Source organism: Pseudomonadota bacterium (genome assembly GCA_027624955.1).
In the GTDB taxonomy this organism is placed as follows: domain Bacteria; phylum Pseudomonadota; class Alphaproteobacteria; order UBA828; family UBA828; genus PTKB01.
Genome location: JAQBTG010000015.1, coordinates 1 through 56,449 on the forward strand (window position 1 = coordinate 1; position 56,449 = coordinate 56,449).

A 56,449-nucleotide genomic window follows, 5' to 3' on the forward strand; every position below is an offset into this window, starting at 1 on the left:
CGTCGGAAACCCGGCCGCTACCGCTCGCCCCGCTCAAATCCGGTGGCCGTCATGAATAATCCGGGCTAGCTTTCTACTGCTTGCGTCTCGACGACGAAGTCGAAGTTCTGCAAGCCGAGACCTATGACCAGGCAGCCGAAATAGCCGCCGGCACGGCGATGCTTGATCTGATTATCCTCGACCTCAACATGCCGGGAGGCTCGGGCTTCGATGGCCTCGACGCGATGCGCAAAAGCTATCCCGATACGCCGATCGTGATGCTTTCGGGATCGATCCGCCGCCAGGACATGACGAACGCGCTCGAGCATGGCGCAAACGGCTATTTACCCAAGACGCTCGGCGGTGATGCCATGCTGAACGCGCTGCGCCTCGTCATGTCGGGCGAGAAGTTCATCCCCTCAGCGCTCTATGACGAAGCCGGCAGCGCCGCAAGTGGCGACGATGTGCCGCGCGACAGCCCGCTGCGCGGCCTCACGCCGCGCGAGACCGAAGTACTCGAACAGCTCATCGAAGGTAAATCGAACAAAGAAATCGCCACTGTCCTCAACCTTCAGGTGGTCACGGTGAAACTCCATATGAAGGGGATTTTGCGCAAACTCGGCGCGGCCAACCGCACGCATGCGGTGAAGATTGTTCTCGACCTGAGGTCTGCTGCCTAGCGCCCGGCCGCCATCGCCGGGCGGCGCGGATCAGCAGCGCCAGCCAGAGTGCGACGCTCAAGATCCTGATATATTAAGCACACCGCGCCGGAAAGCGGGCTCCATTCCGGCCACATCCGAACGTCATGCCCCCGCGCCGCCAATTCAGTTTCCACTTGCGGAGCGATGCGCGCTTCCAAATTCAACCGCGCCGGATAGCAATCATGCGGGGCGAAGGAATTGGGAAAACTGTAGGTGGCAAAGCGCGGCGCCTCTACGGCTGCTTGCGGGTTCATGCCGAAGAGCAAGATATTCATCAGCACCTGGAGCATCGCTTGGCATTGCACATCGCCGCCCGGCGTGCCGAATGGCATGACGAATTCGCCGGCGCGGATCGCCATAGCCGGATTGGGCGTGAGGCGCGGGCGCTTGCCGGGCGCGACGGCGGACGGGTGCGCCGGATCGGCCCAGGATTGCGAGCCACGCGATGACGGGCAGAAACCGGTGCCGGGGATCACCGGCGTGTCGTAGGACACATCGCTCGGCGTGGCGGAGAATGCGTTGCCGTCTTTGTCGATGACGCAAATATATGAGGTATCGCGCGGTAGCGGCGGCTCATCGGCGCTGGCCGGACGGCTTTCCTCACGCGCCCGTCCGGCGTCGATGAGGGCGCGTCGCGCCGCTGCATAATCTGGCGACAGCAGACGCTCCAGTGGCACATCGACGAAGCGCGGATCGCCGTAATAACGCTCGCGGTCTTCGAAGGCGAGTTTCAGCGCCTCGCACAAATGGTGAATATAGGCCGGTGTATTGTGCCCCATGGTGTGCAACGCGTCTGTATTGAGCAGTGATAGTGTCTGCGCCAAGACCGGCCCCTGGCACCACGCGCCGCAGGTATAGATATCGCTATCGAGGAACCGCTGGCGCACCGGCGCTTCGACCGCGCTTCTGAATTCGCCCAGGTCGGTGGCCGATAGGAGGCCGCCATTTTCGCGATGGTAGCCGAGAATTTTTTGCGCGAGGTCGCCGCAGTAAAAGGCATCGCGCGCCGCCTCCAGGCCGGCTACACGTCCCTTCCCGGCCGCCGCCTGCTCTTCTTCCGCCATGTAGCTGAGGCTCGCCGCAAGATCGCGTTGAACGAACACGTCGCCGACCTTGGGCGGTGCGCCGCCGGGCAGATAAATTTCGGCGCTCGATGGCCAGCGCGCATAATCCGCCTCATGCTGGGCCAGAATATTGGCCATGAAAGGATACATCACAAAGCCCTGGGCGGCGAACTCAATGGCTTGAGCGGCGGCCTCGGCAAAGCTGATCGTGCCATGGCGCTGAAGCGCGCTGATCCAGGCGCAAGGTGCGGCGGGCACCACGGTGCGCAATACTCCTTCGGGAATTTCTCCGCCATATTCACGTTGGAACAGATCAGGCGACATGGCTGCGGGCCACGGCCCGAGGCCACTGATGGTCTCGACCCTGCGTGACTCGGCGCGGTAGATCATGATTGGTGCCACGCCGGCAAAGTTTACATATTCGCTATGCACCACATTGAGAACGAGACCGCCGGCGACGCCGGCATCGACGGCATTTCCGCCCGCTTCCAATATTTTTAAGGCGGCCTGGGCGGCAAGGTAATGGCCGGCCACGGCCATATGACGACGCCCGCGCAGAAGCGGACGATAGCCGTCCATACTGGCGGGATCGATGGCGCTCATCGCGTTTGCCGTCTGACGCTGCTACACCATCTCGGCGCCGAGTTCCTCGCCGAGCCATTGCGCAGCGCGGAGAGTCTCCAGATCGGCGCCGCGGCGGCCGATCACTTGTACGCCGACGGGCATGCCAGCTGGGCCTTTGAGCGCGGGTACGCTGATCGCCGGCACGCCGATCGTGGTCCATGGCAGGCAGAATTTGGGATTGCCGGTGTTGCTCAAATCCTTCGGCGCCTCGCCGGCCGTCACCGGCGCGATGGCGGCGTCGAAATCTCCGATCACGGCGGGAAACGCCATGCGCATTTTCTGTAGCGCGTCGATGCGGGAGAGGTATTTATCCGCGCTCAGTGAGTAGCCGCGCACGAACCATTCGCGCAGACCCGGTGAAATCAACTCGCTGGCGGTGCGCCAGCGCTCGCCAAGATTATACGCCGCATCGCGCGCCATAACATCCTGCGCGACATCGAAGATATCGTCATAAAGCGGCGGCATCTCGACAACCGGCGCGCCCAGGCGATCAGCCAAGTCTGTGAACAATTTCACACTCGAGGGCTCAAGGTCCGGCCACGCATAATCGCGCAACATGACAAAGCGCGGTTTGGCCACCGGCTGCCCACTCAGGCCGGCGGCAAGGCGGCTCGGCTTCACCCCTTGGCTGGCCGGGTCTTTTCCATCATCGCCCGAGAGCGCATCGATGATAAGCGCCAAATCGCGGGCTGAGCGGCCATAGACGCCGATATGATCGAGTATGTGTGAGAGCGCCATCATACCGCTGCGTGGCAAAAGGCCCCAGGTCGGCTTCATCGCCCAGGCGCCGCAGAACGACGCCGGACGCAACACCGAGCCCACGGTTTGACTGCCGAGCGCGAGCGGCACCATGCCACCGCCGACCGCCGCACCCGAGCCCATCGACGAGCCGCCCGGCGTGCGTTCTGGATCATGCGGGTTAACCGTCTCGCGCGGCGTGAGAAAGGCGCATTCGGTGGTCACGGTCTTGCCGATGATCACCGCGCCGGCCGCCATCAGACGCGTGACCGCCGTAGCGTCTTGCGTTGGCTGCCGTCCCTTATCGGTGTCGACGCCATTTTCGGTCGGCATATCGGCGGTGTCGATGATGTCCTTCAGGCCAACACCGGCGCCCGCGAGCGGACCCTTCAGCGCCGCCGCGTCGACAGCGCGGGCTTTGCTGCGGGCCAATTCCGGATCGATAAATCGCCATGCATGGACGCTGTCTTCACGCGCCGCGACACGGGACAAAGCCAACTCTGTCTCGGCAAGCGCAGTGCTCTCTCCTGCGGCAACGGCAGCGGCAATTTCAGCGGCACTTCGACAAGCAATCAAGGCAGTGTCCTTTGTTATGGGTTAATCCTTCGGGGGTATGGGCTAAACATTCGGGTGGCGATCGTTCCACACCGTCGCGCGCTCGAAGGCGTGTCCGGCCCGCAGGAGAACTCCCTCGCCGAGATGCCGGCCGATTAGTTGAAAGCCAAGCGGCGTTCCCGCTTCTGTAAAGCCACAAGGCAAAGACAAGGTTGGGCTACCGCTATGGTCGAAGGGTGAGGTGAAACGGATCAGCCGCTCCAACGCGCCGGGCGCGCCCAACAATTCATCCATGCCGTCCAGGCGAGGCGTCGGCACGAGCATGGATGGCGCAGCGATAAGATCAACGTCGTCGAATAATTTTGCCAACTGGCCACTGTAATTCCGACGATGGATGGTCGCGCGCGCGTAATCGGCACCGCTGAGAGCGACACCGGTTTCCAGCAAGCCGCCCATGACCGGGCCATATTCACTCGCCCGCGACGGATAGGTTTCGCTGTGCCCCAGCGCTGCCTCGGCGGAGCAGATCGGTATCCAGCTGTCGACGACGTCATCATGCGGCGGCATCGTCACCGCCTGAATCTGCGCACCTTCGCCGCGCAGAACATTGATCGCAGTGTTCAGCGCGTCGGTCACCGCAGCATCGACACCGCTGCTGTTAAATTGTTCGTCGACGCCAATTCTGAGCCCGCGCATGCCATCCGCCAGCGCAGCGAGATAGTCCGGCACCTCGGCGGTGAGAGACGTCGGGTCTTGCGCATCGACGCCAGCAAGTGCGCCCAGCATCGCCGCCGCATCGCCGACGCTGCGTGTCATGGGGCCGATATGATCGAGCGTTTCTGACAGCGGATAGACGCCATACCGGCTCACCCGCCCCCAGGTCGGCTTCAGCCCGACCACGCCGCAGGCGAGCGAAGGAAAGCGGATCGAGCCGCCGGTATCGGTGCCAAGCGAGCCGAAACAGAGTCCGGCGGCGGTGGCAACGCCGGAGCCGCTCGACGAGACGCCGGGCCAATAATCGGCGTTCCACGGGTTCACTGGATCGGTGATATCCGGATGGTGTGCCGCATAGGCACCTTCGGTCAGTTCGAGCTTGCCGAGAATGACCGCGCCGGCGGCGCGCAGACGCGTCACCACGGTGGCATCGTGATCCGGCTTGCGGTCCTTGAGAATCGGCATGCCGGCACTGGTGCGCACGCCCGCAATGGCCATCAAATCCTTTACCGCAATTGGCACGCCATGCATCGGCCCGCGCGTCTCGCCGCGCGCCAACTCGGCGTCGGCGTGTTTTGCCTCGGCCCGGGCCGTTTCTCCGAGAACCGTCACATAGGGGTGCAGGCTGGCGTTGAGCTTTTCAACGCGGGCCAGCATCGTTTCAGTCAGCTCGAGCGAAGAAATCTCGCCGCTGCTTATTTTCCGCCCGGCTTCGAGAAGAGTGAGATAATGCATTTCGTCCGACGCCATGAATGTCACCTAATTTTTTTTGCTGTTGCTGCCAAATGCGCGACTTACCAGCCGCGTGCTTGGCTGATCAATTGTACATTGGCCAAACCATCTTCGGGCGTCAGTGGAAACGGCGCGCCGCTTGAAATGTGGCGCCCGAACGCCTCAACCTGAAGCTTATAGGTCGGGGTCGCGGGCAACTTGACCGTCCGCTCCTTACCATTCTTGAGGCCTGTGGTGAGCGATCCTTCAAGCCCGAGCAAACCATTTTCGACAATGACATAGCCATTCTCGGCGTAAAATTCGAGGCGCGCCTTGCCCGGCGCAAGACCGGTCGAGGCCGTCAGCGAACCGACCGAGCCATTCTTGAAGGATATCATCGCCGCCGTGTGATCGGGGGTGCTGTAGCCCCAGCTTGGGCTCGAACTATGCGCCGCCATCACCTTTTTAGCGTCACCAAGAAACCAGCGTAATTGGTCAATCAAATGTGTGCCGATATCGCCATAAACCCAGGCGCCGACCTCTTTATCGCGCGAATGCCAGCCGCCGAGCTTGACCGGATAGGGATAGTAGAGATGGCAGCGACCATGTACCGGCTTGCCGTAGCGCCCGGCCATCCAATCTTTCTGGACCGCCTGGAGTTTGGGGTGATGGCGCGTGTTGTAGGCGATTTGCAATTTGCGGCCCGCCTTTTTGGCGGCAGCCATCATCGCCCGGCAGTCGGCCGGCGAGATCGCCATCGGCTTCTCGCACAGCACATGCTTGCCAGCGGCCAGCGCCGCCACGGCGTGCGCTTTGTGCATGTTGTTGGGCCCGCAAATCCACACCGCATCGATAGATTTGTCGGCGACGAAATCAGCCAGCTTGGAATAGCCGCCCTCAATGCCGTGGCGCGAACAAAAATCTTCTGCTTTTTTCCGGGTTGAGGCTAGAACCGCGCGCAGCTCCGACCCCCTCGCCGCTTCAATCGCCGGCGAGAAAGTATGTTCGGCCCAGCCGCTTGAACCGATAATTCCCCAGCCTATTCTCTTGCTTTTAGCCTTGCTCGTTTTGTTCGCCACTTCCGTATTCCTCTCTAAATCGCTGAATAGTTTCCTAAATTACTGCGCGCGCCGCATCGAGCCATCCCAGCGCCGTGAAAAATCTGCGGCAACCCCGAACTGGTCGAGGATGCGTGAAACGATGTGATCCACGATGTCCTCGATGCTTTCGGGATGATTATAGAATGCCGGGTTGGGCGGCAGGATGCGCACCCCCATGCGGCTCAGGCGCAGCATGTTCTCCAAATGAATGTCGTTGAGCGGCGTCTCGCGCGGCACCAGCACTAGTGGCAAGCGTTCCTTGAGCATGACATCCGCCGCCCGGTGCACCAAATTTTCACCCATGCCGAGAGAAATCGCCGCTAGGCTGTGCATCGAACAGGGTGCGATCACCATGCCCATGGTGCGGAACGAGCCCGAAGAAATCGCAGCCGCCATATCGCCGGAACCATAGAGCTGAGTCGCTCTGGCGCGAAGATCATCAAGCTTGAGCGCGGTCTCATGCTCGAGCGTCTGCTGGCCCCATTTGCTGACGACAAGGTGAGTCTCGACCCCGGCAGCAGCGAAGGCTTCGAGCGTGCGCACGCCCAAGACGGCCCCGCTGGCCCCGGTTATTCCGATCACGACCTTTTGCAAAATATCTCCCATGCGCGGTTGGATCAGGATAGAACTACAGCATACGCGGGCGGGCAAGCCCCGCCTCGGAAGTTGGGGAAGCAAGTCGTTATGAGCGAAAATTTCCGCTTTGAGCCGTCGCTGTTCAAATATTTACGCGATTTGAAAAAGCACAATGAGCGGCCCTGGTTCAAGGCCAACAAGCCCCGCTATGAATCAGAGTTGCGCGGCCCGATGCTGCGCTTCATCGAGGAATTCGCGCCGCATTTGGAGAAAATCAGCGAGCATTTCCTGGCCGATGCGCGGCCTATCGGCGGCTCGCTCTTTCGCATTCACCGTGACAAGCGCTTCGCCAAAGACAAAACGCCATATAAAACCCATGCTGGCGCGCATTTCCGCCATGTCCGCGCCAAGGATGCCCATACGCCGGGTTTTTACCTCCATATGGAGCCGGGCAATGTGTTCATGGGCGCCGGAATCTGGCACCCGGATAGCTCGACTCTTGGCAAAATTCGCGAAGCGATGGTGGCCGACCCGAAGCTTTGGAAGCGCCTGGCAAACGCCAAAGCGCTCAGCGCCGCCGGGTGCGAATTGGTCGGCGACAGCCTAAAACGCCCGCCGCGCGGCTACGATCCGGAGCATCCGTTGATCGAGGATTTGAAACGCAAAGATTTCATCCTTGCCGTAACGACCACTGAGGAAGACGCGCTCACCTCTGATTTCATCGTGCGCTTCGCCAAATTCTGCGAAACCACAGCGCCACTCAACGAATTCCTCACCCGCGCCCTCGATCTAGAATGGTAGACCCGGCCAACAACCCGAGCCTTTACGCGCCCCCGGCCACATTGATAGTTTCCTTCGAGCAGCGCAAAGCGGCAAAGCAATCAATTTAAGAAGAGGCAACAGCGTGACGAAATCAGCGAACGGTGGAGAGACGGGGCGTATCGAAGCGCTCAAAAGCTTGCGGACAACACTCGATTGGCTCGGCGACGAAGTGCATACGATCAAAAACGAGGTCGATCCGGTGATCGAGATGACGGCCATCACCAAAGCGTTCGACGGCTCAAAGGCGCTGCTGGCAGAGAACATCAAGAACTACCCCAACGCGCGCATGTATTCCAACCTCTACGCCACGCCTGAGCGCACCGCCAAGCTGTTCGGTGTCGACGAGTATAAAGACATCAAGCACAAGATTCTGGATGCCTACCGCAACCCGATCGAAGCCAACTATGTCGAGAGTGACGACGCGCCGGTACAGGAAACGGTTATTCTGGCGAGCGATATCGACCGCGTTACCGATATTCTGCCGATTGTCCTCCACACCCACGAGGATGGCGGGCGCATCTTCGGCTCAGGCTGCCACTTGATTGGAGCGCCGTGGGTGCCGGACGGCGGCAACACGATCTCGATGTACCGCATGGCGTTCCGCGACAATCAGCAATACGCCTCTATCAACATGGTGCCGGGCGGCCAAGGCGACGTTGTGTGCCAGCGCCATCCGGGCAAGAAAATCCCCGTCACCGTCAATTGCAGCCCGCCCATCGGCGCCGAGCTGATGGCGGTCGGCACGCTCAATCCGGTGATCTTTCCCGGCCAGACCGATAAGATCGGCATGGCCGGCGCGCTTCAGGGCTCGGCCATCGACCTGGTCAAGGCCAAGACGGTGGACGCCTATGCCATCGCCCAATCGGAATGGGTGTTGGAGGGTTATGTGATCGAGGGCGAACGGGTGTGGGAAACTGACCAGGCCGAACAGCTCGGCCGCCAGGGCGAAGCGCCGCTGCATCCGGAATGGGCGCGCTATATGGGCCGCGCCTACCGCACGCCGCGCGCGTTCGAACTCACTGCCATCACCCATCGCAGCAACAAGCCGCTCTACTACACCCCGCATTTCGGCGCCATCTGGTACACCATCCCGTTTGTCTGCGCCTCGATTTATGAGATGTGCGAGCGCATGGCGCCGGGCTTCGTGCAAGATGTCGCCGGGTTTACCGGCCTCACCACCTGGGGCGGCATCGTCGTTCAGGTCAAGAAGCAGAAGCGCAGCGACGAAGGCATGCAGCGCAATATCATGGGCGCCATCATGACCGTGCATCGCGGCCTGCGGCTTTGTGTGGTGGTCGATGAGGATATCGATATTTGGGAGCCCGAAGACGTGCTGTGGGCGATCGAATCGCGCGTCAGCCCGCGCCGCGATGTTGTGGTTTACAACGAATATGGCCGCGGTCAGGCGTTTCAGCCTTCGGAGCTGAAAACCGGGCAGATTTCGGTTGCCGATGGCGGCCTCGGCATCGATGCGACCGTGCCGATGGACCAAAAAAGCCAGTTCCAACGCGCGGTTTATCCGGTGGCGGGGATGGATTTCAGCCGCTGGTTCAGCGACCAGGAGATGACTGATTTACGCGCCCAGCAGGACCGTTACTTCAAATTTCTGGCGCGCACCGGCCACGCCTGACGCGCCAAACCCAGCAAAGGACGCGATCATGTTGACCCAGACCAAACGCTATCCGTACAGCCCCATCTCGCGGCGCGAGAAGCTGCGCTTTCCCGACGGCGCCCGCGTGGCGGTATTGCCGTACATCAATATCGAACATTTTCCCGAGAATTTACCGGGCACGGCGTTGTCGTCAGCGACCACCAGCTTCGAACCTGACGTGCTCAACTATGGTTGGCGCGATTACGGCAACCGGGTCGGCATTTGGCGCATGATGGAGGGCTTGGACAAATGCGGCATGCGCGCAACCGTTTGCCTAAACAGCGAAGTCTGTCGGGAATATCCCGAAATTGTCGAAGAGGGCAACAAGCGCGGCTGGGAATGGATGGGCCATGGCCACAACAATTCGCAATTGCTTCCCGGCCTCGAAGAAGATGCCGAGCGCAGCTTGATCAACGATGTTGTGGCAGCGCTCGAAAAATCCACCGGCACCCGGCCCAAAGGTTGGCTCGGGCCATATGTTTCCGAAACTTACAACACGCCCGACCTGCTGGCCGAAGCGGGCATCGAATATCTCTGTGATTTTTGCTGCGACGACCAGCCATTCAAGATGAACGTCAAATCCGGCAGCCTGATTTCAATGCCCTATTCGGTGGAGTGTAACGATCTGCCGCTCGCGCTTTATTTTGGCGCGACGGGCGAGGACATGGGGCAGATGATCCGGGATCAATTTGACGTACTCTATGAGGAAGGCGCGGACAATGCTCGCGTTCTGCCGATTTGCCTGCACACTTTTATTGCCGGCCAGCCGTTTCGCTGGAAGCATATTTCGGCGGCGCTCAAATATATTGCCGGGCATGATCACGTCTGGCACCCGACCGGCAGCGAGATCAACGATTGGTACCGCGCCAACCATCTCTAAGGCGCGACGCACAGAAAACTTGCGGAAAACTCACGGAAAACTTATGGCGTTATTTCACATGTCGCGGCGGGTCCGCTTCGCCGATACCGACCCAGCCGGAATCGTCTATTTTCCGCGCTACTTCGTCATGACCAATGATCTGGTGGAGGAATGGTTCGCCGCTGCCCTCGAACTACCCTATCGCAAGTTTTTTGAGGACGGCATCCGTGCCGTGCCGCTCCTAAATGTGGCGGCAACATTTCCGGCGCCGAGCAGGCTGGGCGATATGTTGGATTTTAGTCTGGCGGTCTCACGCCTCGGCAACAAATCCTTCACCGTGAAGATCAGGGCGCATTGCGGCGAGCAGGCACGCCTGATCAGCGATCAATCGAGCGCCTGGACGCGGCGCGATAGCGCCACGCTCAAGGCCGAATCAATTCCACCCGAAGTACGAACGCGCATGAAACAATTTCTTGAAAATTCATAAGGGCTTACACCGTTATATGATTCGCGCTACTCTCGCTGGCGCAGATCGGTTTGGCAGGAAAATATGCTCTATTTGACGCGCAAAATTGGCGATGCGGTGGTGATCAACGACACCATCGAAGTTACTGTGGTTGAAGTTCGCGGGCGGACCGTAAAGCTCGGCTTCACTTTTCCGGAACATGCGACCGTGTTGCGCAAGGAAATTCATGAGAAGGTCGTGCGCGAAAACATCGACGCGGCACGGGCCGGCGATGCCCTCGAAGGCGCTACCTTCGACAGCAAAAAACTAACCGGCGGCACGGCCAAGCCAGACGGCTGAATCGCTCTCTTGGCAGCGGTCAAAACGCCGGATGTTAAGCGAAAATTAAGGTTAACGAGGCGATACTCCTGATACAGAAACGGCTGCCATCTGGGCTGCCGGTGCAGTCAGGATGAAGCCTTGAGCGAACTTCCCGAAACCCAACTTGATGATGATACCGCGAGCAGCCAAGGAGGCGACGCAGACCTCGTCGACCTGCTCGCTACGCTGGACGAGGACAGTTTCATTCCGGTCGCGGCACTGAGTGTCGTCGCCGATATCCTGACCTATCTGCACGGCAGAGATAGCGACCTGGACGCGCCGGAGGGCTCGTTGTGAGCCAGTTCGCCGCCGTTGAGCGATTGATTGCTAACGCGCGCGCGCATGTGAGCGCCGGGCAGCAATGCCTCGCCCTCAACCAGCCTGTCGATTTGCGCGGCCTCGCCGCCGTGGTCGCCGAGATCGGCGAAAGTTTGTCGCAGTTGCCGCGCGACCAAGCACTCACCCAACGCAACGCGTTGATCGTGCTGTTTGATGAAATGGGCCAGCTAGATGAAGCCGTCGCCCGAGTGCACCGAGAAACCTCTGAGCAGCTCAAGCAGATTTCATCACGGCGCTACGCCACCTCCGCCTACAACAATCCGACGAAGTCCTAGCCTGCGCATCCGGCATGGGATTCGATACCTATCTGCGTTTCATCATGATGCTGGTGCTGGTGATCGGCATGATCGCCTTCATCGCCTGGCTGGTCCGCCGCTTTGGATTTCTCAACCGAATCGCACCGGGCATGGGTGTAAAAAACGCGAGCCGTCGCCTGGCAGTAATTGAATCCTGCACGGTAGACGCGAAACGCCGCTTGGTTTTGGTCCGCCGAGATCAAGCCGAGCACCTTATTCTGCTGACCGGCACTGGCTCCGCAGTCGTTATCGAGCGCGGCACGGAAGGCAATAGGCAGCGCAAAAAGGAGCGCGGCACGACCGCTACCAAGTTCGCCGCAGCGCTGGCCCAGGAAGAACAGGAATGGGATGACGAGGCCGAGGCGGCGGAAGACGAACCCGTTACTCGCCTCACCAGATTTGGAAAAAGCGCTTCACGATGACGCGCGCCGGCGCCCGCAAGATTATCCTTTCGGCAGGATTGGGAACTGTGGCTGCCGTGCTTTTCAGCGCGGTGGTGCTGGCCTTTCCCAACGCCGGCGTGGCGCAGGAGCTGAACCTCAATTTCGGCGAGGGCGGCTCGATGACCGGCCAGCTGTTGCGCATGATCGCTTTGTTAACGATCCTCAGCCTGGCGCCTGGAATTCTCGTCGTCGTGACCTCATTCACCCGTATCGTCGTCGTCTTTTCGCTTTTGCGCAGTGCCATCGGCTTGCAGCAAACTCCGCCCAACACGGTGATCATCAGTCTCTCGCTGTTTCTCACGGCCTTCATCATGATGCCGACGCTACAACAATCCTATCGCGAAGGGATTGCGCCACTTATCGCTGAGGAGATTACTGAAGAAGAAGCGTTCGTCCGTACGGTGGCACCACTCCGTATGTTCATGCTACGGCAAGTGCGCGAGGAGGACCTCGCCATGTTCCTTGACCTGGCTAACGAAGGCGTAATCGCCGGCCCGGAGGACACGCCGCTCCGCGCTCTTGTTCCGGCATTCATGATTAGTGAATTGCGGCGCGCCTTTGAGATTGGCTTCCTCATCTTCATACCGTTTCTCGTCATCGACATGGTGGTTGCCGGCATTCTGCTCTCGATGGGCATGATGATGCTGCCACCCGTGATGATCTCACTGCCGTTCAAGCTAATATTTTTTGTTCTGGTGGATGGCTGGATGCTGCTCTCGAGCAGTCTGGTCGACAGCTTCGCGCAGGTATAACGGCCGCTCAGTTGACGGCGTTGGTATCGATGTCGCTGTTGACGCCTTCTGTCGGCGGTGAATCGCGGTAGGTTCTGAGGAACGCTTCGGCGCCCTCAATGTTGGCGAGGATTTTCGGCAGCTCGTGAACCGGAACCGCATCGGTATCACTCGAGCGAGTGATGAGATCGAACGCGTTTTTGTAGACGCTTTCCGCCATGCCCGCACCATATTGGAGGCGCAAGCGGGCCAATTCAGACGTATTGTCCGACAGCATCAGCGCGACGACTTGGCGCATGATAAGATGCTGCTCATGCACTGCGATATCGCCGCCGGCATGATCAAACGCCTTGCCTAACTCGGTGCTGGCTTCAGCCCATTGCTCGGACCGCCAATAGATGTCGGCGCGCAGCAGCGCCGCATCGCGGGTCTGGTCGGCTTTCAGAAGCACCAGCGCGGCATCGCCATCGCCAACAGCCGCAAGCGCCCGGGCCTCGAGATGGCGACGCTGTTGCTTCAGCGCGACGGGCATGTCGATGCCCTCACCTTGCGAAAGTTTGAGCGTATCCAGAGCGTGCGCCGGCTCCTGGTCGAGCAACTGAATGATCGCTAGATGGGCACCAATGCGTGACTTATCGACACCGGCGACGGCGTCGAGCTGACGATTCAGTAATTCTCCAGCGCGGTCGAGAAGGTCGACATCGACCAGCCGATTGGCTAGGCCCTCGGCAATCCGTCCCCCCGCCGCACCGTCTTCCGACAAATCGCCGAATTCGTAATAGAGGCTGAGTGCTGTCAACGGTGAGAGCGTGTCGGCGCCGCCATCGATAAAGAGGTCAGAGAACATGCGCTGCATTTGCTCGTTCACTGCGGGGGCCGCTGCGGACTGTGGGAAATTCTCCACGGCGTCGCGCATGGCTTGCAGCGCATTCAGGTAATTTTTCTCTTCGCGGTAGAGCTCCGCGAGCCGGCGCAGCAGCAATTGTTCGAAGGAATCGCCGCGCCACGCGTGGCGCAGCCGTTCCAGCGCAACAATGGCGTCACTGCGCGTCATGCGACCAAGATGCAGCATCAACTCAACCCGCGACAATTCCGCGCGCGCCCGTACCGGGGGACTGCCGTCAATCGCCAATTTGTCGAAATATTCAAGCGCGGCCTCGGTCTTGCCAGTGCGCTGATAGGCGGTGGCACGCAAGTAGCGCGCTTCCATCTTATCGTTCTTATTGGGTGCTTCAGCCTCGATGCGCTCGACCAAGCGGTTGACGCGGTGGTAATTTCCCACCGCTAATGCCGCATGGGCCGCCAACAGACCAAAGCGCGCACGTAAATCGAGCGGCAAACGCTCAAACGCCGGGCCAGAAATGGCGAACGCTGAATCTGCCCCCTGCCAATCGCCGCGCGTTGCCGTCAGCGCGGCGCGCCACAGCGTTACATCCATATCACCATCTAGTATTTCGCGGTTTAGATCGGCCGCCGCTTCCTCGGCACGGCCGAGCAGCATGAGCGTCGCGCCCCGTAGGGCGAGAAAGTCGGGGCGTTCAAGAGATTTCGGATCTTCTTCGGCGATGCGGTGAATAACGCCGATGGCATCCTCCGCGAGACCATGGGCGAAGTGAAAGTTTGCAAGGCTTAGACGGCGCTCTGTGCGCACTTCGATTCCGGCGGAAACAACCGCATGCTGCAAGAGACGCCTGGCATCAATGTATTGACCGAGATCATCACGCCGACAGGCCTCATATTCAAACAACGGCCCCATAGCGGTTTCAAGACCGTCCGATATTTCGGCCAAGCGGCCCGTACTCGTGACGGCATCCGCGGACATATAGAGCTCGTGCGGGCTGGTCACTTCAACGCCCGTCACCTTGATATCGATGGCGACATCATCGGCGCGGGTCTTGAAGGCCATAATACCCTGCGCGCTCGCGATGATATCGAACTGCACGAAGGCGCGGCCTGTCTTGACGCCGACGCCGGGCTCTCTCACCGGCACGACGATCAATGTGTCGCCAACCTCCGGGTCATTGATCTTGATTGCCCGACCAGCGCCGGGAGTCGGGACCAATACCCTGGCGCCGCCTTTTGCCGACGGCTCAGCGCGAATCAAAAGCGGCTTGGCAGGCGGCAACGGCGCATCGGTCATTTCCACCAGCCAAGTGTTGCCGCTGCGCGCAACACGCGGCCACAGATCGGCGGCGATACCGAAACGCAAAACAGTCGCGCCCGGCGCACGCAGCTGATCGGCGCTGGTGATCGTTCCGGTCATGCGGTCAGCCATGCCAAGCGCACTCAGATCGACGATGCGCGGCACATCGAACACCATCCACAGATACCCCATGCGACGAAAGACGCTTGCCCCGACGCGCCGATCCCATAGCAAACGCAATCGCATTCCGCCCGATATGGCCTCCGCAGACACAGTGAGCGGCGGCGCCGGTGGCAGCGTGGCAGAGAGGGCGCGCTCCGTCGCATCGGGATGCCGTTCATCCTCGAATTGCGTGGATGATTGGTTTTTACTTCTAGCGGTTAACGCCGCGGCACGAAGCCCGGCCAAATTCAACGCTGCTATTCCAGCCGGCAGATGGGCTTTGACATTTTCGCTGCCGCTTTCTTTGGGTCGTTCCGGCTGTAATGTGGCACTGCCCGGAACGGCGATCACGTTCGGCGGAGTCCGGGTCGGCGTGCTCGCCGTCACCCCGGCTGCGTTCTCCAAGGCATCCAGGACGATGCGCTTGCCTTTCTGAAAATGCCGCATCCGCAGTGATTCGCCTATGCCGATCTGGAGCAGCAGTTTTCCTTCCGACTGAACACTGTCGATGGAAAAGAACCGCTTCGGCAGCTCCTTTCTCAACGCCAATAGATCAATTTCTCCTGGCCCGTCAAACAAGATGCTCACCGTCTCTCCGGTGCGTTCAACATCATATTCGACCGCGTCATTCCAGGCGAAAATGAGTCGGCTGAAACTGCCATATTCCTTACTTTCCACGGCGATCAAGGGTGCCGGCGCGGAAAACTCTACGTTCGCGGGGGCCGGCGGGAGAGCCGAAGATTGGGGCGCGGCGGTAAAAGGGGCAGAGATGGAAGCTACCGGCGCAGCAATTGGTACAGTTGGCGGTGCGGTCGGCGATGCTATTGGCGGTGCTGCCGGCGGTGCTGCCGGCGGTGCGATCGACGGTGCTGCCGGCGGTGCTGCCGGCGGTGCGATCGACGGTGCTGCCGGCGGTGCGGTCGACGGTGCGGTCGGCGGTGCGGTCGGCGCTGCTGTCGACGGTGCGGTCGGCGCTGCGGTCGACGGCTCTGTCGACGGTGCTTCGAAGGCTGATTTGCCCGCCGTAGCGATAGTCGATTCTTGATTATCGGCCGGTGGCTCGGGCAATTTCTCCGCTGTTTTGGGAGAGCTCTGTTGTGAAGGGCTTTCGTCCCCTTGTTGCGCACCAACCAGATCGATCACCACCATGTTACCAAGGGTAAAGGAGCGCAAGGTGAATGGGCGTAGCAAATGCAGGCGGACGGTGCGGTGGTCATCGAGGATTTCAGCGCTCTCGACCCACTCATCCAAATCGTCCAGGAGCCGTTTGAAATCAGCCTGCAGCGGACTGTCAAACCGTATCTCCGCCACTGTCCCCTCGCCGCTGGCTTGGAAAGCCGGCAGCGGTTTCCAATCGAAGACTATGCGCGCGAAACCGTCATGCAATCCGCTCCGAACCGTAATTTGGACGGCGGCTTCATTGGCCTCGTCGGTTTCGGCGGAGAGCACAGCTGGAAGGCAGAGCGTGACGGCCAATCCGAGCAGGGCGGCAACGCAACGACGACGAAACCAACCCCCGCGCGCGCGGGTGCGCGTCTGGGAGTGGGGTGCGGAGCTTGCAGGGCGCAACGATAAATTCATTCACTTATCCGGTTGGTCGCCGGCGAAGTCTTGACTGACAATCTGGGAACGCGGCTAAAACTGTCTTAAGCCTGAGGACGGACCGTGTCGAGCGGTTAGATTAATCAGAAAAGCGATTGCGTTCAGCCAGGTTTATGGTCAGGCGCTGAGCTTTCTCAGGCGAGAGAAGCGCCAAGATCGGCGCCGTTTTGGCTTCGCGCATGCGCTCGATGACATCAAGCAATATCTCCCCGTTCAGGTTCGCCAAAATACGCGCGGCATCCTTCGGCTTCATGTTCTCATAGATCTTCACAAGGCTTTGCATTCGCCCTTCCTGCTCCTCATCATGCTGGGTGAGCAGGCTTTCGACCTGTGTTTTCAGGCGCTTGAGTTCGGCGATTTTTTCGACCAGGCCATGCTCCGCCGCCGCCAATGTTTTCTCGCGCAACTCAAATTCCCGCTCGCGTCCCTCGATCTCATGTCGCCGGATGTTTAGGCTTTGCAGCAATTCAATTTCGGCCCGATTAAGGAGCATGGGGTCAAAATCCAAGTCCTCGAAACGGAAGTCGGAGTTGCTCTGTTCAGGCAATGCCGCGATTTTTGTTTCCGAGGCCGAAGCCACGGTTTCCTCGGCGGCGGCAAGACTCGAAGCAATGCCAAATGCACCGATTAGCGTGTCGGAATCAGTCCACAAATCGCTGACCCGCACACCCAACATGAGAAACGCACCCAGAATGGCGATGGGAAGAAGTCTTAGGCGAAATCGCATTGCTATATCTCCAAAGCGCAGTTAATCATCGCGCCGCCCGCAAGGCATTCAACAGTTTCTTTTCGAGATTGCGGCGTTCCGAAGTCTCGGCGCCCAATTCCGGCATTTCATCTGGAAGCTCGAATTTAGCCGGCTTTTCTTCGCCGAAAAATTCGGAGGGACCGTCGTCCAGGGTCGATTTAGCTCTGTCTTTGCGCCTACCAGAGTTTTGTCCGGACTGTTTGTGAGCATCGCCAGCGGGGTTATTTACGTTGGCAAATGAGGTCTGGCGAGAGCGCTTCGTCGGTCCGTCCAGGCGCTCGACCAAGCGAGAGCCGCGTTCGGACAGATAAGCCAAATCATCATTTAGACGTTCCGCCTGATCAATCGAGGTGCGCAGCGTCGCACCCGCTTCTTCGGCATTGGTCTTCAGAACGGTGATGCCATTCTCGGCGCGCGACGTGGCCAAATTCAGCTCGGCGATCAGAGTCGCCAACTCGCTCTGATTTTTCCTCAGATCCCTGAGGCGGCGGTTTAGAACTACGCACCAAGCAATGGTCGTCACCAACAGGATCACAATGACAATATCGAGGAGAAAATCGAAATTCATCATGTCGGCAACCGGTCTGCAATATCACTGTCGACCCGGACGGCCACATTATCGGCAAGCCGACCCATAAATCCGTGCAGCATATGGAGATTGCCGCAGCGTAGCTTTACTGAACTCTCTGGCGTAGCCGATAGCATCAGCGTATCGCCGAGTTTTAACTCGGCAATTGTGCCCAAACTCATGATCTGCTCGTCGAGCACGGCTTCGATTTCAATGTCGGTGTCGAACATTTGCTCGGCCAGATGGGATTCCCATATCGCGTCGCGGCCGAATTTCTCACCCATGAACATTTGCAGCAGCAGGTCACGCACTGGCTCCAACGTCGCATAGGGCAATAGCGTTTCGATCTTGCCGCCACGGTCTTCCATGTCGATCCGGCAGCGGATCAAAATCGCCGCGTTGGCCGGCCGCGCAATAGTGGCGAAGCGCGGATTGGTCTCGAGCCGGTCGAAGATGAAATTGACCGGGCTCAGCGGCTCGAAAGCGACGCTCATGTCAGCCAATACGACGTTCAACATGCGTTCGACCAGATTGCGCTCTATCGTGGTGTAAGGCCGCCCTTCAATACGCATCGGCGCCGTTCCCCGGCGACCGCCAAGGAGCACGTCGACCACTGAATAGATCAGCGAACTATCGACCGTCATCAGGCCGTAATTGTCCCATTCATGAGCGTTGAAAACCGCCAACATCGCGGGCAACGGAATCGAATTCAAATAATCGCCGAAGCGTATCGAGGTAATATTCTCGAGCGTGACTTCAACATTGTCCGAAGTGAAATTGCGCAGGCTCGTCGTGAGCAGGCGAACCAGTCGATCGTACACGACCTCAAGCATCGGCAAGCGCTCATAGGATATGAGCGTGCTGTTGAGAATCGCTTGAATGCCACTCTTGTCGGCGCGTTCGGTGCCGGAGTCAAAACCGAGCAGATTGTCGATTTCGTTCTGATTCAATACCCGCGTTGAGGATTCGGCCTGGCCGCCGGCGCCGTCTTCGGCCTCAATACCCCAGCCTGGGTCGGACGCGAGATCATCTTCCGAGGATTCGAGCATCGATTCCCAATCGGCAGCGCCGTCGGCTTCGTCAGAAGACGTGGCGGCTTTCTCTTCTTCAGCTGTTTCGGTCGCATCAGACATTATTGAACTAGCATCTCCCTAAATAGGACGTCGCTGACCGTCGCCGGCTCGATCGCCTTGTTGACGCGGCCAAGCAGCTCCTCTTTCAGGCGATATACGCCGGCGGAGCCGCTGATGTCTTCGGTTCTGAGTTCGCGCAGATAGACCTGGAAGCGATCGACGATGCGCGGCAGCAGCTTCTCCAGTTCCGGAATCATTTTCTCGTCGTGGATTTCCAAACTGACGGACAATTTTAAGTAGCGCGGCTGCTTGCCCTGCGTGTTGAGGTTTACCAGCAGGTCCGGCAAATCATAGTAGAAGGACTCAGTTGGATGCGCAGGGACGCCCTCGGATTCGACTTGCTTCTCCGCTGCCCCATCCCCTTCCAACATCGGCAGGCCCATCATCACAGCGACGACCAGGACGGCGGGCAGCACCAGGAACAAGAATAACTTCTTGCCGCTGAACCGCCGCGCGCGCGCGCCTTTGGATGTGGCGCCTGGTTCATCGGCGGCCGTCTCGTCGGCCGAAACATCGGTCATCGGATCGATCCTCCACTAAATCGTCGGACGCCAAGCCAGCAATTCGCCAACTCGCCATTGAGATTACGAGGTCAATGTAGCGGGCGAATGGTTAAGAAGTTGTTGAGCAACGGTCTCAGTGAGGGGTTGCCCCGCCCGGAGAGCGAAGAGGACGGATCTTCCCGGCAATCTCTGCCGGGCGGCGCAAATGAACCATCAATCGGCGCGCCAATTATTCTTCAAGACATTGATATTATACGGTTATTTCAGTTGGCACGCGGCCTGCATACAAGCTGTTAGGCGTCAACAATCAAAATCGGATCGGATACATGACAAGCGCCGTATATATTTCAACGTCGAAACAGATGGTTCTGCGCAAGCAAATGGAAGCCATCGCTCAGAATCTCGCCAACATCACCACACCCGCGTTTAAGAGCGAGCGCGTAACTTTTAAGGAATATCTTCTGCCGGGCCCGGACGGTAACCCGATCAGCTATGTGGCGGAGGACAAAATACAGCGCAATATGAGCCCCGGCAGCTACACCAACACCGGCAACGACCTTGATATTGCCGTCAGTGGCCCCGGTTGGTTCACTGTCAAAGCCGACGAGGAGGGCGAGCTTTATACTCGCAGAGGCCACCTCAAACTGGATGAAGACCGGACGCTGGTCACCGCATCGGGTGAGCCAATCATGTCCGATGGCGACAGCGAGATCATCCTAGAAGACGGCGATGGCGTGATCACGATCAGCAATGACGGCACGGTGTCCGCCGAGTCTGGCGTCCTCGGCCGCATCAAGATCGTGACATTTGAGAATGAGCGCGCTCTGCAAAAGGCGGCCAGCGGCCTCTTTACCACCGAGGAAACGCCGACAGAATTACCATCGGAAGAGACCCGCATCCAACAAGGTGTGCTGGAAACCTCGAACGTCAACCCGATCCTCGAAATGACACGGATGATCGATGTTCTTCGTTCCTATCAAGGCACCCAGAAATTGACCCAAACCGACCATGACCTGCAGCTCCGCGCCGTGCGTGACATTGCAGCCGTCGGCTAGATTGAGGATTGTAAACCATGCGTTCATTAAGTGTCGCCGCGACCGGCATGTTGGCTCAGCAGCTAAATGTGGAAGTCATTTCCAACAATATTGCCAACATGAACACCACGGCGTTCAAGCGTCAGCGCCCAGAATTTCAGGATCTGCTGTACCAGAACGTGCGCCAGATCGGCTCCCAGTCTTCTGACTCCGGCACCATCTTGCCAAGTGGCGTGCAATTGGGTTCCGGCGTGAAGACCGCATCCGTGTACCGGATCACCGAGCAAGGTGATCTGGTGCAGAGCGGCAACACCCTCGACGTGGCGATTCAGGGCCGTGGCTGGTTCAAGATCGAAATGCCGAACCGCGATCAGGCGTTCACCCGAGCCGGCTCGTTTTCACGCAGCGCTCAAGGCCAGGTCGTCACGGTGGATGGCTATGTGGTGAGCCCGGGTATCAACATTCCGCCCGATTCGACCGGCATAACAGTCAATGAATCTGGCCAGGTACAGGTGAAGATCGCTGGGCAAGTTACGCCGCAAAATGTCGGCTAGTTCGAGCTCAACGTGTTTCCCAATGATTCGGGTCTCGAAGGCATCGGCGACAATTTGTTTCTCGAGACACCGGCGTCCGGCGCCGCCGTCGTCGGCATTGCTGGCGCTTCGGGCTTCGGCTCGCTGCTGCAGGGCTTTCTGGAGACCTCCAACGTCAACGCGGTGGCTGAAATCACTTCGCTGATTACGGCGCAACGCGCCTACGAACTTAATTCCAAGGTCATCACCACATCGGACGAGATGATGGCCGCCGTCAATCAGATGCGTTAGGACGGAGAAATCAACTATGAAAACACGAAATTCAGCTTATTTCATTCTATCGTTGGCATTGTCCGCGCTGTTGTTGCTGCTGGCAACAAACGGTGCCAACGCGGCGCAGCTTCGCCAAAGCGCTGCTGTCAGCGCAAATGTTGTGACGCTCGGCGATATATTCTCAAACCTCAACGGCGCCGCCGACACGATTGTCATGCGCGCACCAAATCCCGGCAAGAGTCTGATGCTGTCGACGGCCAAGCTGCGGCAGATGGCGACGACCGAAGGCATTTCCTGGACACCACAGTTTGGTGATGAAACGCTGCGCATCGACCGCCTCAGTGACATCATCGGTCGCGAGGAAATTTATGCCGCTTTGATGGAGACTACCGCCCGGGACGGGTTTGGCGAAGCTTACGAGATAGAATTATCGAGCCATATCGCACCGATCCATGTCGCGTACGGCGGCGCAGCGGCGGTAGAGGTCATCAGCTTTGATACCGATGCCAGACGAACGAGATTTCGCGCCACAATCGCGGCGCCAGCCAATGACCCGTCTGCCCGTCACTTACGTGTGAGCGGTCGGATATTTCGAACCGAGCTTCTGCCGGTCGTGAATCGCCGCATCGACAGCGGTGAAACAATCAGGAAAGCCGATGTGGCGTGGCGCCGTTTGCGCATTTCCGCGATCGGCAACGGCACCGTCTCCAGTATGGAAGAGCTTGTCGGCATGAACACCCGGCGGCCACTCCAGGCGGACGCGGCAGTGCGCCGGGCCGACCTAAGGACGCCAATACTGATCGCCAAAGGAAGCTCGGTAAAAATGGTTTATCGCAACCGCGGCCTTCTGCTGATTGCGCTCGGCCGTGCCGTCGAGGACGGCGCCGCCGGCCAGGAAATGCGCATCATGAATATGCAAAGCAAGTCGATCGTCCTGGCCAAGGCAATTGGCCCGGATACCGTCGCCGTCTCGCAAAACGGCCTTATCGGCATCAATTGAAGGAATGGGTGATGAAACGTTCGAGCAATAGATCGATGTACCGATTTGGCTGCCTTGTCGCAGCCGCCGCCCTCCTCGCTGGCTGTAGCACCATCGAACGCCTTAGCCAGGTCGGAGAAACGCCGAGATTGACGCCGATTGAAAATCCCGTCCGTGACGCAAACTATGAGCCGGTCACGCTGCCGATGCCGCGGGTGCAACAAGCCTCCTATCGGCCGAACTCGCTGTGGCGAACCGGCGCCAAAGCGTTCTTCAAGGATCAGCGCGCCTCCACCGTCGGCGATATCGTCACCGTAAATATCGCCATCAACGATAACGCAACACTCAACAACAGAACCGAACAGAACCGCACCAACGATGAAGACAATGACATCACCAAACTGCTCGGCTTTGAGAGCAGCCTGGATGTGCTCCTACCCGAGGCGGTCACGCCGGGAGATCTAGCCGATATCAATTCGACAAAATCGACAACAGGAGATGGCACCGTCGTCCGCGACGAGGTGATCACGCTGACGGTCGCCGGCATCGTCACCCAAGTTCTACCCAACGGAAACCTGGTTCTGCGCGGCCGCCAGGAAATGCGAGTTAACTTTGAGGTGCGTGAACTGTGGATAACCGGCGTGGTGCGGCCGGAGGATATCAGCTCCACCAACACCATCGACTACAGCAAAATGGCCGAAGCGCGCGTGGTTTATGGCGGCCGCGGTGTGCTGACCGATATGCAGCAGCCGCGTTACGGTGTGCAGCTATTCGATATTATCTACCCGTTCTAGAAAACCGCGCCGTAGCCAAAACAAAACCGGCCCGCGATTAAATTCGGGGGCCGGTTACTGTTTGACCGATCGGGCGCATCGACACCAGACGCTAATCGTCGCGGTGGGTTTTTTCGTGGCGCTCGTGCATTTCCTGCGCCTCGATAGTGAGAGTCGCGATGGGACGCGCCTCGAGGCGTTTGATGCTGATCGGCTCCTGTGTTTCTTCGCAATAGCCGTAGGTGTTGTTGTCGATGCGCTGAATTGCAGATTCGATCTTGGAGATCAGTTTGCGCGCCCGTTCGCGGGTTCTGAGTTCCACGGAGCGCTCCGTTTCTGACGCCGCGCGATCGGCCAAATCCGCTTCCTGAAGGGTTTCGGTCTTCAGTTTTTCGAGTGTCGTTCCGGTGTCCTCAAGTATCTCAGTTTTCCAATCCAGGAGTTTCTGGTGGAAGTACTTCTTCATCACCGGACTCATGAACGCTTCGCTCTTTGTCGGTTTGTAGCTCTTTGGAACAGTTACGGTTTTCTTACGCGCCACGGTATTCGACTCATCCCTAATCAAAGCGTCCTGACGGGCGCGGAGTATAGGAATCCGAGGGCCACTCCACAAGATACTGTTGTCGATTCAGTAAATCTTCCGGGCAGAGATTTTTTATTGTGTTACTTCAAATAGTTAGATGGAGAAATTAACTACGCGCCACGGTCATATTTGGCGATTTCGACGCGTGCGCGCAAATCGATCTCATCCAAAATGGCACGAAGACGAGGATCGGCCGTCTCGGAGCGCGTGGCATTCAGTTCTGTGGTGAGGCGTTGCAGGGTTTGGCGCGGGATTCCGCCGCCCAGCAAACCAAGGCGAATCCTGTCGAGATGCTGCAAAATATTCACGCCGCGGGAAAATTCTTTTGCGCCGCGCTCGGTTGAATCAGCAATATCCTGCAGCGCCAGCATGGCGGAAATTGGCACTGACGGCGAGCTGCCGCTAGCCACCGGCGCCGCTGCCGCAGCCGGGGTGCCCTGTGGTGAAAAGGAATCTCCGAATTTCGATTCCGCGCGCCGTCCGCGTTTCGTCGAGGACGCGCGGGACGGTCCGACTGAAGGAATTCGCATTTCGGCCCCTAAACAAGTTTTGCCGCGTTTAGTTTGCGGCCTCTAGGGTTAACAGGGCGTAAACAGCGCTGCACGCCTGGGCAGAATATTCCGCGGCCCGGCATGGATTGCCGCGTCGCGCCGCCGGGCCCCGCCGCGCTCAAATTTAACTCTATTTTTTCAAATACTTACCGCCCGGCATGGCGATGGCACGGCATTCGCATCGCTAGGTGAAAGTAATGCAATAGCGCGAACCGTTGGACCAGAGAAATTAGATGAAACAGTGCCACAACCGGGTCTTCGCCTCTTTCATATCCGTATTTGCGGCGGGCGTTATTCTGTTGATGCTTTCTGCACAGCCGTCCGAGGCCCGTTCGAGAATCAAGGATATCACCGATTTCGAGGGCATTCGCGCCAACTTGTTGATCGGGTATGGCCTAGTGGTTGGCCTCAACGGTTCTGGCGACCGTTTGACGAACTCTATTTTCACTCAACAAAGCCTGGTCAGCATGTTGGAGCGCCTTGGCGTCAACACGCGAGGCACCACACTGACGACACAAAATGTTGCGGCGGTCATGGTTACGGCAACAATGTCGGCATTTTCCCGGCATGGCACACGTATCGATGTCACCGTCAGCACGATGGGTGACGCCACCAATCTACTCGGCGGCACCCTGCTGGTGACGCCACTCTTAGGCGCCGACGGCGAGGTCTATGCCGTGGCTCAGGGGCAGTTGGCGGTTGGCGGCTTTACCGCGCAGGGCGCGTCCGGCACCACAATCACGAGAGGCGTGCCGACCAGCGGCCGCATTTCAAGTGGCGCCATCATCGAACGTGAAATCGAGTTCAAACTGGCTGCAATGAAGAACGTCAACATCGCGCTGCGCAACCCTGACTTCACCACGGCTCAACGCATCGCTGCGTCGATCAACACCCGCCTTGGCAGTAATTTTGCTGCGCTGGTCGATCCGGGAACTGTGGCGCTTCGTGTTCCCAACGCTTATCAGGGACGCGTCGCCGAGTTGCTCACCCATATCGAACAGCTCATGGTCGAACCGGATATGCCCGCGCGGGTAGTCATCGACGAGACCACTGGCGTCATCGTCATGGGCGAAAATGTGCGCATCAATACGATCGCCATCGCACATGGTAATTTGACCATTCAGGTTTCCGAAACGCCGCAGGTCTCACAACCCGGCGCATTTTCACCCGCTGGTGCCGCCACCACTACAGTTCAGCGTAGCGAAATCACTGTCGATGACGGCAGCGACAATAGCCTGACATTGGTGCAAGACGGCATCAACCTGCAGGACCTGGTGGCCGGTCTCAATTCGCTCGGCGTCGGCCCGCGCGACATGATGTCAATCCTCCAAGCGATCAAGGCAGCGGGCGCGCTGCAGGCAGAAATTCAGGTGCTGTGATGGATGTGACGCAACTCCGGGTGATGCCCGTACAGGCGAGCACCGTATCGCCAGCCGACGTGGCAGGCAGCGGCAAAGGAACCGCGCAGGCGCGCAAGGTCGCCGAAGATTTTGAGGCGTTTTTCATCAGCATGTTTGTCGAAACAATGTTCTCGGGCATCGAAACCGACGGCGTATTCGGTGGCGGCCACGGCGAAGATGTGTACCGCTCCCTTCTCAACCAGGAAGTCGGAAAATCCATTGCGCGTACAGGCGGCATCGGAATTGCCGATAGCGTCGTACGTGAAATCATCAAAATGCAGGAGTCAGCATGAGCCAGACCCCCTATCCCCCACTGCCCGAGGATATCTCGGGCTTGATCGCCATCACGCGCCGCCTGACGGATTTGTTGATGGCGGAAATCGCAGCACTTCGCGCCATGCGACCGAAAGATATTGTCCCTCTGCAAGGTGAGAAGGCGGAGCTCACCAACATTTATGAAAGCCGTCTGCGGGCGCTTAAGGACGACGCGATCGAGCTCAAGAAAATTCCGCCGGAACTGGCCGCCGAACTTGGCCACAGCACGCAAGTTCTGCGCGGTGTCATCGCCGACAATCAGCGCGCTCTGAAAGCGGCACGCGAGGTCAATGAAGACGTCATCAACGTTATCGCCGATGAAATCGCCCGCCAGCGCAACCCGGCGCGGACTTATGGCGAACGCGGCCAACCGGCGATCAATAACGAGCTCGCCCGGCGCCGGTCTGGGCCGCTGACGTTGGACCAGCAGGCTTAGCCACGTTGGCCATCGAAAAGCCGGATAGCGTAAACATATGACCATTTCACTCGCCATCAACAACGCGATCACCGGGCTCAACGCGGCACAGGCGGGCCTGGGCACAATCGCCCAGAATGTGGCCAACGCGAATACAGAAGGCTATTCGCGAAAGGTCACCCACCAGTCCGCGATTGTGATCGGCGGCGTCAGCAACGGCGTCAATCTCGATGCTGCAACCCGTCTGGCCAATCAATTTCTCGGCACCCAGCTGCGCAACGAAACGTCGGAATTCAACAAAGCCGCGGCGATTGATGAATTTTACCGCTTAACCAGCAATCTGTTCGGCGCGCCGGGTAGCGATAGTTCGGTCTCGGATTTTTTCTCGGACATCATGTCCTCCTTCGAAGCGATGGCCAACAATCCAGAGAACGCCGCGCTGCGCTTCGATATCGTCTCTACGTCGACACTCTTTGCCGACAGCGCCGCGTCGGTCGCCACTGATATCCAGAATCTTCGCTTTGCCGCAGACCAGGAAATCAAGGCCGCGACCGATAGAGTTAATGAATTTCTGAAAAAGGTCGAAAACTTGAACGGCCTGATTAGTCTGGCGGCCTCCTCCGGCCACCCTATTGGCGATCTCGAAGATCAACGTGACTTGGCCATCCAAGGCGTGGCGAAAGAGATTGATATTACAGCCGTCCAGCGCTCGGACGGCAAGATCACCATCAGTACCCGCTCCGGCACGTTGTTGTTAAGTGACCGGCGTCGCGAGATGACCTACTCGCCAGCATCCATCGCCACATCAACCACAACGTTCGGCGAAATTAGCGTGTTCTCGCTCGACCCAAATGGCGGCACTGTCGGCACGGGCGATCAAATCGCCTCGTCAGGGACGAGTACAAACGTCACCACGACTTTGCGCGCAGGGCGGATCGCGGGCTTGCTACAAACCCGCGATCGCGAACTCGCCGATCTGTCCTTGACCTTGGATGAATTCGTCCGCGTCGCGCGTGATGAAATCAACGCAGTCCACAATCAGGGCGCAAGCTTTCCCGGACCGACCAGCCTGACCGGAACCCTTCCGACGGCGCCGGCGGATGTCTTTCAGGGCAGTGGGACGGTGCGCATTGCCGTCACCGATTCGTCGGGAACGATGGTCGATGCGCTCGACATTGATTTAGGGTGTAAAGCCCCCTCTCTATGTACCATTTTCTGATAGAGTTTCGGGCACCGGTGGACGCATGTTCAGAGCCTGATGCGGACGGATGTGATTGTACTGTTTCAGCCAGGTTTGGATGACGATTTGAGCCTGTTTGATTGAAGTAAACCACTCAGCATTCAAAACCTCCCTGCGCAGGGTGCCGTTGAAGCGCTCGTTGTAACCGTTCTCCCACGGGCTCCCCGGATAGATACGGATGGGTTTGATCCCAACCTTGGTAAGCCAGGTCTGGAAGTTCTCTGCAATGAACTCAGGACCATTGTCTGATCTGATGAACTCTGGTCTGCCGTGTTTCAAGAAGAGCGGATAGAGGGCTTCCAGAACCTCCGCATTGCCCATTCGAGTCCTCACGGCCACGCACAGGGCTTCGCGGGTGTACTCATCCAGTACGGTCAACATCTTGTAGGGCCGGCCGCTGGCCAGCTTGTCATGGACGAAGTCTATGCTCCAGATATGGTTCCGGTACTTGGGGCGTAGCCGGATGACAGAACTGTCCTTGTGATAGAGGCGCTTCCGCTTCCTGTGACGCTGCGGTATCTGGAGACCCTCTTCCCGCCACAGCCGTTCGACCTTCTTGTGATTGACTTGCCAGCCTTCAATGCGAAGCAACTCGGCAATCTTCCTGTAGCCATAGCGGCCATACTGCTTTGCCAATCTGATCAAAGCCAGCCGAAGGCTGTCATCATTTCCAGGGGATGCCTCATAGCGCTGTGTGGACCGTGCCACGCCGATCGTTTTGCAAGCCCGCCGCTCGGATGATCCGAGTTTCTGACGCACATGGATTAGGGCCTGACGCAGATCGGCAATCGTCAGACCTTCGGCTTTAGGTAATCGAGGCTCTCCCTCAGGATCAGCTTGTCCAGTTCAAGGTCCGCGACAATTCTCTTGAGGCGGGAGTTCTCCTTCTCAAGGCCCTTGAGCTCCTGAAGCTGGGACTTGCCCATCCCACCGTACCTTTTGCGCCAATTATAGTATGTCGCGTCGCTGATGCCTGCCGATCGGCAAGCCATCTCGACACTGCTGCCAGACGCCAGACCGAGCTCAATCTGACGCAGCAGGTTCAATACATCCTCATCGGAATATCGTTTCCTTGCCATCCAAATACCTCCTCATCTTCGTAAAATATCACGAATTACGTGGCACAGTTATAGGGGGGCAGGACACGTTTCGCGCGCGGACAATCGCATGGCTAATCTGAACGGTGCACCGCCAGACGCCAGCGCACCGGGCTTGGCCCTGCTCGAAAGCTTTAAACGCGGAGATGTCGCCTTAGCGCTTGGCGTCATTTCGATTCTCGTCATTCTCATTATGCCGATGCCGAGTTGGTTGCTCGATATCAGCCTGGCGCTATCGCTTGCGATATCCGCCCTGGTCCTGCTGACCGTGCTGTTCATCGAGAAGCCGCTCGACCTCAGCGCCTTTCCGACGATCTTATTGATCGCGACGATGTTGCGTTTGGCCCTCAACCTCGCCTCGACGCGGCTGATCCTTACCCACGGTTATGAAGGGCCCGCCGCCGCCGGCCAAGTTATTCAGGCCTTCGGCGGATTCGTGATGGGCGGAAGCTTTGTCATCGGCATCATCGTTTTTGCCATTCTTGTGATCGTCAATTTCATCGTCATTACCAAAGGCGCCGGACGCATTGCCGAAGTCTCAGCGCGCTTCAGTCTGGATGCGATGCCGGGCAAACAGATGGCGATCGACGCAGACCTCTCGGCCGGCCTTATCGGCGAAGAAGAAGCCCGCCAACGCCGGCTGGATTTGGAAGGTGAAAGCAGTTTCTTCGGGTCGATGGACGGCGCATCGAAATTCGTGCGCGGCGACGCCATTGCCGGCCTGCTGATCACGTTTATCAATGTGATCGGCGGCATGATTGTCGGCGTGTCGCAAAACGGCATGAGTTTCGCCGATGCGGCGCAGACATTCACGATGTTGACCATCGGCGACGGCCTGGTCTCGCAGATACCCGCGCTGATCATCTCAACCGCCGCCGGCCTGCTGGTCACCAAGGCCGGCATCAGCGGTTCCGCCGACAAATTGATATTCGGCCAACTGAGCGCCTATCCGCGCGCCATCGCGATGACGGCCGGCCTTCTCGTGGCCCTGGCATTGCTTCCCGGAATTCCCATGCTGCCGTTTTTGATCCTTGCTGCAGTGGCTGGGTTTATCGCCTGGCGTGCCCATGGGGCCAATCATCGGCGGTTGGCGGAGGCGCACAACGAGGGTCTTGAAAATGACCAACCCGAGCAACCCGAATCTCTGATTGGCAGCGCGCTGCAAATCGATGCCTTGCGCCTGGAACTTGGCTATGGACTGTTGAGCTTGATCGATGAACAGCAAGGTCAGCGGCTGACCGAGCAAATCAAGGCGCTGCGCCGACAGATCGCCAACGAAATGGGTTTCGTCATGCCCTCGGTGCGCATTCAGGACAATATGCAACTCGGATCGAACTCCTACATCCTGCGCGTCAAGGACATCGAAGCAGGGCATGGCGAACTGCGCCCGCATATGCTGCTGACGATGGACCCAGGCGGCGAATCGATCTCCCTACCAGGCGAAGAGACACAGGAGCCGACCTTCGGCATGCCGGCGAAATGGATTAATCACAGCGAACGTGAAGAGGCGATGTTCCGCGGCTACACGGTGGTCGATCCGGCGACCGTCATCACCACCCATATTACCGAGACGGTAAAGGACAATATGGCGGAGCTGCTGTCCTATGCCGAAACTCGCAAGCTACTGGACGATTTGGAAGACGATCAACGCAAGCTGGTCGACGATCTGGTTCCGGCGCAAATAACCGGTGGTGCGGTACAGCGGATATTGCAGAACCTGCTGCGCGAGCGCGTCTCTATCCGCGATCTGCCAACGATATTGGAGGGCATCGCCGAGGCAGTCGGCCACACCCAGAACGTCACATATATTACCGAAATGGTACGCGCCCGATTGGCCCGTCAGATCTGCGCCGCCAACGCCGATGGCGAGGGCGTTTTGCCCTTACTCACACTCTCGCCGGACTGGGAAGAAGCCTTCGCTGAAAGCCTAGTCGGCAATGGCGAGGACAAGCAGCTCTCGATGGCGCCCAGCCGGCTGCAGGAATTTATCGGTCTTGTCCGCAGTTCGTTCGAGCGCCACGCCATGCTGGGCGAGTTGCCTGTATTGCTCACCAGCCCTGCAATTCGCCCATATGTCCGCTCCATCGTTGAGCGTTTTCGTCCCGCAACGCCGGTCATGTCGCAAAATGAAATTCATCCCAAGATCAAGCTTAAGACCCTGGGCCAGGTTTAGGGTCGCGGTCCCTGCCCCACTAGACGCGCGCGCGCCCTCATGACGGCGCGGCGCTAGGCGATGGCATTTCTCGGATCGTTTTCTCCAGCTTCACTTCCGCAGATCGCCACCACGGCGGCGACTACCGGGCGCGTTTCCGCGATCACCGGGCCGCTCCCCGCAGCGCTTGGCACTTTGGCCACTGGCGCGCGCTTGAGTGGTGTCGCGATGGCGCTCCAGGCCAATGGCCAACAGCAAATTCGCACCCCATTTGGCGTCCTCACATTGACCCCGCGGACACCGTTTCCGGCCGGCGGAAGCTTCTTATTTGAATTGGCCGGTATGCCGACGCGCCCACAATTAAAATTAATTGCGCTCACACCTCCAGCGCCTGCCACTGCGGCACCGCCGACCGCAGCCGCGGCCCAAGGCGCCGCAGCGGCAGCGCTGAGCCATCGCTGGACCGGCCTCGAGAAATTGCTGAACGAGGCCGGCGGGAAAAACCCCGCGCAGGGCGCCCTCGCCGCCGCCCTACCGCGCCCAGGAGCGGGACTGACGCGGGCACTTATCACCTTTATTGCCACTTTACGCAGCGGCGGACTGGAGCCACTGCTGGGCCGCGCCCTAGCGCTCAGCCTGTTGAGCCAGCCGCGCCTCGGGCCGCTAGCCCGCGCGTTGCACCAGGATATGGCGCACCTAGAACGCTTTGCCCTCGACCCTGGGCCGGGGGCTTGGCAAGGCCTGTTCGCGCCGCTCATCGTTGGCGGCCAGTACCATCAATTGCGCATTTTTACGCGCCGCGATGGCGCGCCTGAAGAGACCGAACCAAAGGCGAAACTGCGCCGTTTCATCGTCGAAACTGAATTGCCCGCCTTGGGCCCGATCCAACTCGACGGGCTGATGGCAGCCGACACACTCGACTTGGTGATGCGCTGCACGACTGCACTGCCAGCGACGTGGCAATCGAACCTCCGGCTTCTGGTCGGGGCATCGGCGGCGCGGGCCGGCATAATCGGCAAGATAGGCTTTCAAATTTGCGACAAATTCCCTGTGGCGCCCCTTGAAGACGGGCTGCTCGGCACAGAAGCGCAGGGCATTTTGGCGTAACGGCTGGCCGCTGACGCGCGCTGTCTAGCGCGCCGCTTCCCGTCGCCGGTACATATCGAGGCCCAATTCGTCGAGTTCGATCTGCTCGCGCCGGTCGGCCTCGCGGGTCTTTTCCAACTCCCGCTGCGCCTGGGTCAATTCATACTTTTTGAGCTCGCGGAACAGCGTGGCGATATAGTCATTTGCCTCGCCGAGGCGCCCCTCGACGTCATTGAGCTGAAAGTTCATAGCAGCCCGACGTGTCGTCATGACATTCAAAAAATTGGCAAAGGCGGTATTCGCTTCCCACGACGTAGCCGCGATCAGTTTTTCCGCGGCCACCTGACCCACCAGGCGGGCAGATTCGCCAAGGATGATGTCTCTCTCGCGGTTTAGATCGGCCAGCGCCCGGCGAGCGTCGTTCAACCGGGTGCGATAAATACGAACGAGCGTGGCGATGCCTTCCATCAAGCCTTACCGTCCGGCATAGCATTCTCGCTCTCGGGCGGCACGAAGATTTCCGCCAGATCGCGGTGGCAGACATCCATTTCCACCCGTTCCCGCGCGTCCTGCGACAGAAACTGCTCCAAAAGAGCGTGATAGTGGATTGCTTCGTCCACCAATGGGTCGCTACCCTCGCGGTACGCGCCGAGGCGAATCATCTCAGCCATGTCCTCATAGGTCGCGATCAAACGCCGGGCATGTTGAATGACCTCGTTTTCCGCATCGCTGTTACAGCCAGGCATGGTCCGAGACAAGCTGCGCAGGATGTTGATCGCAGGGTAGCGGCCGCGCTCGGCAATAGCGCGGTCAAGCACGATATGGCCATCCAAAATTCCGCGCACCGCGTCGGAGATCGGCTCGTTGTGATCGTCGCCTTCGACGAGGACCGTAAACAGGCCAGTGATTGTTCCCTTGCCGGAGCCCGGGCCCGCGCGTTCCAAGAGTTTTGGTAGTTCGGCGAAAACGGTCGGCGTGTAGCCTTTGCTTGCCGGCGGCTCGCCGGCCGAAAGGCCAATTTCGCGCTGCGCCATGGCAAAGCGAGTGATGCTGTCCATCAAGCACAGCACGCTATCGTCGAGATCGCGGAAATATTCGGCGATCGTAAGCGTTAAATGCGCTGCCTGACGGCGCATCAAGGCTGATTCGTCGGAGGTCGCAACGACCACAACGCTGCGCGCCAGTCCCTCTACACCGAGATTGTCTTCGATGAACTCCTGAACCTCCCGGCCGCGCTCGCCGATCATGCCGATGACCGCAACGTCGGACGCGGTAAAGCGCGCCAGCATAGAAAGGAGAACCGACTTGCCGACGCCGGAGCCGGCGAAGATTCCCATGCGCTGGCCCTTGCAGCATGTGACGAAAGCGTTGAGAGCGCGGATGCCGAGGTCAATTTTCGCACCAACCCGTCGGCGTTCATGCGCCGGTGGCGGCGAGCGTCGCATAGAATAGCCCCGGCCGCCTATGGACAGCGGTCCGCGCCCGTCGATCGGTTCGCCGAACGCGTTTATCACCCGACCGAGCCAGCTGCGATCGGGAAAAATTAGCGGGTCGAGCTCGCCGAGCATCACCTTGCAGCCCAACCCCACGCCATCGAGGGTCCCGAACGGCATAAGCACGGCGGCGGCGCTCTGAAATCCGATCACTTCGCACGGAATGCGGCGTCCACCGCGCGCGACAATCGTGCATCTGGCGCCAATCGTTAGACTTCCCTGAAGGCCGGCGCAGGAAACCGACATGCCCTGCACGGCAGACACTCTGCCATAGGACTGCATGCCGGGCAGACGTTCTATCTCGCCGACGATTCTGTTTGCCGCCTCGCTCACCAATCGCCCGCCACATTGGTCACACCAGATAGCGGCGTTCGGAAAAGTAACACCACACCGCTGATTTCGACTGTATCCGGAATTGCATTAACTTGCGGTAAAGGCTCAAGAATCAAGGCTACCGGCGAACCCTCATTGTGGGTTTATGCCGTCGTTAATGGATTCTTAAGAGGGAATGGTGTCTCATAGACATATTGTTAACCAAGCCCGCAGATTTATAGTTAATCAAGCGCGGCACCCAAAAGCGAAAGTCAGCACACATGCGGGTACTCTTGGTCGAAGACGATTCAGCAATGGCGCAGAGCATCAAGGCGATCCTGCTTAACGATGGCTATGTGTGCGACACCACCGATTTAGGCGAGGACGGCCTCGAAATCGGCAAGCTGTACGATTACGACATCATCATACTCGACCTGATGCTGCCCGATATCGACGGATATGAAGTGCTGCGCCGCCTGCGTGCCGCCAGGGTGACAACGCCGATCTTGATATTGTCCGGCCTTTCGGCGCCCGACGAAAAGATCAAAGGCTTCGGCTTTGGCGCCGACGACTATCTCACCAAACCGTTTGATCGCGGCGAGCTGATGGCACGCATTCAAGCGATCGTGCGGCGCTCCAAAGGCCATGCGGAGTCTCTCATTCGCACAGGACGCCTGACAGTTAATCTCGAACAGCGCTCGGTCGAGATCGATAATCAACCGATCCATTTGACCGCCAAGGAATATGGCATCATCGAACTGCTGTCGCTCCGCAAAGGCACGACACTGACCAAAGAGATGTTTCTCAATCATTTGTAAGGCGGCATCGATGAGCCGGAACTGAAGATAATCGATGTGTTCGTCTGTAAGTTACGCAAAAAATTATCTTCGGCGACCGGCGACGATAACTATATTCACACCGTTTGGGGCCGCGGCTATGTGTTAAAGGAGCCCAGCCAAACTGATGAAGAGGTGCGCAGCGTTGCCTGACAGGCGGTTGATCGCATGAGCAAAACGGCGCTTTTAATGAGCGCCGTTTTTTTTATGGCGGCAATCAGATGATCAGGCCAAAATTTTCAGTTCTGAGAGCGGTGTCCCACGAACAATTGCTGCCGACCAAACGACATGTGATCCACCGACTGGACCTCACGGCAGCTGCTGTCGGATACCGCCGCGCTGGATCACATGCGGCAAATCCGGCTGTCTAAGCGGCTCATGGGTCCGCAGAAATATGGTGCTTAGCTACCGCGAGCCGCGATCAGGCGTGAACTGTCGAGACTTCAAACTGCCCCTCGCCGGTTGCTTCGGCACGTACCGAAAGCCCGAGATCTGCCGCCAACATGCCGGTGAGGTAGGGCTGCACGACGCGCGCATTCAGCTCTCGCAGCACCGCGCGATCGCGGCGGCAGCCGCCGGCCAGCGCATCCGCTGATAAATCGTCGAGAATGACCATGCCTCCGGTGCCGCGAATGGTAATGCGCGGGCCGCACGCCTCTCCGGCGGCGACAAAATTCAACTGCCCACCGCGCGGCAGCGCGTTGGCGGCAAGCAGCATCAGATTCAGCGCCAATTTTCCGGCACCGGCGATATCTTGATCCTCGGCGCCTTCATAGGCGCCCTGCCAGGCGAAATTGATTTTCGAATCGGCCAGCATCGCCGCGCCGGTCTGCATCGCGCCGGACCAATCCATCCAGCCGTGATGGCTGCCATAGGCGAGGCGGTAGAAGCGTAAACGGCGGACTGCCTGGCCGGCGCAGCTCGAGATCAACTCGCGCGCATCCTCCATGCCTTCAGCGCCGCCTTCACTGAGCAGCTCGGCACCATTGTTGGCCGCGCCCACCGGCCCCGCAAGATCGTGACACAGACGCGCGCTCAACAGCCCCGCCAGTTCAAGATCGAATGAAGAAGAAGAATTTGTCATGGCCTTCCCGTCTAAATTTGCGCTCCGGCTTCGGCGGCTTCCTGTCCGCTGAAGCGATACTAGAAAGTGCCGGCAGTAAAATCGACCCCTCAAAAGGGATAGGCCATACTAGACCGGAGGATAGCACCAGGCCGCCAGCCGCGCTTGCATCGACCGGCCCCGGATTGCAGGCTATCCTGCCGACATGCCCAGTCTCGAAGACTCCAGCCATTTCGCCCCCGGTGATTTTGTCCGGCATCCGGAGCGCCCTGAATGGGGGCTGGGGCGGGTTCAATCGGCGCATGGCGCGCGCCTCACCGCGACGTTTGAAAACGCCGGCAAACAATCGATCAACGCCCATGCCGTTACCCTGGTGCGGGTCGAGTCGCCGTCTGCGGACGCGTAACACCAAGTGAATTTCAAACAATTCAGCTATCTCATCGCCCTCGCCCAGGAGCGCCATTTCGGCCGCGCTGCCAAGCGCTGCAATGTCGCCCAGCCGACACTCTCGACCGCGATCCGCCGGCTAGAGGATGAACTGGGCGTTCCCGTCGTTATGCGCGGGCAGCAATTTTTGGGCTTCACCGCCGAAGGCCAACGAGTTCTCGAATGGGCCGAGCGCATTGTCGCCGATCAGGACGCGATGGTGCAGGAGTTGAGCGAAATGCGCGGCAGCCTGCATGGCCGTCTCCGGATCGGCGTCGTTCCCACCGCGCTGCCGGCAGTCTCGCGCTTGACCTTGCCGTTTTGCGAATCCTATCCCGATGTTTCAATCGCCGCGCGGGCCATGAGTTCACTTGAAATCCAGCAGCGCCTCGACAATTTCGAGATCGATCTCGGAATCACCTATCTCGACAACGACCCCATGCCGCGGATGAAATCGGCGCCGCTCTACCGCGAATATTATTGTCTCGTGCACGCCATTTTGGATCATCCTGGGCCCGGAGCGACGACGATCTCATGGCGCGAGGCGGCCGCGCTACCGCTCTGCCTGCTGTCACCCGACATGCAGAACCGGCGCATCATCGACGCCGCATTCGCCGCCGCCGGCTGCCAGCCGACACCCCAGATCGAAACCAACGATCTGGCCGATATTGGGCTGCACGTTAAAACTGGGAAATGGGCCGGCATCGTGCCGCGCCATGTTCTGGATATGCTCGACCTGCCGACTAGCGCCCAGGCGCTCGACCTGGTGGCGCCGGAAGTTTCCCATTCCGTTGGTCTGGTGATCGCCGACCGTGAGCCCCAACCGCCGACCGCCAAGGCGATGCTGGCCCTGGTTAAAACAATGGGAGGCGGCGACATTTTCGCGCGTGACCGATAAACAAAAACTATTGAACGATATAGACAATAGATTTTACAAATCGAGGCGATTTTGCCACGGTATCGCCGCAGGGCTAGACGCAGGCAGGGATCGATGGCTGTAATAAAGAGTGGCATTCGTAAATTCGGCCATCCCGGTAAGGGGGTGCGCGGCGCGCGCTACGAGGGCAAGGGCCGCCAAGTCGAACCCGAGGCGCTCCGCGAAATACAGACTTTGCTCGGCGATCGACCGCGCCGCCGCGATCTGCTGATCGAACATCTCCACATAATTCAAGACAACGCCGGCCATTTGTCTGCGCGCCATCTTGTGGCGCTGGCCCAGGAGATGAAGCTGTCTCTGGCCGAGGTTTATGAAGTCGCTACATTCTACGCTCATTTCGATGTGACCGCCGATGGCGACGCGCCGCCAGCGCCTCTCACCATCCGCGTGTGCGACAGCCTGAGTTGCGAAATGCTCGGTTCGGACGCGCTCTATGAAGGGCTGAAGGGACGCCTCGACAGCAGCCAAGTACGCCTCGTCCGCGCGCCCTGCATGGGGCGCTGCGAGAGCGCGCCGGTGGCCGAGGTCGGCCATCATCACGTGGTCAATGCCACCGCCGATAATGTCATGGACGCCGTCAACAAAGGTCAAACTCATCCCGAAATTCCATCTTATGTCAGCTTCGATGAATATATTAAAAATGGCGGATATCGTATTCTAAAAGCTTGCATAAATGGAGATACAGATATCGAAGATATCATCTCCGCTTTGGAAGCAAGCGAACTGCGCGGATTAGGCGGCGCCGGCTTCCCGACAGGGCGGAAATGGCGCTTCGTGCTGGCCGAACCGGAGCCGCGCCTGCTCGCCGTCAATGCCGATGAGGGCGAGCCTGGCACCTTTAAGGACCGCTATTACATGGAGCGCGATCCGCACCGTTTTCTCGAAGGCATGCTGATCGCCGCCCGCGCCGTCGCGGCAGAAGAATGCTTTATTTATCTGCGCGATGAATATCCCGGCCTACATCAGGTGCTGGCCGAAGAAATCGCCAAACTCTCCGCCGCCGGCCTCGATGCCGGCACCAAGATCACGCTCCGGCGCGGCGCCGGCGCCTATATATGTGGCGAGGAATCGGCGATGCTGGAGAGCATCGAGGGCAAGCGCGGCGAGCCGCGCCACAAACCGCCCTTCCCCTCCCAGGTCGGCCTGTTCGGCCGCCCGACGCTGATCAACAATGTCGAGACACTTTATTGGGTGCGCGACATCATCGAGCGCGGACCCGCATGGTTCGCCGATGAAGGCCGCAATGGCGGCAAGGGGCTGCGCAGCTTTTCGGTTTCGGGCCGGGTGCGCGATCCCGGCGTCAAGCTCGCGCCGGCCGGTATTACCGTTAACGAGCTGATTCAAGAATATTGCGGCGGCATGGCCGAAGGGCATGAATTCAAAGGCTATCTGCCGGGCGGCGCTTCGGGGGGTATCCTACCCGCGTCGAAGGGCGATATACCGCTCGATTTCGGGACGCTGGAGAGCGAAGGCTGCTTGATCGGCTCGGCTGCCGTCATCGTGTTGTCCGACCAAGACAATATGCGTGCTGCGGCGCTCAATCTGATGCGCTTTTTCGAGTATGAAAGCTGCGGCCAATGCACGCCGTGCCGCGCTGGAACCGAAAAGGCAGTCAAGCTCATGTCGGCGCCGGTATGGGATCAACCGCTGTTGCGCGAACTCAGTAAAACCATGATGGACGCCTCGATCTGCGGCCTCGGCCAGGCGGCACCCAATCCGCTGCTCACGGTGTTGAAGCATTTTCCCGAGGATTTGACCGAGGAAACAAGATGAGCGCCAAGACCAGCTTTACTCTGGACGGCCAAACCCTGGAAGCGGCGGAGGGTGAGACGATTTGGCAATGCGCGGAGCGCGCCGGCATCGACATCCCCCATCTTTGTTATTCCAAGGCGCCGGATTATCGCGCAGACGGCAATTGCCGCGTATGCATGGTCGAGGTCGAGGGCGAACGGGTGCTGGCCGCCTCCTGCATCCGCAAGCCGACCGAGGGCATGGTGGTGCACAGCAGCAACGAGCGCGCGGCAACGGCGCGCAAGATGGTGATGGAACTGCTGGTCGCCGATCAGCCGCCGCGCGAAAGCAGCCACGATCCGAATTCCGAACTGTGGCATTGGGCCGAGCAGATGGGCCAGACCGCGAGCCGCTTTCCGGCCCGCCGCACACCCGCCGCCGATGTCAGCCACACCGCCATGTCGGTTAATCTAGATGCCTGCATCCATTGTACGCGCTGTGTGCGCGCCTGCCGCGAAGTACAGGTCAATGATGTCATCGGCATGGCCGGGCGCGGCGCCGGCAACAAGATTGTGTTCGATTTCGACGATGCCATGGGATCGTCGAGCTGCGTCGCTTGCGGTGAATGCGTGCAGGCCTGCCCAACCGGCGCCCTGATGCCGGCGCGCGGTGTCGGCAAAGTCATTCCCGACAAGAAGGTCGAGAGCGTCTGCCCGTATTGCGGCGTCGGCTGCCAGCTCACCTTTAACGTCAAAGACAACAAGATCCTCTCGGTCGAAGGCCGCGACGGCCCGTCGAATTCGGAGCGTCTCTGCGTCAAGGGTCGCTTTGGATTTGATTACGTCAACCATGACCACCGCCTGACCAAGCCGTTGATCCGGCGCAGCGACGCACCTGCTAAATCTGCCAATATCGATATCGACCCGGCCAACCCGTACACCCATTTTCGTGACGCAACGTGGGAAGAAGCGCTCGAAATCGCCGCCCAGGGTCTGACCCGCATTCGCGATGCGTCAGGCGGCAAGGCGCTAGCCGGCTTTGGCTCGGCCAAGGGCTCCAACGAGGAGGCCTATCTGTTCCAGAAGTTGGTGCGCTCCGGCTTCGGCAGCAACAATGTCGATCACTGCACGCGTCTTTGTCATGCTTCGTCGGTGGCGGCGCTATTGGAAACCATCGGCTCCGGCGCGGTGACTGCGAGCTTTAACGAGGCGCGCCATTCCGACGTCATCATCGTCATCGGCGCGCATCCGACCTCCAATCATCCGGTGGCGGCTACATTTTTGAAGAACGCCGCCCAGCGAGGCGCCAAGCTTGTGGTCATCGACCCGCGTGGCTCCACGCTGGCGCGCCACGCCAGCCATTTCCTGCAGTTCAAACCGGGGCGCGACGTCGCGCTGTTGAACGCGCTGATGCATGTCATCGTCGCCGAGGAACTTTATGACCAGCAATATGTCCTGGCCCACACCGAAGGCTTCGAACAACTGCGCGATCATCTGAAGCAGTTTTCGCCCGAGAAGATGGCGCCGATCTGCGGCATTGAACCCGATGTGCTGCGCGAGGTGGCGCGGCTTTATGCCGGCGCCAAGGCTGCCATCATTTTTTGGGGCATGGGCATCTCGCAACATATCCATGGCACCGACAACGCGCGCTGCCTAATCTCGCTCGCCCTGATGAGCGGCCAAGTCGGCCGCCCCGGCACCGGCCTGCATCCTTTGCGCGGCCAGAACAATGTACAGGGCGCCTCCGACGCCGGCCTCGTCCCGATGTTCTATCCGGACTATCAACCGGTGACCGATACCGCCATTCAGAACCGCTTCGAAGCGCTATGGGGCGCCTCGCTCGATCCCGAACGCGGCCTGACCGTGGTTGAAATAATGGATGCGGCACATGCGGGAGATATCCGTGGCATGTACATCATGGGCGAAAATCCGGCGATGTCGGACCCCAATACCCACCACGTGCGCGAAGCCTTCGCCAGGCTCGACCATCTCGTTGTGCAGGAAATCTTCCTTACCGAAACCGCGTTTTTCGCCGATGTGATCCTGCCGGCCACGGCATGGCCCGAAAAAGACGGCACCGTCACCAACACCAACCGGCAAATTCAGATGGGCCGGAAAGCGGTCGATGCGCCGGACGGCGTGATGCCAGATTGGTGGATCATCGCCGAACTAGCAAAGCGTATCGGCCTCGATTGGAATTACGCCCATCCGTCGGACGTGTTCGCCGAGATGAAACAATGCATGGCCTCGCTCAACAACATCTCTTGGCCGCGTCTTGAGCGCGAGAGCGTCGTAACCTATCCGTGCGACGGCGAAGATTTGCCCGGCAACGATGTCATTTTTGGTAACGGCTTTCCGACGCCGTCGAAGCGCGGAAAATTCGTGCCGGCCAGCATCATCGAGCCTGACGAGATGCCGGATGCGGAATACCCGATGGTGCTCTCCACCGGGCGGCAGTTGGAGCACTGGCACACCGGCGCCATGACGCGGCGCTCGGAAACGCTCGACAATCTCGAGCCCGAAGCGGTCGCTAGCCTGGCACCGCTGGAGATGGAGCGGCTCGGCATTCGCCCCGGCGACCAGATCGAGGTGGCAACGCGACGCGGGCGCATTTCCTTAAAGGCGCGCGCTGATACCGGCATTCCCAAGGGCGTTGTGTTCGTGCCGTTCTGCTATGCCGAGGCGGCCGCCAACATGCTGACCAACCCGGCGCTCGATCCGATTGGCAAGATTCCCGAATTCAAATTCTGCGCCGCTAAAGTAGAAAAAGCGGCACCACCGGCGGCGGCGGAATAAGGCTGCCATGACCGGGGTGGAAGACCGGCTTCGCGCCGTTCTCCGTCACGGCATCTCCGGCATCGCCAAACGCGTCGTCATCGGCCTCAACTGGACCTATGTCGAGGGGCCGGTCGGCGCCGGACTGGTGCATACACCGGTGCGCGGCACTGAGGGCTGCCGCAGCCTGCCCGAGTCTGGCAGTTATCAGGGCCGCACCCTGGCTGATCTCGCCGCGCTGATGGAATCGGACAATATCTTCGAACGCGTGCTGGGCTATGCCGCGGCCAACGCGCATCACAATCGCTATGACCTCGAAGGCGTAGCCGTGAATGGTCTCGACATGATAAAGCCGTGCGGCCAACACACCGTGGTGATCGGGCGCTTTCCCGAGCTCGATGAAAAACTCCCCGGCGCCGCCGTGATCGAGCGCGAACCCCGCCCCGGCGATTATCCGCCCGAAGCCGCCGCCGATCTCATTCCGGCGGCAAAATATCTCGCTATCACGGCATCGGCGCTTTCCAACGGCAGCCTTGCAGGCCTACTTGCGCTCGCGCCGGCTTCCGCCTTTACGGTGCTGGTGGGGCCGAGCGCACCACTTTGTCCGGCGCTCTTGGCGCTTGGCATCAACGCGCTGTCCGGACTTATCCCAACCGATCTCGATGGCACGGCGCAACGGGTCGCTGAAGGTGGCTCGGTCCGCGCCTTGAAGCCGCTCGGCCGGTACGTGACCTTGGTCCCGGATTAGCCGATCTCGGCCAACAATCTCTCCGCCTCGGCAAAATCTTCCGGGCGGTTGGCGTTGAAAAAGGGATCATGCGGCGTCGCCGCAAATTCGACCGTCGCGACTTTATAGCGCGCGGTCCAGGCGTCGATCTTGCGGATATCCTCTTCCACCAACGCATGGCGCAGCGCAGCGCGCAGTGCGATCGGCCAGAGGGCAAACACCGGATGGCTGCGGCCGTTCGAGGCGGCGCACGCCATCTCCGCGCCCTCCGCCGCAATCGCGCCATCAAGGCGGGCCACCAGATCACCGGGCAGAAACGGCGCGTCCGTGGCGAAGCTCGCCAGCCAGGCGCAATCCGGCGCGTGCTCCGCCGCCCAATCCATGCCGGTCAAGATTCCCGCGAGCGGCCCGGCATGGCCTTCGATCACGTCCGCCGCCATGGGCAGCGCAAATTCATTGAAGCGCCGCGGATCGCCGTTGACGTTCAATAGGAGCGGCCCGACCTGCGGGCGCACGCGCGCCAACACATGGCCAAGGATCGGCGTCCCAGCGAGCAAGCGCAGGCTTTTGTCGCCGCCGCCCATGCGCCGGGCCAAGCCCCCCGCCAGTAGCACCCCGGCGATTGATTGCATCTCAACCAACTGCGTCCTCCACCATCAGCGGCGCCACGCCGACTAAGCCGCCTACCAACTTTTTACAGGCGGCCGCCAGAGCGCCGAATTCACTTTTAACCACGACCTCGGCATCGAACTCCGCGACCGGCGGGCGGTTTATATTTTCCGCATCACTGGCACCGCCGGCGACAGCGAGGCGTTGCATCAGCAGATATTCCACCAGCCCAAGAAAATCGCTGTCGAAACCATCATCGCAGAACGCGCAATAAAAGCGCATGCGGCGCGCCTCGGCCAGCGCCAATTGGGCGACCTTGTCGATATCGTTGAGAGCGCGGAGCCGGGCGTCGAACGCCGGCGCGAAAACCACCTGGCCGGACTCATCGCGCAGGCCATGGGTCAGACTGAGCACACCGCCGATATGCTGATCGATGCGCGCCAGCACCTGTTTTGATTGTCCGACATAAGCCACCGTCCGCCCACCCGAATAGCTCTTGATGCGGAGATAAACCCCGGCGCGCAGCAAGTTCTCCATGCCTTCAGCACTGTGCGGAAACAATCCGGCGCCGTACGGCCCTTGCCAGTGTAATTCAAGTTTCATGGGACAAGAGCTCAGGCGGCGCTGGTCCCGCCGCGCCGCTGCCGGCGGGCCGCTGCGGCCACTTCGCTCGCATCGGCATCGAACTGAATACGCTCTTCTCCGGCGAGCACGATAAAGCGCTTGCCCTTGGCGCGCCCGACCAAGGTCAGGCCGGTCTGGCGGGCTAGTTCCACGCCCCAGGCGGTGAAGCCCGAGCGCGATATGAGTACTGGAATACCCATCTGCACCGTCTTCAGCACCATCTCGCTGGTGAGCCGCCCGGTGGTGTAGAACATTTTGCCTTCCGCCGCGACGCCGTGACGGAACATATAGCCGGCAATTTTGTCGATGGCGTTGTGGCGCCCAACATCTTCCATGTAGATCAATGGGCGGTCGGCCTCGCACAGCACGCAGCCATGGATCGCTCCGGCTGTCAGATAGAGACTGGGCTGGGTGTTGATCTTGCGGCTGAGCGTGTACAGCCAGGAGGTTTTTAGCACCGCATCCGGTGGAAATTGAACGCTGTCGATATGCTCCATCATGTCGCCGAAGACAGTGCCTTGGGCGCAGCCGGAGGTGAGCGTTTTCTTACGTAATTTTTTCTCGTAATCGGTCTTGCGCTTGGTGCGCACAACGATGGTCTCGATATCCTCGTCATAATCGACCGCCGTCACGATGTCGTCAGGCAGCAACATGCGCTGATTGAGGAGATAGCCAAGCGCGAGATATTCCGGGTGGTCGCGGATCGTCATTACCGTGACGATTTCCTGGCCATTGAGGAATATCGTCATCGGCCGTTCCTCGACGACGCGAATTTGCAATTCTTCGCCATTCTGATCGAGGCCACGCATCTCACGCGTGAGACGCGGATTTTCTGGTTCCGGTTTTACGCTGAATTCCATCCCGCTTCCTTTATCGAATGCGCAACTTAATGACATACAGTAAAACATGTGGCCCGGCAGTCTAATTTCCAGCGTCGGCAGAGCGATCCCGGGAGGCCATCATAGAAATCGGTTTTTTCGATCAGGCAGCGGTTCAAAGCGCGCTCATTCCCGCCGTGCTGGGATTTGTTCTGACCGGCGCCGTGCGCTTGGCGAATGGACGAACGCGCGGGCCAAATGTAGCCGGCGCCGCTGTCGCGTTGAGTGTCGCCGCCGTCTATTTCCTCATCATCGGCGTTCCGCCGCACCCGCCAATGAGCGGGTTGGACAAGCTGGTCTATGGCATCGCGGGCGGCGTAGCGCTGGGGTTTTGCCTCGACTTTCTGCGTTTTCCACCCTTCATCCGATGGCTGCTGTTCCCCGTCGGCGGTGCGGCGCTGCTCTATTGGCTTGAGCTTCCAGGCGTCGAGACTGCCAGCACCATGGCTTTGATAGGTCTCGGCGCAATGTGGCTGGCGAGCATTGCCGCATTATGGCGCTTAGAAGCGGAACGCGAGGCCGGGCTCAACCCCACGGCAATGCTGATGGTCGCGGCGCTCGGCCTGGCGGCGGTGACGATGCTCGGAGGCGCGATAGAGATCGCCCATCTGGCGGTCGCCCTGGCGACGGCACTGTTCGGGTTCTCACTATGGAACTGGCCGACCAATGTCTTCCCGTACGGCGCAGCGCTTTTGATGGGCGCCGGCGGGACGCTGTTCCTGCTCGCCTGGATCGCGGCGCTGCACTATGCAACCGTTAGCCTGCCGGCATTGGCGATCCTGTTGCTGGTCTTTTTCGCCGATATTGCGGCCCGGCATATGCAACTCGGCGATTCCCGCGCCGCCCGCGCAGCGACGCCCATCGTATTGGCGGCGGTGTGCTGCGTGCCAGCGCTGGGCGCGGTCGCTTTAGCCTATTTTTTGGCTGCGTTGTGATTTACACGCGCAGAAAATAAAATAGCGCACGAGTCACTTCTTCGGGCATTTCCTCAGGTAAGAAATGACCGCCATCAAGCAATCCCCCGGTAACGCTTTCGGCCCGAGTGCGCCAGACCTCAGCCACGTCATACCATTTGTTGAGACGGTTGCCCCATAGCACCATGGTTGGGCAGGCGATCTTCTGCGTGAGATCGGCGGCATCATGTTCTAAGTCGATCGTCGCGCCGGCGCGGTAATCCTCACAACTGCCATGGATGACCGCCGGGTCAGCGAAGCAACGTTCATACTCTGCCAGCGCCTCGGAGGAAAAATAATCCAGCCTGCCGCCGCCCCAGCTTTTCAAACACCAGTGCAGATAAAACAGCGGATCGCCGCCGATCAGGCGTTCCGGCAGATCGAACGGCTGGGCCAGGAAAAACCAATGGTAATAGCCCATCGCCTTTTCCATATTGGTCTCGATGAAGGCGGTGTAGGTCGGCACGATGTCTATCAGCGCCAAGCGCTGCACTCTCTCGGGATAATCCAGAGCGAGGCGATGGGCAACGCGCGCGCCGCGATCATGACCGACCAGCGCGAACTTTTCGAACCCGAGCGCCGCCATCACCGCGACTTGATCCGCGGCACTTGCGCGCTTGCTGTAGCCAGCATGATCGGCGCCGGCTTCCGGCTTAGCGCTGTCGCCATAGCCGCGCAAATCCGGCGCGATGACGGTGAAATGCTGCGCCAATATGGGCGCAACTTCATGCCACATGACGTGACTTTGTGGATAGCCGTGCAGCAGCAATACCGGTGGTCCGGAACCGCCGCGCACGAGATTAATCTCGACACCCGCAGCATCGACAGTTTCCCGTTCGAACTTTCGAAACATCCGGCTCTCCGTAGAATTCCGCAGCGATCATGGGTGGCGCCGGGGCGGTGCACAAGAACCTTGCATCGCATTTGGATATCGCGCCAGCAAACCGTTATGCTGTGGTGGAAAAGGAGATCAATAAATGGCCAGAGCGCGGATGCGCAATCACTTCATCGCCGCCACTATCGGTTCGGCCGTCGAAGCGCCCGACATCGTCATTCCGGCGTTTACCTGCGATGCGGCGCGACTTTACGCCACCCTACGCGAATATGCGCTGACCGAGCCGCGCACCAAACTCCAATCGGAATCGCCCAACGAAAATCATATGAGCTTCGTCCAGCGGACCGCCTATTGGCATTTTCCCGATGATGTGGTGGCCGAGATCACGGCTTTGAAGAACGGCGGCGCGGCGCTCATGCTGTCGAGTAAGGCGCGCTACGGCATGGAGGATTTCGGCGTCAACCAACGACGGGTCAAACGCTGGATCGCGGCGCTTGAGGCACGCCTAACGAAGGAAACTTAAAGCCGGGCGACCTGTCCTTCGAAGGCAACAAACGAGCCCGGAAGGCGTTCATCCAATTCCGCCTGCACCTTTTGCAATTCATCGTCGAAATGATCCGGATGGTGCTGGAAGGCGACCATGCGCTTAGCGCCCGCCGCCTTGCACAGGCGCAAGCCCTCTTGCCAAGTAGAATGGCCGCGTAGCCCGCCATTGGCGATTTCTTCATCGTAATAATAGGAATCGTAAATTACGAGGTCGCAGGCTTCGATCAGCGCCAGGACGGTTTCGTCCGGCTGGTCCGTCAGATGGCCCGTGTTGCTGACATAGCCCAGCGCCTTGCCGCCATATTCGACGCGGTAACCGGTAGCGCCACTGGGATTGTTGAGCGCCGCCGTCCGGACGCGGATGCCGTCCCGCGGCTCGAACGCGTCACCAGCGACAAAATCGCCCCATGCCTTGAGGCCGCCAATAAAACTGAGCGGAATAGGGAACAGCGGCGACGTCATGAGGTCGTTAAGATTTTGCTCGATACTGCCGCCTGGGCCGAGATGCCCGGCCCAGACCTTGAAATCATTGGCTGGGTTATAGCCGGCGCCGAAAAACGGCAGACCACAAGCATGATCGAAGCGGCTGACGGAGAAGAATATATCGGCGTGGATCGGCCGCGATTGATCGAGCGCAAGGCCAAACGGCCGAATGCCGGTGCCGGCGTCAAGGATGATCAAATGATTGCCGCAATGCACCTCGATACAGGGTGTATTGCCGCCAAACCGCATGGTTTGCGCATTGGTGGTTGGGATTCCACCGCGTACACCCCAAAAGCGAAGGTCGAACTCGCCATCGACTCTTCCATTGCTTGCACCTGTGCCGGCGCTCGCGTCTCCTGCCATTTTTTCTCTGTTTACCCCCTCGTAAACAAATCCAAACGAGCTAAGCCGCCTGTCCTTCGACCGCGCCGTCCGACGCGGCAAACCCATCGAACAAGCCGAGCATGCGCTCGTACCAATTATATATGGGGTCGTCTTCGGCAAGTAAAACCAGTGAGCAGCATGAAATCAGCCATTTGAACGATCCGAAGAGGATGTAATCGGCATAGAGCGGCTCCGGACCGGCCAGATAGGGCATTTCTTCGAGCGCCAGCCGGGCCGGCTGTAACACCGCACGAAAGGCGGCAATCCGGCCTTCGCTGGTATCGGTAAATTCCTCCAAACTCATACCGATGCGCTTCTCGCGCGAGGTGCGGAAATAGGCCTGATCCGCCTCGACGATCGCGTTGTCGTGAATGTTGCTGAGAACCAAGCGGGCGATGATCGGATGCACAGCGCCAGCGACCCAGCCATCGATAAAGCGCGCACCGGCACGTCCGGCCGCACCGCCGAACAGGCTTGGCTGATCGCCATAGGCGTCTTCCAAATAACAAGCGATCGTCCAGGAATCATGGACGACCCGCCCGTCATCCTCGCGAAGCACCGGCACCAGGTCCTGACCGCTGAAGGCAATTTTTTCTTTCTGCCCGAATTGCACCGGGATGAAATCCGCTTCCAGGCGCTTATGCCAAAGCGCCATGCGCGCGCGCCAACAAAATGGGCTAAACCGTTTGTCGTCCCGTCCCTGTAACTCGTATAGCTCGCGTGCCATTGCTTCCTCCCGGCTTTCTTGTCGTCCGCTGGTGACTATAATCCACCAGTAACAAATTGAAAATCTCGGGAGATAAAACGTGAAAGCGATCGCTCATCAAGGAGAAGGTCTCGACGGCGCCAGATATTGCGATATGGAATTACCGGATGTCGGCCCCGACAAGGTGTGCATCAAGCTCAAAGCGGCGGCGCTGAATCACCGCGATATTTGGACCTGCATGCGTGCTGGGCCGAGCGGGCCGTTGGTCATTCTGGGTTCGGACGGCGCCGGTATTGTCGAGCGCGTCGGCGCCGATGTGACGGACCTCTCCCCCGGCGATGAAGTTGTCGTCAACTCAAGCCAGGACTGGGCCAGCCGCGACGAGGTGCCGCTCGGTGAATATGGCGTCGGCTACAAGATTCTCGGCTTTCCGGATCACGGAACCTTCGCCGAACAAATCGTCATCGGCCGTCATCAGGTCGAGCCCAAACCGGCTCACCTCGACTGGCGCGAGGCCGCCGCACTCTGCCTGGTCGGCATTACGACCTACCGAGCACTCTTTACCGAGGGCCGGCTCAAAGCGGGCCAGACCGTCGCCATTCCCGGCATCGGCGGTGGTGCTGCGACCCAGGCACTGCTCTACGCCAAAGCGGCAGGCGCGCGGACCGTCGTCACATCGCGCAGCGCCGACAAGTTAGAGCGGGCGCGTAAACTCGGCGCGGATTTGGCCGTTCCGAGCGACGGCGATTGGGGCCAGGCGGTGCGTGATTTTACCGACGGACGCGGCGCCGATATCGTTATCGAGACCGTTGGCGAAGCGACTTGGAAGAATTCGATGGCGGCGCTTGCCAATGGCGGCCGCATGGTGGTGTTTGGCGCCACCGGCGGCGCCTTGGTCGAGATCGACCTCGCCAGCCTTTTCCTGCACTGGCAAAGCATCATTGGCACCACCATGGGCAGCCGCGAAGAATTCCAGGACATGCTGGCGTTTACCGAAAAGCATCAAATCCATCCGGTCATCGACCGCGCTTTTCCTCTTGCGGACGGCGTCGAAGCGATGCGCTATCTCGACGGCGCGAGCCAGATGGGCAATGTGGTCTTAGATATCCCGTCGTGAAGCCTTATCGGGACTACGGTATCGGCAGCATGTTGTTGCCTGCGCCGCTCGCGCCCTTTGGCCGGCCAAATTCACGGGTGGAAACGCGATATATCAAACGCGTCGATGGCGGTTTTTGTGTCGCCATCAAGCGCTAATTCGGCCACTACCGCGCCGACGCCGGGGCCGAGGCAAAATCCGTGGCCGCTAAAGCCGAAGGCATGGATCACGCCGGGTGTCGTCGCGCTCGGGCCAAGCACCGGCAACTGGTCTGGCGTGCAGCCTTCGACGCCGCTCCACAAGCGAATGATATTGATATCCGCCATGCGCGGAATCACTTTGGCGGTGCGCTGCAAGGTGCCGAGCGCTTCTTCCGCCATGGCGTGGCCGAAGCCCTCGTCAAGATCGGCGGTGCCGCTGCGCCCGCCGAAGATAATGTTGCCGCGTGGAATTTGCCGCACATAGACATCGCCGCCAACGACACCGAGCGCCGGCTCGATAAAATAAGGTACCGGCTCAGTCACCACCATCTGTGGCATCATCGGCCATAATTCCACGGCTTCGCCGAGCCAACCAGCGACCCGGGCACCCCAGGCGCCGGCCGCATTGATCACTTGGCGGGCGCGCACTTCGAGGCCAGTTTCGCTGCGGATGAGAAATCCATCGCCGTCTTTTTCTAGTGCTGCCACCGGCTCATATTCGCGAATGTCCGCGCCGGCAGCGCGGGCAGCACGGGCAAAAGAGGGGCCGAGCAGGCGCGGATTGGCTTGGCCGTCGCTGGGGCACCAGGCAGCGCCGACCGCCGCTTCACCGAACCATGGGTAGCGCGCGATCAGCGCGTTGCGGCTAATCATCTCGACGGCACAGCCGTATTCCGCCTGGCCTTCGGCATGAGCCGCCATGGCGGCCATGTCGTCGTCGTTGCGCGCCACCTTGAGATGGCCAGTGGCACTATATTCGCAATCGTTGCCGACGAGCTCCGGCAGGCGGTGCCAGATCTCAATGGCGCGCGCCGCCAGCTCAAGCTCAGCCAAAGCGCGGCCATTGCGCCTGACACCGCCAAAGTTCACACCGCTTGCCGCGGCGCCGGCTTGGCGCTTTTCCAGCAACACCACCGGCACGCCGCGCAGCGCTATATGGAGGGCGGTGGAGCAGCCGGCGATACCACCGCCGATAACGGCGATTTCCGTCTCGATGCGGCTCATATCGACGCCGCCCGTTCGGGATCGTCCTCAGCTGCTGCGCCGCCGATGCCTATATGCAGTGGCTTGATCGGCGCCTGACCGCGCAGGCGGCCTACTTCAGCCAAGCCCACGCCTTTCCGATGCGCCAGTATTTCCGCCGCCGCGATGCCGCACATGCGGCCCTGACAGCGCCCCATGCCAAGCCGGGTATAGGCTTTGGCACGGTTGATTTCATCCGGTTTGAGGGATTGGCTTTGGCGGATATCGCCCGCTGTTACTCCCTCGCAGCGGCAAACAATGGTGTCGTCCGCCAGCGCCGCCGCCAATCCCGCCGGATAGGGCAGCGCGCGCTCGAGGGCGATGCGAAAGCGCATCAAACGCCTGAGCCGGGTCTTGAGATATTCACGCCGCCCGGCATGTGCCGCCAAGCCACGATCGGCGAGCAGCGCCAGCGCCGCTAGCTCACCGCGATATTCTGCCGCGTCCGCGCCCATCACCCCGGCACCGTCGCCGGCCAGATATACGGCTTCGGCGCTCGAGCGCCCTTCGGCGTCACATTCCGGCAGCCATTGCCGCGCCGCGGCATCGAAGCGCATGTCGCAGCCCGCGAGTTCGGCTAACTGGCATTCCGGTTTAACGCCCCAGCCAAAAGCCATGGCGTCGCAGTCGATGCGCCGCTCACGCCCCTTGGCGTCATGGAAACGCAGACCGCTAACGCGGTCCTCGCCATCGACCGCGACTGGCCGAATACCGCGTTTGAGCGGAATGCCCTTGAAACGCAGCCAGTTTTGATACCACAGGCCCTTGGCCAATGTCGTACCACCGGCCAGCAGGCCAGGGATGACCGGCAGTGCATCACGGAGCCGCGCCGTATCGAGCACGGCGGCCACCTTCGCGCCGGCATGGGCATATTGATAGGCGACGAGATAAAGCAGCGGGCCGCTGCCCATGAACGCCACCCGCGTGCCGATGGCGCAGCCCTGTGCCTTGAGGGCGATTTGCGCGCCGCCCAGGGTGAAGGCGCCAGGCAGCGTCCAGCCCGGAATCGGGAGGATGCGGTCTACTCCGCCGGTGCATAGCAGCAGCGCGGCGAACGGAATGCGCGTCACCCCGTTGGGGCCGATCGTGAATGCCACATTATTCTCGATCGACCACACGCTAGTCTCAGGGCGATAATCAACACGTTCGCGCAGCGCGTCGAAAGTGGCGTGGAGGGCTTCGGCCTTGGCTGCTTCGAAGCCGTATCTGAGCTTGGCGCTGCGGCGGAATCCGGGCGGCTGGCGGCGGTAGACTTGCCCGCCGCTGGCCGGAGCGTCATCGACGACGATGGGCCGGAGGCCCTGCCTGACCAAGATCTCGGCGGCCCGGGTCCCTGCCGGGCCGGCGCCAATGATGAGGATGTTTTCGGTGCTGCTCATTCAGCGCTACCGGTTTTCAGGCGCAAGCCCTGGCGCACATAATTCGTGCAGGCGCGCACCGAACCACCGGCCTCCAATTGCACCCAACAATCCTGACACGCGCCCATGAGACAGAACCCAGCTCGCCCGCCAGCGCCGAACTCGAAATCGCGCACCTGCCCGCCAGCCAGCAATAGTGCCGTCAACAGGGTATCGCCGGCCAATGCCGTCACCGGCGCGCCGTCAACATGGATGGTGATTTCCGGTCGTTCGGTCTCGCTCAGGCGGACGAATTGCCCGCGCCCAGAAATCTTGCTCACAATCGCGTTCTCACTTACTGGACTTAAGGTCACGCGAATATACCCGGCCTTTCCATAAACTGCGACAGCCACGCCAGTGGTCGAACGCGGAACTCCACGTCATGGCGAGATAGATCAAGCCGACCAGCGGCATCGTCAGCGCAAGAAGGCGCGGCATCCGGTAATAAATGAGGGTCGGCAGATAGCCGGCCACCATGAACAACAGCGCCGTCGCGGCAATCAGCTTGGCGCCGAGCACCGGAACGGCGACGAGGATGAATGGCGGCAGGCCGCAAGCCAGCGCGAACACCAGCGTACACAGCAATAGCAGCACGAAAGAATGGCGCAATTGCGTATAGGCGCTGCGCGCCACCATGCGCCAAATTTCGCCGAGCCCGTCATAGGGGCGGAGGCTCCGCGCCGAATGGGTCAGGCCGATCCAGGTGCGGGCACCGTGCCGCGTCACCGCACGGGCCAAGCTGCAATCATCGATAATGGCATCTTTGATGGTTTTGAACCCGCCGATCCCAGCCAGCACATCGCGCTCGGTCAAGATGCAGCCACCGGCCGCAGCGGCGATCAGACGGCCCCGCCCATTGGACAGGCGAAACGGGTAGAGCAGCTTGAAGAAATAGACGAAGGCGGGCATCAGCAGCGTTTGCCAGAAGCCACGCATGTCGAGCGCCACCATCAGCGAGAGAAACGCGACACCCTTTTCTTCACGCGCGACCAGCAGCGCCGGCAGAGCGCCTGGTGCCAGCTCGATATCGGCATCGAGCAGCAACACCAGCGGCGTGGTCAGCCGCTCGCGCCCCTGTTCGAGGGCCCACATCTTGCCAGCCCAGCCTGACGGCAGCGCCGAGCCGGCAATGATTTCGAGACGGCACCCATCGGGCGCGGCAAGGCGCGCCGTCTCGGCGGTGCCGTCTTCCGAGCCATCGTCGATCAGGATGATCGTCAAGCCTCTGCCCTGGTGCCCGAGTGCCGCAAGGGTATTGCCAATGAAGCGCGCCTCGTTGCGTGCCGGGATCAGCACTGTGACGGTGCTAAGGTCATTATCCGCCGGCGCCGCGGCCATTTGCGGCACGGCAAAACGCTCGCGCGTGCGCCAGGGCTGCCACGGCTGGATCAGAATGCCGAGCCATACCAAAGCGCCGGCCGCCGCTAAATAGATCCACAAACAATCGAGCCACGGCATCGCTTCAGAATCGGTCTGCCGTCAGACCGCTGAGATTGATCTCAGGCTGCTTGCCGGAGATCATATCGGCGACAACCTGGCCCGAGCCGCAGGCATAGGTCCAGCCGGTGCTGCCGTGACCGGTGTCCATATAGAGATTGGTGTAGCGGGTGCGGCCCAATATCGGCAGACAATCCGGCGTCATCGGGCGGAAGCCGGCCCAGCGCTCGGCCTTGGCCGCGTCGCCGCATTCGGGGAACAGCGCCATCGTCACGTCGAGTATCGCCTGGGTGCGGGAAGCTGACACGCTGGCGTCATAGCCGGTTAACTCCGCCGTACCGGCGGCGCGCAGGCGGTTTCCGAGGCGGCTCATCACGATGCGGCGCGAGCCTTCGTGAATGGCAACACCGGGGGCGCCGTGATGGCCGTCCGTTGGGATCGTCACCGAATATCCTTTGAGCGGATAGACAGGCACGCGGATGCCGATTTTACGCAACAGTAGCGGGCTGAAACTACCGAGGCTCATGACATAGGCGTCGGCTTCGAGCCGCCCTTGGTCGGTATCGACTGCAGTGATGCGGCCATCGTCGGCCTGCAGGCGGCGCGCCGCGACGCCGTAGCGGAAGGTGACACCCTGGCGTTCGGCGGCAGCGGCCAGCCCGGCGGTGAATTTATACGCATCGCCCGATTCATCCTGCGGGAAGAACAGCGCACCAGCATAAGCCCCGGCGCCTGCTGCCAGCGCCGGCTCTATGACGACGGCGCGGCGCATATCGATGACCTCAGGGTGAAAGCGCGAATCCGCGTGACTCAATTCCGCCGCCGCTGCGGCGTCCAGTTGCTCTTGGGTTTGGAACAGGTGCAATACGCCGTCGGCGCGCTGGTCATATTGAATCTGTTCGCGCTCGCGCACTTCTTTGAGGCAGCCATAACTGTAAGTCGAGAGGCGCAGCGACACTTCCTGGCTGTGTTCAAAGCGCTCGCGCGTGCATTGGCGCAGGAACTTCAGCGCCCAGCTCCATTGCGACCAGTCGGGACGGAGGCGAAACAGATAGGGCGCGTCCTGGCGGCCGAACCATTTGATCAGCATGCGCGGCACTTCCGGAGTTGCCCAGGGCCGGGCGGTGAAGGCGCTGACGATGCCGCCATTGGCAAAGCTGGTTTCCAGCCCGGCGCCAGGATTGCGCTCAATCACCGTCACCTCATGACCGGCTCGGTTGAGATAATAGGCCGCTGCCGTTCCCACCACCCCGGCGCCTAAGACGAGCACTTTCACCGCACTTACTCCCCATACCTCGGCGCAGATTCGGTCGCCGATGCTCGACATTTCGCATGATTCAGCGCATTTCAGCAAGCTTCCGCGACGTGGCTGGGAATTGACCGTGACAAACCATCCGCCGCGCCACAAAATGCGCGCTCAAACTGACATCAGGGAATTTTTCGTGTGACAACAGTTCTGACACATCGCCTGGCCGCGATCCTGGCGGCCGCCATGATGGTCGCCGTATTGGGCGCAGCATCCGGTGGCGCTACTGCAGAAGAGGGCAAAATTGACCGCCATGCTGGCTATTATTATCCGCCCATCACCAGCAGCGAGACCTATCAGGCGCGCGCCACCATCATGCCCGATGCCGACCGTTCACAGCGCCTCAAATTCATAAACAATCTGACCGAGCAAATTTTGAGCCGGCCCTATGAGCCGCAATACGCGATTTTCGCCAAGGGCGACGAAGCGCAAAAGTTAATCATCGTCGGCCAACAGCCCGGGTCGATCGACACCATCTACCGCGCCCGCGCGCTGCTCGCCACATTGACCGCAGTGGCACGCACTTCGCGCCTGTTTCAGGAATTCGGCGTACAGGAATATTTCACGTTTTTCGATCTTGCCCGGCTGTTCGGATTCGAGCGCATAACCATTTCCAACGGCGTAGAATTCAGCCACCAGATTTATCTGAAATAACCTCAGTCTTCGGTTCGCAATCCCCGGCTTTGATGCCAGTCATGGATCGACTGATCGGGATAGCCAGCAAAATGCCCGTTGCGCTTGCCGCCCGGCACCGGCACCCATCCGGGTTTGAAATCGAGCATAATATGACAGCGCTCAACCGCCTTCGGCAGCGGCGTATCGATGGCCGAGGCGAAGGGGTGCAGCAACTCCGGCCAGCGCCGGTCCCATACCCAAAGAGCTGACCCGCAGCGCGCGCAGAAATTGCGCTCGGCCGGGCTGGTCTCGCCAGCTTCCCCAGCTTCGCCGTCTAGAAGCACCTGATAAACGGAGAGGTGTTCTTTGCCACGTACATCGAGGCTATTGGCTTCGGCGGACAGGTTAATGGCGTAACCGCCACCGCCGGCGGTTTTACGGCAGATCGAGCAATAGCAATACATGTAGGGATAGGGTTCGCTAGAGCGCAGCGAAAATTGCACCAGGCGGCAATGGCAAGCACCTTCAAGCAGCATCTGTCTTTCCTTCCCTCGTCACGCAACCGTCGCGACATTTTGACATGCCGTGTCCCGGCAGTTGGATGATAATGGAGCATTCCTTGCCCAATGCGCGAATCGAATTGCCGTGAAAATATTTTTTACCACCCTCCTCTTGGCCCTTCTCTTGCCGCTGCTTTCTTCTCGGGCTGACGTCGCCGATGGCGTGCGCGCCTATGACGCCGGCTGGTACGCAGAGGCGGTGGCCGAATTTCTGCCCGCCGCGGAGGCCGGCGACGTACGGGCGCAGCTCGCGCTGGCGAGCATGTATCAGTTCGGCGAAGGCGTGCCGCAAAATGACGTTGGCGCCGCTAGATGGACGCGCGGCGCGGCGGAGCGCGGCGACCCGGTGGCGCAAATAAACCTGTCGCAATTCTTTGCCGCTGGCCGGGGCGTTCGACGCGACGTAGCGGAAAGTTATTTCTGGCTGCTGTTGGCCGCGGGCCAGGGCAACAACTGGGCGCAAGTTCGGCTCGCGGCGG

Annotated in this window: 58 protein-coding genes and 3 pseudogenes (1 of these 61 cut by a window edge); 33 read left to right on the forward strand and 28 right to left on the reverse strand. The window is 59.9% G+C overall.

The genetic code is table 11. The features are described 5' to 3' along the window. Window positions 1–80: 80 nt before the first annotated feature. Window positions 81–659, forward strand: a complete 579-nt coding sequence (locus tag O3A94_07515; protein ID MDA1356101.1) for a response regulator transcription factor — start codon at window positions 81–83, stop codon at window positions 657–659. Here O3A94_07515 and O3A94_07520 read toward each other — a convergent pair. From O3A94_07520 to O3A94_07540, 5 genes are read right to left on the reverse strand one after another with little or no spacing between them, the layout of a single operon-like run. Beyond that, window positions 656–2,347 carry a gamma-glutamyltransferase gene (locus O3A94_07520; protein MDA1356102.1) on the reverse strand — a complete coding sequence of 564 codons (1,692 nt, stop codon included), beginning with the start codon at window positions 2,345–2,347 and terminating at the stop codon, window positions 656–658. The genes O3A94_07515 and O3A94_07520 overlap by 4 nt on opposite strands. Before the next feature lie 21 nt (window positions 2,348–2,368). Next, complete coding sequence (locus O3A94_07525) at window positions 2,369–3,682, reverse strand: amidase (protein ID MDA1356103.1); 1,314 nt, start codon at window positions 3,680–3,682, stop codon at window positions 2,369–2,371. Between the two features lie 42 nt (window positions 3,683–3,724). Next, entirely contained in the window at window positions 3,725–5,125 is a 1,401-nt protein-coding gene (locus O3A94_07530) for an amidase (protein MDA1356104.1), read from the reverse strand. A gap of 44 nt (window positions 5,126–5,169) precedes the next feature. Continuing rightward, window positions 5,170–6,165: a Gfo/Idh/MocA family oxidoreductase gene (locus O3A94_07535; protein MDA1356105.1), complete on the reverse strand. Its 996-nt coding sequence runs from the start codon at window positions 6,163–6,165 to the stop codon at window positions 5,170–5,172. Between the two features lie 39 nt (window positions 6,166–6,204). After that, entirely contained in the window at window positions 6,205–6,792 is a 588-nt protein-coding gene (locus O3A94_07540) for a UbiX family flavin prenyltransferase (GenBank protein ID MDA1356106.1), read from the reverse strand. 78 nt (window positions 6,793–6,870) lie between these two features. Between O3A94_07540 and O3A94_07545 the strand changes: the two genes are divergently transcribed. From O3A94_07545 to fliP, 9 genes are all read left to right on the forward strand, one after another. Next, window positions 6,871–7,563 (forward strand): DUF2461 domain-containing protein, encoded by a 693-nt coding sequence (locus O3A94_07545; GenBank protein ID MDA1356107.1) that lies wholly within the window; start codon window positions 6,871–6,873, stop codon window positions 7,561–7,563. Window positions 7,564–7,666: 103 nt separating this feature from the next. Further along, window positions 7,667–9,214 (forward strand): UbiD family decarboxylase, encoded by a 1,548-nt coding sequence (locus O3A94_07550; protein ID MDA1356108.1) that lies wholly within the window; start codon window positions 7,667–7,669, stop codon window positions 9,212–9,214. Between the two features lie 28 nt (window positions 9,215–9,242). Further along, complete coding sequence (locus O3A94_07555) at window positions 9,243–10,115, forward strand: polysaccharide deacetylase family protein (protein ID MDA1356109.1); 873 nt, start codon at window positions 9,243–9,245, stop codon at window positions 10,113–10,115. Between the two features lie 58 nt (window positions 10,116–10,173). Next, window positions 10,174–10,581 carry a thioesterase family protein gene (locus tag O3A94_07560; protein ID MDA1356110.1) on the forward strand — a complete coding sequence of 136 codons (408 nt, stop codon included), beginning with the start codon at window positions 10,174–10,176 and terminating at the stop codon, window positions 10,579–10,581. Between the two features lie 63 nt (window positions 10,582–10,644). Further along, window positions 10,645–10,899 carry a carbon storage regulator gene (locus O3A94_07565; protein ID MDA1356111.1) on the forward strand — a complete coding sequence of 85 codons (255 nt, stop codon included), beginning with the start codon at window positions 10,645–10,647 and terminating at the stop codon, window positions 10,897–10,899. 120 nt (window positions 10,900–11,019) lie between these two features. Continuing rightward, on the forward strand, window positions 11,020–11,217 hold the full coding sequence (locus tag O3A94_07570; GenBank protein ID MDA1356112.1) for a hypothetical protein: 198 nt from the start codon (window positions 11,020–11,022) through the stop codon (window positions 11,215–11,217). After that, on the forward strand, window positions 11,214–11,534 hold the full coding sequence (locus O3A94_07575) for a hypothetical protein (GenBank protein MDA1356113.1): 321 nt from the start codon (window positions 11,214–11,216) through the stop codon (window positions 11,532–11,534). Before O3A94_07570 ends, O3A94_07575 begins: the two co-directional genes overlap by 4 nt. Window positions 11,535–11,548: 14 nt before the next feature. Continuing rightward, a complete protein-coding gene (locus O3A94_07580) occupies window positions 11,549–11,977 on the forward strand; it encodes a flagellar biosynthetic protein FliO (GenBank protein ID MDA1356114.1) in 429 nt (142 codons plus the stop codon). After that, entirely contained in the window at window positions 11,974–12,750 is a 777-nt protein-coding gene (gene fliP / locus O3A94_07585) for a flagellar type III secretion system pore protein FliP (protein MDA1356115.1), read from the forward strand. The genes O3A94_07580 and fliP overlap by 4 nt, the downstream gene beginning before the upstream one ends. A 7-nt stretch (window positions 12,751–12,757) precedes the next feature. Here the strand turns inward: fliP and O3A94_07590 are convergent, their stop codons facing one another. After that, the gene (locus O3A94_07590; GenBank protein ID MDA1356116.1) at window positions 12,758–15,622 is read right to left on the reverse strand and encodes a tetratricopeptide repeat protein; all 2,865 of its coding nucleotides are present in this window, start codon (window positions 15,620–15,622) and stop codon (window positions 12,758–12,760) included. 52 nt (window positions 15,623–15,674) lie between these two features. Here O3A94_07590 and O3A94_07595 point away from each other — a divergent pair, with 52 nt between their 5' ends. Both O3A94_07595 and O3A94_07600 read left to right on the forward strand, forming a co-directional pair. Continuing rightward, window positions 15,675–16,079: a hypothetical protein gene (locus tag O3A94_07595; GenBank protein MDA1356117.1), complete on the forward strand. Its 405-nt coding sequence runs from the start codon at window positions 15,675–15,677 to the stop codon at window positions 16,077–16,079. Between the two features lie 146 nt (window positions 16,080–16,225). Then, a complete protein-coding gene (locus O3A94_07600) occupies window positions 16,226–16,609 on the forward strand; it encodes a hypothetical protein (protein MDA1356118.1) in 384 nt (127 codons plus the stop codon). 106 nt (window positions 16,610–16,715) lie between these two features. On the opposite strand, the gene O3A94_07605 is transcribed toward O3A94_07600, so the two are convergent. The 4 genes from O3A94_07605 to O3A94_07620 are packed head-to-tail and all read right to left on the reverse strand — an operon-like array spanning window position 16,716 to window position 19,606. Continuing rightward, entirely contained in the window at window positions 16,716–17,363 is a 648-nt protein-coding gene (locus tag O3A94_07605; GenBank protein MDA1356119.1) for a hypothetical protein, read from the reverse strand. Between the two features lie 25 nt (window positions 17,364–17,388). Continuing rightward, complete coding sequence (locus O3A94_07610) at window positions 17,389–17,955, reverse strand: DUF6468 domain-containing protein (protein MDA1356120.1); 567 nt, start codon at window positions 17,953–17,955, stop codon at window positions 17,389–17,391. Next, complete coding sequence (gene fliM / locus O3A94_07615) at window positions 17,952–19,085, reverse strand: flagellar motor switch protein FliM (GenBank protein MDA1356121.1); 1,134 nt, start codon at window positions 19,083–19,085, stop codon at window positions 17,952–17,954. The genes O3A94_07610 and fliM overlap by 4 nt, the downstream gene beginning before the upstream one ends. Then, entirely contained in the window at window positions 19,085–19,606 is a 522-nt protein-coding gene (locus tag O3A94_07620) for a flagellar basal body-associated FliL family protein (GenBank protein ID MDA1356122.1), read from the reverse strand. The genes fliM and O3A94_07620 overlap by 1 nt, the downstream gene beginning before the upstream one ends. 308 nt (window positions 19,607–19,914) lie before the next feature. Here O3A94_07620 and flgF point away from each other — a divergent pair, with 308 nt between their 5' ends. The 4 genes and pseudogenes from flgF to flgH all read left to right on the forward strand — a co-directional run bounded on the left by flgF (window position 19,915) and on the right by flgH (window position 23,201). Continuing rightward, complete coding sequence (flgF, locus tag O3A94_07625) at window positions 19,915–20,643, forward strand: flagellar basal-body rod protein FlgF (protein MDA1356123.1); 729 nt, start codon at window positions 19,915–19,917, stop codon at window positions 20,641–20,643. Window positions 20,644–20,660: 17 nt separating this feature from the next. After that, window positions 20,661–21,446: pseudogene (gene flgG, locus O3A94_07630) on the forward strand (flagellar basal-body rod protein FlgG). A 16-nt stretch (window positions 21,447–21,462) separates the two neighbouring features. Continuing rightward, window positions 21,463–22,428, forward strand: coding sequence for a flagellar basal body P-ring formation chaperone FlgA (gene flgA, locus O3A94_07635; GenBank protein ID MDA1356124.1), 966 nt, complete (start codon window positions 21,463–21,465; stop codon window positions 22,426–22,428). Window positions 22,429–22,439: 11 nt separating this feature from the next. Next, window positions 22,440–23,201: a flagellar basal body L-ring protein FlgH gene (gene flgH / locus O3A94_07640; protein MDA1356125.1), complete on the forward strand. Its 762-nt coding sequence runs from the start codon at window positions 22,440–22,442 to the stop codon at window positions 23,199–23,201. A gap of 91 nt (window positions 23,202–23,292) precedes the next feature. On the opposite strand, the gene dksA is transcribed toward flgH, so the two are convergent. Both dksA and O3A94_07650 read right to left on the reverse strand, forming a co-directional pair. Continuing rightward, the gene (gene dksA / locus O3A94_07645; protein ID MDA1356126.1) at window positions 23,293–23,658 is read right to left on the reverse strand and encodes an RNA polymerase-binding protein DksA; all 366 of its coding nucleotides are present in this window, start codon (window positions 23,656–23,658) and stop codon (window positions 23,293–23,295) included. A gap of 215 nt (window positions 23,659–23,873) precedes the next feature. Then, on the reverse strand, window positions 23,874–24,293 hold the full coding sequence (locus O3A94_07650; protein MDA1356127.1) for a flagellar assembly regulator FliX: 420 nt from the start codon (window positions 24,291–24,293) through the stop codon (window positions 23,874–23,876). Window positions 24,294–24,616: 323 nt separating this feature from the next. Here O3A94_07650 and O3A94_07655 point away from each other — a divergent pair, with 323 nt between their 5' ends. The 4 genes from O3A94_07655 to flgK are packed head-to-tail and all read left to right on the forward strand — an operon-like array spanning window position 24,617 to window position 27,663. Next, a complete protein-coding gene (locus O3A94_07655; protein ID MDA1356128.1) occupies window positions 24,617–25,693 on the forward strand; it encodes a flagellar basal body P-ring protein FlgI in 1,077 nt (358 codons plus the stop codon). Continuing rightward, window positions 25,693–26,007 carry a rod-binding protein gene (locus O3A94_07660; GenBank protein ID MDA1356129.1) on the forward strand — a complete coding sequence of 105 codons (315 nt, stop codon included), beginning with the start codon at window positions 25,693–25,695 and terminating at the stop codon, window positions 26,005–26,007. Before O3A94_07655 ends, O3A94_07660 begins: the two co-directional genes overlap by 1 nt. After that, window positions 26,004–26,465 carry a hypothetical protein gene (locus O3A94_07665; protein MDA1356130.1) on the forward strand — a complete coding sequence of 154 codons (462 nt, stop codon included), beginning with the start codon at window positions 26,004–26,006 and terminating at the stop codon, window positions 26,463–26,465. The genes O3A94_07660 and O3A94_07665 overlap by 4 nt, the downstream gene beginning before the upstream one ends. Window positions 26,466–26,502: 37 nt before the next feature. Next, window positions 26,503–27,663 carry a flagellar hook-associated protein FlgK gene (gene flgK / locus O3A94_07670; GenBank protein ID MDA1356131.1) on the forward strand — a complete coding sequence of 387 codons (1,161 nt, stop codon included), beginning with the start codon at window positions 26,503–26,505 and terminating at the stop codon, window positions 27,661–27,663. Here flgK and O3A94_07675 read toward each other — a convergent pair. Then, a pseudogene (locus O3A94_07675) lies at window positions 27,646–28,763 on the reverse strand (IS3 family transposase). The gene flgK and the pseudogene O3A94_07675 sit on opposite strands and share 18 nt — an antisense overlap. An 88-nt stretch (window positions 28,764–28,851) precedes the next feature. On the opposite strand from O3A94_07675, the gene flhA reads away from it, so the two are divergent. Further along, window positions 28,852–30,954 carry a flagellar biosynthesis protein FlhA gene (flhA, locus tag O3A94_07680; protein MDA1356132.1) on the forward strand — a complete coding sequence of 701 codons (2,103 nt, stop codon included), beginning with the start codon at window positions 28,852–28,854 and terminating at the stop codon, window positions 30,952–30,954. Between the two features lie 60 nt (window positions 30,955–31,014). After that, window positions 31,015–32,040 (forward strand): hypothetical protein, encoded by a 1,026-nt coding sequence (locus tag O3A94_07685; GenBank protein MDA1356133.1) that lies wholly within the window; start codon window positions 31,015–31,017, stop codon window positions 32,038–32,040. 24 nt (window positions 32,041–32,064) lie between these two features. Here O3A94_07685 and O3A94_07690 read toward each other — a convergent pair whose 3' ends face one another. Beyond that, window positions 32,065–32,487: a flagellar FliJ family protein gene (locus O3A94_07690; protein ID MDA1356134.1), complete on the reverse strand. Its 423-nt coding sequence runs from the start codon at window positions 32,485–32,487 to the stop codon at window positions 32,065–32,067. Then, entirely contained in the window at window positions 32,487–33,845 is a 1,359-nt protein-coding gene (fliI, locus tag O3A94_07695) for a flagellar protein export ATPase FliI (protein MDA1356135.1), read from the reverse strand. Before fliI ends, O3A94_07690 begins: the two co-directional genes overlap by 1 nt. 260 nt (window positions 33,846–34,105) lie before the next feature. Here fliI and O3A94_07700 point away from each other — a divergent pair. Then, window positions 34,106–34,813 (forward strand): annotated as a pseudogene (locus tag O3A94_07700) (response regulator transcription factor). Window positions 34,814–35,081: 268 nt separating this feature from the next. Here the strand turns inward: O3A94_07700 and O3A94_07705 are convergent. Continuing rightward, the gene (locus O3A94_07705; GenBank protein ID MDA1356136.1) at window positions 35,082–35,744 is read right to left on the reverse strand and encodes a histidine phosphotransferase family protein; all 663 of its coding nucleotides are present in this window, start codon (window positions 35,742–35,744) and stop codon (window positions 35,082–35,084) included. 184 nt (window positions 35,745–35,928) lie between these two features. Here O3A94_07705 and O3A94_07710 point away from each other — a divergent pair, with 184 nt between their 5' ends. The 5 genes from O3A94_07710 (at window position 35,929) to O3A94_07730 (ending at window position 42,339) form a co-directional block, all read left to right on the forward strand. Beyond that, the gene (locus O3A94_07710; protein ID MDA1356137.1) at window positions 35,929–36,129 is read left to right on the forward strand and encodes a DUF3553 domain-containing protein; all 201 of its coding nucleotides are present in this window, start codon (window positions 35,929–35,931) and stop codon (window positions 36,127–36,129) included. Window positions 36,130–36,135: 6 nt separating this feature from the next. Beyond that, on the forward strand, window positions 36,136–37,047 hold the full coding sequence (locus tag O3A94_07715) for a LysR family transcriptional regulator (GenBank protein MDA1356138.1): 912 nt from the start codon (window positions 36,136–36,138) through the stop codon (window positions 37,045–37,047). Window positions 37,048–37,140: 93 nt separating this feature from the next. Further along, window positions 37,141–38,859 carry an NAD(P)H-dependent oxidoreductase subunit E gene (locus O3A94_07720; protein ID MDA1356139.1) on the forward strand — a complete coding sequence of 573 codons (1,719 nt, stop codon included), beginning with the start codon at window positions 37,141–37,143 and terminating at the stop codon, window positions 38,857–38,859. Further along, a complete protein-coding gene (gene fdhF, locus O3A94_07725; GenBank protein ID MDA1356140.1) occupies window positions 38,856–41,612 on the forward strand; it encodes a formate dehydrogenase subunit alpha in 2,757 nt (918 codons plus the stop codon). The genes O3A94_07720 and fdhF overlap by 4 nt, the downstream gene beginning before the upstream one ends. A gap of 7 nt (window positions 41,613–41,619) precedes the next feature. Next, entirely contained in the window at window positions 41,620–42,339 is a 720-nt protein-coding gene (locus tag O3A94_07730; protein ID MDA1356141.1) for a DUF364 domain-containing protein, read from the forward strand. On the opposite strand, the gene mobA is transcribed toward O3A94_07730, so the two are convergent. From mobA to O3A94_07745, 3 genes are read right to left on the reverse strand one after another with little or no spacing between them, the layout of a single operon-like run. Then, window positions 42,336–42,950 (reverse strand): molybdenum cofactor guanylyltransferase MobA, encoded by a 615-nt coding sequence (gene mobA / locus O3A94_07735; GenBank protein ID MDA1356142.1) that lies wholly within the window; start codon window positions 42,948–42,950, stop codon window positions 42,336–42,338. The two genes, O3A94_07730 and mobA, sit on opposite strands and share 4 nt — an antisense overlap. 1 nt (window position 42,951) lies before the next feature. Then, window positions 42,952–43,530 carry a hypothetical protein gene (locus O3A94_07740; GenBank protein MDA1356143.1) on the reverse strand — a complete coding sequence of 193 codons (579 nt, stop codon included), beginning with the start codon at window positions 43,528–43,530 and terminating at the stop codon, window positions 42,952–42,954. A gap of 11 nt (window positions 43,531–43,541) precedes the next feature. Next, window positions 43,542–44,411, reverse strand: a complete 870-nt coding sequence (locus O3A94_07745) for a formate dehydrogenase accessory sulfurtransferase FdhD (protein MDA1356144.1) — start codon at window positions 44,409–44,411, stop codon at window positions 43,542–43,544. A 188-nt stretch (window positions 44,412–44,599) separates the two neighbouring features. Between O3A94_07745 and O3A94_07750 the strand changes: the two genes are divergently transcribed. Beyond that, complete coding sequence (locus O3A94_07750; GenBank protein ID MDA1356145.1) at window positions 44,600–45,364, forward strand: hypothetical protein; 765 nt, start codon at window positions 44,600–44,602, stop codon at window positions 45,362–45,364. Between the two features lies 1 nt (window position 45,365). On the opposite strand, the gene O3A94_07755 is transcribed toward O3A94_07750, so the two are convergent. Continuing rightward, complete coding sequence (locus O3A94_07755; GenBank protein MDA1356146.1) at window positions 45,366–46,235, reverse strand: alpha/beta hydrolase; 870 nt, start codon at window positions 46,233–46,235, stop codon at window positions 45,366–45,368. A gap of 124 nt (window positions 46,236–46,359) precedes the next feature. On the opposite strand from O3A94_07755, the gene O3A94_07760 reads away from it, so the two are divergent. Continuing rightward, window positions 46,360–46,740 carry a DUF1499 domain-containing protein gene (locus O3A94_07760; GenBank protein ID MDA1356147.1) on the forward strand — a complete coding sequence of 127 codons (381 nt, stop codon included), beginning with the start codon at window positions 46,360–46,362 and terminating at the stop codon, window positions 46,738–46,740. Here the strand turns inward: O3A94_07760 and O3A94_07765 are convergent. After that, entirely contained in the window at window positions 46,737–47,609 is an 873-nt protein-coding gene (locus O3A94_07765; GenBank protein ID MDA1356148.1) for an MBL fold metallo-hydrolase, read from the reverse strand. The two genes, O3A94_07760 and O3A94_07765, sit on opposite strands and share 4 nt — an antisense overlap. A 40-nt stretch (window positions 47,610–47,649) precedes the next feature. Then, complete coding sequence (locus tag O3A94_07770) at window positions 47,650–48,357, reverse strand: glutathione S-transferase N-terminal domain-containing protein (protein ID MDA1356149.1); 708 nt, start codon at window positions 48,355–48,357, stop codon at window positions 47,650–47,652. A 79-nt stretch (window positions 48,358–48,436) separates the two neighbouring features. Here O3A94_07770 and O3A94_07775 point away from each other — a divergent pair, with 79 nt between their 5' ends. Beyond that, window positions 48,437–49,453 (forward strand): zinc-binding dehydrogenase, encoded by a 1,017-nt coding sequence (locus tag O3A94_07775; protein ID MDA1356150.1) that lies wholly within the window; start codon window positions 48,437–48,439, stop codon window positions 49,451–49,453. Between the two features lie 71 nt (window positions 49,454–49,524). On the opposite strand, the gene O3A94_07780 is transcribed toward O3A94_07775, so the two are convergent. The 5 genes from O3A94_07780 to O3A94_07800 are packed head-to-tail and all read right to left on the reverse strand — an operon-like array spanning window position 49,525 to window position 54,816. Beyond that, window positions 49,525–50,637, reverse strand: coding sequence for an FAD-binding oxidoreductase (locus O3A94_07780; protein ID MDA1356151.1), 1,113 nt, complete (start codon window positions 50,635–50,637; stop codon window positions 49,525–49,527). Then, on the reverse strand, window positions 50,634–52,034 hold the full coding sequence (locus O3A94_07785) for an FAD/NAD(P)-binding oxidoreductase (protein MDA1356152.1): 1,401 nt from the start codon (window positions 52,032–52,034) through the stop codon (window positions 50,634–50,636). Before O3A94_07785 ends, O3A94_07780 begins: the two co-directional genes overlap by 4 nt. Next, window positions 52,031–52,324, reverse strand: a complete 294-nt coding sequence (locus O3A94_07790) for a 2Fe-2S iron-sulfur cluster-binding protein (GenBank protein MDA1356153.1) — start codon at window positions 52,322–52,324, stop codon at window positions 52,031–52,033. The genes O3A94_07785 and O3A94_07790 overlap by 4 nt, the downstream gene beginning before the upstream one ends. Window positions 52,325–52,343: 19 nt before the next feature. Next, complete coding sequence (locus O3A94_07795) at window positions 52,344–53,510, reverse strand: glycosyltransferase (GenBank protein ID MDA1356154.1); 1,167 nt, start codon at window positions 53,508–53,510, stop codon at window positions 52,344–52,346. Between the two features lie 4 nt (window positions 53,511–53,514). Then, entirely contained in the window at window positions 53,515–54,816 is a 1,302-nt protein-coding gene (locus tag O3A94_07800; protein MDA1356155.1) for a D-amino acid dehydrogenase, read from the reverse strand. A gap of 117 nt (window positions 54,817–54,933) precedes the next feature. Between O3A94_07800 and O3A94_07805 the strand changes: the two genes are divergently transcribed. Next, window positions 54,934–55,449: a molybdopterin-guanine dinucleotide biosynthesis protein A gene (locus O3A94_07805; GenBank protein MDA1356156.1), complete on the forward strand. Its 516-nt coding sequence runs from the start codon at window positions 54,934–54,936 to the stop codon at window positions 55,447–55,449. A 2-nt stretch (window positions 55,450–55,451) separates the two neighbouring features. On the opposite strand, the gene O3A94_07810 is transcribed toward O3A94_07805, so the two are convergent. Continuing rightward, window positions 55,452–55,946, reverse strand: coding sequence for a GFA family protein (locus O3A94_07810; protein MDA1356157.1), 495 nt, complete (start codon window positions 55,944–55,946; stop codon window positions 55,452–55,454). 109 nt (window positions 55,947–56,055) lie between these two features. Between O3A94_07810 and O3A94_07815 the strand changes: the two genes are divergently transcribed. Continuing rightward, on the forward strand, window positions 56,056–56,449 hold the beginning of the coding sequence (locus O3A94_07815; GenBank protein ID MDA1356158.1) for a hypothetical protein. It continues 449 nt past the right edge of the window; 394 of the gene's 843 nt are visible here — the first part of the coding sequence; it begins with the start codon at window positions 56,056–56,058; its stop codon lies beyond the right edge, outside the window.

Excerpts from the sequence above, each read along its gene's own strand:
- O3A94_07520 (MDA1356102.1), bottom strand. The coding sequence starts at position 2,347 with ATGAGCGCCATCGATCCCGCCAGTATGGACGGCTATCGTCCGCTTCTG.
- O3A94_07530 (MDA1356104.1), bottom strand. The coding sequence starts at position 5,125 with ATGGCGTCGGACGAAATGCATTATCTCACTCTTCTCGAAGCCGGGCGG.
- O3A94_07540 (MDA1356106.1), bottom strand. The coding sequence starts at position 6,792 with ATGGGAGATATTTTGCAAAAGGTCGTGATCGGAATAACCGGGGCCAGC.
- O3A94_07545 (MDA1356107.1), top strand. The coding sequence starts at position 6,871 with ATGAGCGAAAATTTCCGCTTTGAGCCGTCGCTGTTCAAATATTTACGC.
- O3A94_07555 (MDA1356109.1), top strand. The coding sequence starts at position 9,243 with ATGTTGACCCAGACCAAACGCTATCCGTACAGCCCCATCTCGCGGCGC.
- O3A94_07560 (MDA1356110.1), top strand. The coding sequence starts at position 10,174 with ATGTCGCGGCGGGTCCGCTTCGCCGATACCGACCCAGCCGGAATCGTC.
- O3A94_07565 (MDA1356111.1), top strand. The coding sequence starts at position 10,645 with ATGCTCTATTTGACGCGCAAAATTGGCGATGCGGTGGTGATCAACGAC.
- O3A94_07580 (MDA1356114.1), top strand. The coding sequence starts at position 11,549 with ATGGGATTCGATACCTATCTGCGTTTCATCATGATGCTGGTGCTGGTG.
- fliP (MDA1356115.1), top strand. The coding sequence starts at position 11,974 with ATGACGCGCGCCGGCGCCCGCAAGATTATCCTTTCGGCAGGATTGGGA.
- O3A94_07595 (MDA1356117.1), top strand. The coding sequence starts at position 15,675 with ATGAGTCGGCTGAAACTGCCATATTCCTTACTTTCCACGGCGATCAAG.
- O3A94_07600 (MDA1356118.1), top strand. The coding sequence starts at position 16,226 with ATGCAGGCGGACGGTGCGGTGGTCATCGAGGATTTCAGCGCTCTCGAC.
- O3A94_07605 (MDA1356119.1), bottom strand. The coding sequence starts at position 17,363 with ATGCGATTTCGCCTAAGACTTCTTCCCATCGCCATTCTGGGTGCGTTT.
- O3A94_07610 (MDA1356120.1), bottom strand. The coding sequence starts at position 17,955 with ATGATGAATTTCGATTTTCTCCTCGATATTGTCATTGTGATCCTGTTG.
- fliM (MDA1356121.1), bottom strand. The coding sequence starts at position 19,085 with ATGTCTGATGCGACCGAAACAGCTGAAGAAGAGAAAGCCGCCACGTCT.
- O3A94_07620 (MDA1356122.1), bottom strand. The coding sequence starts at position 19,606 with ATGACCGATGTTTCGGCCGACGAGACGGCCGCCGATGAACCAGGCGCC.
- flgF (MDA1356123.1), top strand. The coding sequence starts at position 19,915 with ATGACAAGCGCCGTATATATTTCAACGTCGAAACAGATGGTTCTGCGC.
- flgA (MDA1356124.1), top strand. The coding sequence starts at position 21,463 with ATGAAAACACGAAATTCAGCTTATTTCATTCTATCGTTGGCATTGTCC.
- flgH (MDA1356125.1), top strand. The coding sequence starts at position 22,440 with ATGAAACGTTCGAGCAATAGATCGATGTACCGATTTGGCTGCCTTGTC.
- dksA (MDA1356126.1), bottom strand. The coding sequence starts at position 23,658 with ATGAGTCCGGTGATGAAGAAGTACTTCCACCAGAAACTCCTGGATTGG.
- O3A94_07650 (MDA1356127.1), bottom strand. The coding sequence starts at position 24,293 with ATGCGAATTCCTTCAGTCGGACCGTCCCGCGCGTCCTCGACGAAACGC.
- O3A94_07655 (MDA1356128.1), top strand. The coding sequence starts at position 24,617 with ATGCTTTCTGCACAGCCGTCCGAGGCCCGTTCGAGAATCAAGGATATC.
- O3A94_07660 (MDA1356129.1), top strand. The coding sequence starts at position 25,693 with ATGGATGTGACGCAACTCCGGGTGATGCCCGTACAGGCGAGCACCGTA.
- O3A94_07665 (MDA1356130.1), top strand. The coding sequence starts at position 26,004 with ATGAGCCAGACCCCCTATCCCCCACTGCCCGAGGATATCTCGGGCTTG.
- flgK (MDA1356131.1), top strand. The coding sequence starts at position 26,503 with ATGACCATTTCACTCGCCATCAACAACGCGATCACCGGGCTCAACGCG.
- flhA (MDA1356132.1), top strand. The coding sequence starts at position 28,852 with ATGGCTAATCTGAACGGTGCACCGCCAGACGCCAGCGCACCGGGCTTG.
- O3A94_07685 (MDA1356133.1), top strand. The coding sequence starts at position 31,015 with ATGGCATTTCTCGGATCGTTTTCTCCAGCTTCACTTCCGCAGATCGCC.
- O3A94_07690 (MDA1356134.1), bottom strand. The coding sequence starts at position 32,487 with ATGGAAGGCATCGCCACGCTCGTTCGTATTTATCGCACCCGGTTGAAC.
- O3A94_07705 (MDA1356136.1), bottom strand. The coding sequence starts at position 35,744 with ATGACAAATTCTTCTTCTTCATTCGATCTTGAACTGGCGGGGCTGTTG.
- O3A94_07710 (MDA1356137.1), top strand. The coding sequence starts at position 35,929 with ATGCCCAGTCTCGAAGACTCCAGCCATTTCGCCCCCGGTGATTTTGTC.
- O3A94_07720 (MDA1356139.1), top strand. The coding sequence starts at position 37,141 with ATGGCTGTAATAAAGAGTGGCATTCGTAAATTCGGCCATCCCGGTAAG.
- fdhF (MDA1356140.1), top strand. The coding sequence starts at position 38,856 with ATGAGCGCCAAGACCAGCTTTACTCTGGACGGCCAAACCCTGGAAGCG.
- O3A94_07730 (MDA1356141.1), top strand. The coding sequence starts at position 41,620 with ATGACCGGGGTGGAAGACCGGCTTCGCGCCGTTCTCCGTCACGGCATC.
- mobA (MDA1356142.1), bottom strand. The coding sequence starts at position 42,950 with ATGCAATCAATCGCCGGGGTGCTACTGGCGGGGGGCTTGGCCCGGCGC.
- O3A94_07740 (MDA1356143.1), bottom strand. The coding sequence starts at position 43,530 with ATGAAACTTGAATTACACTGGCAAGGGCCGTACGGCGCCGGATTGTTT.
- O3A94_07745 (MDA1356144.1), bottom strand. The coding sequence starts at position 44,411 with ATGGAATTCAGCGTAAAACCGGAACCAGAAAATCCGCGTCTCACGCGT.
- O3A94_07755 (MDA1356146.1), bottom strand. The coding sequence starts at position 46,235 with ATGTTTCGAAAGTTCGAACGGGAAACTGTCGATGCTGCGGGTGTCGAG.
- O3A94_07760 (MDA1356147.1), top strand. The coding sequence starts at position 46,360 with ATGGCCAGAGCGCGGATGCGCAATCACTTCATCGCCGCCACTATCGGT.
- O3A94_07765 (MDA1356148.1), bottom strand. The coding sequence starts at position 47,609 with ATGGCAGGAGACGCGAGCGCCGGCACAGGTGCAAGCAATGGAAGAGTC.
- O3A94_07770 (MDA1356149.1), bottom strand. The coding sequence starts at position 48,357 with ATGGCACGCGAGCTATACGAGTTACAGGGACGGGACGACAAACGGTTT.
- O3A94_07780 (MDA1356151.1), bottom strand. The coding sequence starts at position 50,637 with ATGAGCCGCATCGAGACGGAAATCGCCGTTATCGGCGGTGGTATCGCC.
- O3A94_07785 (MDA1356152.1), bottom strand. The coding sequence starts at position 52,034 with ATGAGCAGCACCGAAAACATCCTCATCATTGGCGCCGGCCCGGCAGGG.
- O3A94_07795 (MDA1356154.1), bottom strand. The coding sequence starts at position 53,510 with ATGCCGTGGCTCGATTGTTTGTGGATCTATTTAGCGGCGGCCGGCGCT.
- O3A94_07800 (MDA1356155.1), bottom strand. The coding sequence starts at position 54,816 with ATGTCGAGCATCGGCGACCGAATCTGCGCCGAGGTATGGGGAGTAAGT.
- O3A94_07810 (MDA1356157.1), bottom strand. The coding sequence starts at position 55,946 with ATGCTGCTTGAAGGTGCTTGCCATTGCCGCCTGGTGCAATTTTCGCTG.